The following is a 56,368-nucleotide window of genomic DNA, read 5'->3' on the forward strand; positions in this document are numbered from 1 at the left end:
TTCACGAGTCTCCCATGCTTTTTGACATGGATGAAGCGCAAGCGGTGCCACTACAGCTTGGACGGCTGCCATCATATATCAAAGATCACCGAAAGCGGCTGCGTGAGAGGTTCATGACCGGCGGCGCGGCGGCCATGCCAGACTATGAGTTGCTGGAGCTGATCTTGTTTCGTTCTGTCCCGAGGCAGGACGTAAAGCCGCTCGCCCGGCTGTTGCTGGATACTTTCGGCGACTTCAGCCGAGTACTGTCAGCACCGGTTGATCGATTGCGAGCCGTTAAGGGGGTTGGTGACAGCATTGTCACCGACCTGAAAATCCTGGAAGCGAGCGCTCATCGTATGGCGCGGGCGCGGGTGATGCAGAGGCAAGTTATTTCCAGTTGGGATGCTTTGCTGGACTATTGCCATACGGCTATGGCGCATCGGGAGACTGAGCAGTTCCGGGTGTTCTACCTGGATCGCAAGAACGTTCTGATCGCGGATGAAGAGCAGGCGAGCGGCACCGTCGACCATGTTCCGGTCTATCCGCGGGAGGTGGCGAAACGTGCGCTGGAACTGAATGCCTCGGCACTGATCCTTGTTCACAATCATCCGTCGGGTGACCCGACTCCCTCACAGTCGGATATCGATATGACACGGCAGATTCAGAATGCATGCGTGGCGCTGGGGCTGACCCTGCATGATCATCTGATCATCGGAAAATCGGTCGAACTAAGTTTCCGTGCTGACGGATATCTCTAACCGAGCAGGCTACTTGACCCAAACCTCGACCCGGCGGTTCACCTTTCTTCCCCAGTCGCTGTCGTCGCATGCCATTGGCAGCGCCTCACCGAATGCGTCTACTTCGATTTTCACGTTATCCGGCACCGCAGTTTCAATCGCCGAAAGAACGGCTCTGCGAACCGAATCCGCGCGCCTGCGTGCGATACGGGTGTTAGCAGCGGCCGACCCTTCGCTATCGCTGAAGCCAATGAAGAAAAGTTCGCGCCCGTCATACGATCCGGTTTCCAGCGCCTTGGCAAACTGAAGGATGTTGGAGCGAGATTGCGCGTCGGGGCGGGCTGATCCCGTCTCGAACCGGAACGAAATGGTCAGCCTTTGCATCGGAGCCAGCGTGGATATCAACCTCTGCATTTCTTGCAGAGTGACTTCGTCCCCGGCCGCCGAAATGGCGTTTGCCAACCTATCGCCCTGCGCGCCCAAGCGAATGTGTTCGGCCGTTTGATCGACGAAACCGGCGCGACGGATAACGATTTGCGCAGCAGGGCTTTTGGCATAGGATAAAAAATCGCGGGCGATCTTGGGCAATCGCCGCGCGGGGAGATAAAGGAACATCGGCGAGGACAGTGGATAGTCTTCGGTTTTTATGCTCCAACGCGAAGCAGACAAGGAAAATCCGCACTTTCCCGTTAGAGTCAATGCGCGCGTCGATCCGGTCTCAGCAAAGCTTGTCATACCGAGGCCGAACGGATCCGACGCCACTGCATGCGCCAATTGGCTGCCGCGTCCATGGCGTTGCACCGACGAGGTGACTTGTAATCCTGCAGGCTTGAGCAACTTGTCCTCAACTGCTTGTGCCAGACCTGAGCCGGAGACCGGCAAGTGCAGAGAAATCGGAGCGTCCGGGCCGCCAAGTTCGATCCAGTTTGTAATACGGCCAGCGAATACCCTTGCGAGGTCAAAGGTCGAAATACTCTGAATAGGGTTTTCCGAGGACACTACGGGAACCATCGCGTCCAAGGCTAAAACGAGGCTGCGAGCAGGATCGTTCAGATCACCGAGGCCAGTTTCGGATATCCTCTGGTGTTCATCGGGCCGAACCTCGCGCAATGCCATCACAATATCGGCCTCCAAGGCGAGAAGATCAGCGAAGCCCTCGTCTGTGGTGTTGACGTGAAATGTAAACCTCGCAAGTGGAGCTGAACGGCGCGGCTGGAACAGGCTATAGACAAAACTTGTTTCGTCCTGTGTTTCGCGTTTCGTTCGCAACCCATTGCGCGCGGCAAAACCTTCGACCAGAGGGGGCAGGAGGGATTCCGCCATTGTGGCCGAGCCAGACAGGACGATTTCGGCTACGTACTCGGTTAGATTGGGGCAGGCCGGGCCATCACAGGTGACGCCTGACCCGTCCACAGTAAGTTCTCCGAATTGCGTCTGAATACGATAGAATTCGCCGTCGAAGCCCAGAAAAGCGCCGGAAACAGAAACTTTACCATCGTGGGAAATCAACGTGATGTCCTGCGCAAAAGCGCCATCCATGGATATGCAATATGTAAGTGCGGCGATTGTCGCCGCACGAAGCCAAGTCATGTGATACCTGATGTCGCCTGTTGCCTATTTGGCCGCGATCTTCAGGTTTTGAAACAGATTATTCAACACAAGAAAATCACCGACAGACGAACAATCCGGCATTGATACCGACAGGTCGCGTGAGGTCATTGAGTCGTCACCATGCATCATGAAGGATTGAGCGTTCAACGTGCGTCCACAGTTTTCTTCTGTGACCTCAGCTTCGACTGTCATCTCGATGGTGCCAGATTTCTTTGCGCCTCTGGAAGGAAATGAATACACCTCGACCAACTGTGCGTCGCTCAAGGTTGTATTGCCAAGCCGATCGGTGTTGCCCAATCCATGTGAACTCTCGTTGGCCCAGACATGCCCGTCTTCACCATAGGCGGCACCGAACTCTAACGCGTGCAACTGCAGATCGGGACCTCCCCGCCATTGCAAAGCAACACGATCATAGGCCTTGAGATCTGGGATCACGGTTGAGGCAACCGAGCCTTTGTTGTTGGCAAACTCAACAATGAATATCGCTCTTTCCGACATTGCCGGGATCGTTACGGTCAACCGGCCTTGGGTATCGGTTTTTTCGGTAAACATCAGCCCGTTGTGATGAACCGTCAACCGTTCGCTTTTGTGACAAGGTGCGTTAACAAAGAGCGTCGCGTTTGCCAGAGGTGCAGGTTCTGCATTAGCCGTGACCTTGCAACTCACTGGCGACGCTGGTCTGGCTCGCTTTTCATTACCCAAGGTCTGCTCAGGTTCAGACGCTTCGGTCTTGGCGTCAACAGAGGTCAAAGAGATTTTTTTCAGGGCCTTGACCTGAATGTTCTGGCTTAAAGTGCTTTCGAGCGGCAGCAACGAAGCGGTGCGCGCCGAGGGCTCAGAACTGTAATCCCGGTCGGCGCTTTTTTGCATGAAATAGCCGGTCGCCAGCGCACAGCCGACGGTTCCGCCAATCATAATTAGTCTTCTCCAAAGCTCCATTGGACATCCCCTTTGTTTCCGGAGCGGAAATCAAAGTCGTCAAAAAAGGCGGCCAATCTATGGCCGCCTTTGGGAGTAATTTTGTCCGTTTCAGGGCGGGCGTCAGGTCAGCCGCCCGTGGCAATGCTTGAATTTCTTTCCGGACCCACAAGGGCATTGATCGTTGCGCGATGGGTTGCCCCAAGTCTCCGGATCGTCTTCGACAAATCCAGGGCGGGGATCACCCGAAGCCTGAGCTTCGGCAATCGCTTCTGCCTGTTTGGCGGCCTTTTGCATTTGCGCCTGCTGTTCAGCGTATTGCGCCAGCATCTGCCGTTGTTCTTCCTCGGTCAGAGGGCGAATGCGGGACAGTTGCTGTGTCACCGCCTCCCGCAATCCGTCCAGCATGCTTTCGAACAGTTGGAAACTCTCGTTCTTGTATTCATTCAGCGGATCGCGCTGTGCATAACCACGGAACCCAACCACTGACCGCAGATGCTCCAGCGTTAAAAGGTGTTCACGCCACTTTGTGTCGATGGTTTGCAGAAGCACCTGTTTTTCGATGTTGCGCATATTCTCGGGGCCGAAATCCACGGCCTTCTTGGCCATCATCTCGTCGGTGGCCTTGATCAGGCGCTCGCGAATGTCGTCATCATCGACACCTTCTTCTGCCGCCCAACTCTGGACGGGGACGTCGACACCAAGCTTTTCAATGACGGCAGAATGGAGGCCATCTGTGTCCCACTGATCGGCATATGTCTTGGGTGGCATGAACTCGTCGATCAGATCGTCGATAACCTGTTCGCGCATATCGGAAACGATTTCGGACAAATCCTCGGCCGACATGATTTCGCGGCGCTGGTTGAAGATCACCTTGCGCTGATCGTTCATCACGTCGTCGAATTTCAGAACGTTCTTGCGCATATCGAAATTGCGGCCTTCGACCTTGGCCTGGGCGCGTTCGAGCGACTTGTTCACCCATGGATGGATGATCGCCTCGCCCTCTTGCATTCCCAGCGTGGTCAGCACCTTGTCCAGACGCTCCGAACCAAAGATGCGCATCAGGTCATCTTCGAGGCTGAGGTAGAAAACCGTGCGTCCGGGATCGCCCTGACGGCCTGAACGACCGCGCAACTGATTATCGATACGGCGGCTTTCATGTCGTTCCGACGCCATGACGAACAGGCCGCCGGCGTCAAGAACCTTTCTCTTTTCTTCAGCGTGACGCGCTTCTTCGGCAGTGCGCAGTTCGGCTGGGTCGGCTTCGGGATTGGCGGCGATAGCTTCGAGCACTTTCATCTCGACATTGCCGCCCAATTGGATGTCGGTTCCGCGGCCTGCCATATTCGTGGCGATGGTCACTGCGCCCAATCGACCGGCATCTGCCACGATCTGGGCTTCCTGCTCGTGCTGGCGAGCGTTCAGGACATTGTGTCCGATGCCTTCCTTGCTCAACATCTGGCTGAGCATCTCCGATTTTTCGATTGACGTCGTTCCGACCAGTACAGGTTGCCCTTTCTCGTTCGCTTTTTTGATCTGTTCGATTATGGCGGCGTACTTTTCCGGCGCGGTTCTATAGACCTGATCGTCTTTGTCTTCACGTGCGATGGGCTTGTTCGTGGGGACCTCGACCACGCCCAAACCGTAAATTTCGCCAAATTCCTCAGCCTCGGTTAACGCGGTGCCGGTCATACCGCTCAGTTTGTTGTACAGGCGGAAAAAATTCTGGAAAGTGACACTGGCGAGCGTCACGTTCTCGGGCTGAATCTGTGCACCCTCTTTGGCTTCGATGGCTTGGTGAAGCCCATCAGACAGACGCCGGCCGGGCATCATACGGCCGGTGAATTCGTCAATAAGAACAACGTTACCGTCGCGCACGATATAGTCCTTGTCGCGCTGGAAAAGCTTGTGCGCGCGCAGGCCCTGGTTGACGTGATGCACAATGGTCGTGCTTTCTGGATCGTATAACGAATGTCCCTCGGGCAGCAGGTTGCGATCCAGCAGGAGCTGTTCAAGAAATTCGTTGCCTTCATCGGTAAAGGTCACATTGCGAGATTTCTCGTCCAGCGAATAGTGATCGTCCTGTAGCGACGGGATCAAGGCGTCGATTGCGGTGTAAAGGTCGGACCGGTCCTGTGAGGGGCCGGAAATGATCAGAGGTGTCCGTGCTTCGTCAATCAGGATCGAGTCCACTTCGTCCACGATCGCGAAATTGTGGTGTTTTTGATAAACTTCATTCAAATCTGCCTTCATGTTGTCGCGCAGATAATCGAAGCCGAGTTCATTGTTTGTCGCATAGGTAACATCGCAGGCGTAGGCGGCCAGCTTGTCAGCATCGGCCTGTCCCGACCAAATGACACCGGTGGTCATGCCGAGGATGCCGAACACTTTGCCCATCCATTCCGCGTCGCGCTTGGCAAGGTATTCGTTGACAGTCACCACATGAACGCCCTTGCCGGTCAGTGCGTTCAGATAGGCGGGGAAAGTTGCGACCAAAGTCTTTCCCTCACCCGTCTTCATTTCCGAGATATTGCCCTGATGGAGAAAGATCCCGCCCATCAGTTGTACGTCGAACGCCCTGAGACCCAGAGCCCGTTTGGCGCCTTCGCGCACGTTAGCAAAGGCTTCGGGCAGCAGGTCGTCCAGTTTTTCGCCATCCAGCGCTCGTTTGCGCAACTCTTCTGTTTTCGATTTCAGGTCGTTATCCGAGAGTTTTTCGAACTCCGCTTCCAGCGCGTTGATCTTTTCGACCAGCGGGCGTGTCGCCTTGATCTTTCGGTCGTTCGGCGTTCCGAACACCTTTTTGGCGAGCGTTCCGAGTCCCAGCATGTTCACTCCAGCGGATCTGTTCTTGTCGTGGTTCCGACAGGCTTGCCCGCCCTGCGCGCAACCCATAGATACGGGGGGTGAAAGGCGGTCCTGTCCAAGGCTTCAAGCGATGTAAGCGGCAGGCCGTAGAGTGTCAACGCCACGCACCGTCGCGGCAAAGAAATAGGATGATTCAATGCCCAAAGGCCTCACATTTCTGCCATCTCTGGCGCTTGCCGTCGGCCTGGCCCTGCCCCTGACCGCCGAGACGACAACCGACGCCGACATGGTGGTGGCGGTCGTCAATGGGGATGAAATCACTTTGGGCCACATGATCATCGCGCGTGCGACGCTGCCGAGGCAGTATCTGGAGCTTGAGGATCAGGTTCTGTACGATGCCATCCTCGACCAGCTTGTGCAGCAGACGCTTTTGAAACAACAGCAGAATGGCGAGCTTCCCAAGCAGGTGGCGATTGCGCTGGAAAATGAGAGGCGTTCGCTACTTGCAGCGGAAACCATCGAGGATATCCTGCGCTCGGCCTTGAGTGAAGAGGCGGTTCAGGCCGCCTATGACGCCGAATACGGCGACGGGTTCGGTGGCGATGAATACAATGCCTCACATATCCTCGTGGAAACCGAAGAAGAGGCCATGGCGGTCAAGGCCGAACTGGACGGCGGTGCAGACTTTGCGGAAACCGCCAAGGCGAAATCGACCGGCCCCTCCGGCCCGAATGGCGGTGAATTGGGCTGGTTCGGCCCGGGCGCCATGGTTCCCGAATTCGAACAGGCTGTTGTCGCTTTGGAAAAAGGGCAGATCTCTGAACCGGTTCAAACCCAGTTCGGCTGGCATATCGTGACGCTGAATGATCAGCGCAAGGCGGAAGCACCGGAACTGGAAGCGGTGCGCGGAGAGCTTGCATCCAAAATCCAGCAGGAAGCCATTCAGGCGCGCCTGGACGAATTGACGGATGCGGCGACCATAGAGCGCCAGCCCTTGGACGGTGTGACGCCGGACGTCCTGAAACAACTGGATCTGGTGCAGGAGTAAGCCGCCATGGCAAAGATCACCAAAGTCTCGCCACTCGCCCCGAGCAGCTTTCCCGATTTGCCGGTCATCGCGGGCGTTCGGTTTGCAACTGCTGCCGCGGGTGTACGGTATCAGGGACGGACCGATGTCATGCTGGCGGTGATGAACGCCGGCACGTCGGTTGCGGGCGTATTTACCCGGTCAGCAACGCGTGCCGCCCCGGTCTTGGATTGTCAGACCAAGATTGGTGGAGCAAGCGATGGACCGGCCGCGATCTTGGTCAATTCCGGCAATGCCAATGCCTTTACCGGGCATTTTGGACAAACCTCGGTGGTCGAGGTGGCCAAGGCGGTTTCAGACGCGACAGGGGTTCCTGCATCTCGAGTTTTCACGTCCTCGACTGGAGTGATCGGTGAACCGCTGCCGCATGAGCGGATCGTGGCAAAACTGGAAGATCTGAATGCGGCCCTCAGCCCTGATGCAATTGAGGATGCAGCCACGGCAATTATGACCACCGACACTTTCCCAAAAGGTGCCAGCAGGACCGTCGGGATCGACGGCAAGATGGTCAAAATTGCGGGAATTGCCAAGGGGTCGGGCATGATCGCGCCGGACATGGCAACGATGCTGGTCTACATCTTTACCGACGCAAAGGTGGAACAGGCCGTCTTGCAGCAGATGCTGGGTGAGATTACCGATCGCACCTTCAACTGTATCACTGTGGATAGCGATACTTCGACTTCGGACAGCCTTTTGCTGTGCGCTACCGGTGCGTCAGGAGCTGATGCTACCGGAAACCCCGGGTTCACCGAGGCGCTTGAGGCAGTGATGCTGGATCTGGCGCAACAAGTAGTCAGGGATGGCGAAGGCGCGTCCAAATTTGTCGAGATTCGTGTGACAGGCGCCGCCTCGGACGCTGATGCAAAGGTGCACGGATTGGCGATCGCAAATTCTCCGCTGATCAAAACGGCGATAGCGGGGGAGGACCCGAACTGGGGCCGCGTCGTCATGGCCATCGGTAAGTCTGGGGCAGCAGCAGACCGGGACCTGTTGAGCATTTCATTTGGCGATATTCTAGTGGCCGAAAAAGGGTGGGTCAGCCCTAACTACCGCGAGGCGGACGCAGCGGCATATATGAAAGGTCAGGAACTGGTGATCGGCGTCGATCTGGGATTGGGGGACGGTAATGCAACGATTTGGACCTGTGATCTGACCCACGGTTATATTGAAATCAACGCGGATTATCGCTCGTGAGAACGGTATTGGTATCTGCCGTTGCGCTAATTGATGTGGATGGCCGGGTGCTGTTGGCGCAGCGCCCGGAAGGTAAGTCGATGGCCGGTCTTTGGGAGTTTCCCGGGGGCAAGGTTGAAGTCGGGGAAACCCCCGAAGCCGCTCTGATCCGCGAGTTGGAAGAGGAGCTGGGTATCAACACCTGGGCTTCTTGTTTGGCCCCACTGACTTTTGCCAGCCACAGTTATGACGACTTTCACTTACTGATGCCCTTGTTCGCCTGTCGGAAATGGCAGGGCACCCCGCGGGCACAAGAGGGACAGGCGCTGAAATGGGTGCGAGCCAACGAGTTGCGTAGTTACCCGATGCCGCCTGCGGATGTCCCTTTGATTTCAATTTTGCGGGACTGGTTGTAAAATCCAATACTATCACATCGCGCGAGTTCGTTTGATCAGGCTGCTGAAAAATTAACCTTATGGGATAACAATTTAATTTTTACATTCGATTTTTCGTGTATGATGAGCCTGTCTTATTCCTTTTTGGGGAGGATTGGGCATGTTGCGGACAATTGCACTGGGAAGTTGCGTTTTCGTGCAAGGCACATTTGTTCGAAAATTGGCAGATGGGCGTATCGTGGTACGCGTAGAGAAGAAGCTTTATTTCGGGCGACCTGTCGCGGCATCGACTTGAATGCGGCAGAATACACCACTCACGTGAGAGCGACACGCGACGTCCTCTCAAAAAAACGGCGGCCACAATGGACCGCCGTTTTTTGTCAGTTCATGTCGTATCAATCGAGCGTTCTGGTAACTTCTTCACGCTCGAATATTTCGATCACATCGCCGGAGCGGATATCGTCGTAGTTCTCGAATGCCATTCCGCATTCCTGACCTGACTGAACCTCGGCCACCTCGTCCTTGAAGCGCTTGAGCGTCTTGAGCGTCCCTTCGTGGATGACCACGTTGTCGCGCAGCAGACGGACGCCGGCCGAGCGGCGTGCTACCCCTTCGGTCACCAGACAGCCCGCAACTTTGCCGACGCCGGAAACCTTGAACACTTCCCTGATCTCGGCGTAACCGATGAACTTTTCGCGGATCTCGGCGCTCAGCAGGCCAGATGCGGCCGCTTTCACGTCATCCACAAGGTCGTAGATCACTGAATAGTAGCGGATTTCGACGCCTTTCTGGTTTGCGGTATTCCGTGCCGAAGCATTGGCGCGGACGTTGAAGCCAAAGACTGGCGCACCAGATGCTTCGGCCAGGCCGATGTCGGTTTCGGTGATTGCACCAACGCCAGAGTGCAGAACGCGTACGCGAACCTCGTCGTTACCGATCTTTTCCATCGCCTGGACGATGGCCTCGGCCGAACCCTGCACGTCCGCCTTCACCAGGATCGGAAGTTCCGAGACGTTTTCGTCTTCCTTGGCCTTGGCCATCAACTGTTCCAGTGTGGTCGCGGCTCCGGCCGCAGCGCGTTTGTCCTTGGCGGCTTGTTCGCGGTATTCGGCAATTTCGCGGGCCTGCGCTTCGGTCTCTGTTACGTTCAGAACGTCGCCTGCTTCGGGCGTGCCATTGAGGCCCAGAACTTCAACTGGTACCGACGGACCCGCCTCTTTCACCCTCTCACCCTTGTCGTTGATCAGTGCGCGTACCTTGCCGTATTGCTCACCCACAACGAAGATATCGCCCTGACGCAGCGTACCTTTCTGAACCAGAACGGTCGCGACGGGACCGCGGCCCACGTCAAGCTGCGCTTCGATCACGGCGCCCTGGGCGGCGCGGTCGGGGTTGGCCCTGAGTTCCAGAATCTCGGCTTGCAATGCAATCGCTTCGAGTAGGTCATCCAGACCCTGACCGGTCATGGCGGACACTTCGACATCTTGGACTTCACCCGACATCGCTTCGACAACCACTTCGTGTTGCAGCAGGTCGGTGCGAACTTTCATCGGGTTCGCGTCGGGTTTGTCGATCTTGTTGATCGCCACGATCATCGGCACCTTGGCCGCCTTGGCGTGATTAATCGCCTCGACGGTCTGCGGCATCACCGCGTCATCCGCAGCCACCACCAGCACCACGATGTCCGTTACCTGCGCGCCGCGCGAACGCATCGAGGTAAAGGCGGCGTGGCCTGGTGTGTCGAGGAAGGTCAGAATAACACCGTCGTTGGTTTCCACCTGATAGGCGCCGATATGCTGGGTGATTCCCCCGGCCTCGCCCGAGACGACCTTGGTGTTGCGAATTGCATCCAGCAGCGAGGTCTTGCCGTGGTCCACGTGACCCATGATGGTGATCACCGGTGGACGTGGCAGGAGATCCTGTTCTTCGTCCTCGATATCAGCGATGACGTCCTCGACATCCGCATCCGAGACGCGCACAACGTTGTGGCCGAATTCCTGAATGATCAGTTCGGCGGTATCGGCGTCGATGGTCTGGTTCTGCGTGACCATCATGCCCATTTTCATGAGTTCCTTGACCACATCCGAGACCCGTTCGGCCATACGGTTGGCCAGTTCGGAAACCATGATGGCCTCTGGCAGTTGAACGTCACGGATCACCTTTTCCCGCTCGACCGAACCACCCATCGCTTTTTGACGCGCACGCTCCTGCTTGCGTTTCATCGCGGCCATCGAGCGCTGACGCCCGCCTTCGCCGCCTGAGAGAGCCTGATTGAGGGTCAACTTACCGGAGCGACGGCCATCGTCGCGGCCTTTGCTGCCGCGCGTGTTGCGTTGATCGCGATCGCGGTCAGCCGCGCCACTCCGGCGCGAGTCGTCGGCAGGCGCGGTTTGCTTGGGCGCAGGCGCTTTGGCCTTGGGCGCTTCTTTGGCCGCAGCGGCCTCTGCCGCCGCGCGTTTGGCGGCCGCTTCGGCTTCCAGCCGCTGACGTTCTTCGTCTGCGGCTTTCTGGCGAGCCTTTTCTTCGGCCTCTCGCTGTTCGCGTTCCTTGGCCTCTTGTTCCGCACGGCGGCGTTCACGCTCTTCCGCACGGGCTTTTTCTTCGGCCTCACGCTGCGCGGCTTCTTCGGCCTCGCGGGCCTTTGCGGCCTGAAGTGCCTTCAGGCGTCGCTCCATCTCGGCGTCCGAAATCCCGGCAGGGCGCCGCGAAGGATCACCCGCAGATGCAGCGCTGCTGGCACCCGGTTTGGTCGCACCCGGCTTGGGGACCACCACGCGTTTGCGTTTGGTTTCCACCACGACATTCTTGGTCCGTCCGTGGCTGAAACTTTGTTTCACATTCCCGGGGCGCGCCCCGCCACGCAGACCCAATGTCTTTTTGCCGTCATTATCGCTCATAAAGCTACTTACCCTTCCGAGCGGCCCCGTTGCCGCCGTCATCCGTTTCGCGCACACCACGCAAGCGTTGCGCTTCCTCTACAACACGTTTGGCGAGTCCACCAGAGGCCAGCGCCGCATGTATCACTGTTTGGCGTCCAAATGCCATGCCCAATTCGTCAGCCGTGAGCCAACCGATGTATTTTCCAAAGTGCGGCGTGCTCAATTTCGATTTGCCACGCCCGGACCCATCGGCTGCCTGAAGCAGAACCTGCGCCTCTTCCTTGTCGAGCCAGGTCTTAACTTTCTCATAGCCAGCCACCGCGTCGCCCGATTTCCGAGCGAGGCTGATCAGTTCGACCACGCGTCGCGATATTTGGCGTTCGACCTCGTTGATAAGGTCATCCGAGGCTTTGACCTGTGCCTTGAACGCGCGGCTGAACAGTTTCTTGCTGATCGCCTGCTTTAAAGCAGCCCGATCCGCAGCCACATACACGCCCCGACCCGGCAACTTGCCCGCGACGTCAGGAAAGACCTGACCGTCAGGCGACGCCACGAACCGTATCAACCCATACCTAGGTTGAACCTCGCCCGTGGCGATGCACTTCCGCTCGGGCCCCTCCGAACGATCCTTATGGACGCCACCGCGACCCATGAGCGCCACCCAAGGCCTGAGATCAGGCCTCGGCCTCCTCTTCAGAAAGTTCATCGTCTTCTTGGGCATCGGCTTCGAGATCGGCAGGATCAACCCAGCCTAACATGACGCGGGCAGTCATCACCAAATCCTGAGCCTCTTCCAGCGACACACCGAAGGGTTCCAGAATACCGTCATCCTTGACACGCTGTCCGTCAACCGTGGTCCAGCCGCCAGCCAGTTCCCAGTCGGCGCAAGTGGCAAAATCCTCGAGTGTTTTCACGTCATCCTTTGCCAGTACTTCTACCATCTGGGGCGTCAGTCCCTCAAATTCAATAAGGCTGTCCTCAGCGCCCAATTCGCGGGCACTATCCAGTGCCGCCTTGGCTTGTGCCTCCAGATAGTCGCGGGCGCGAGCCTGCAATTCGTTGGCGGTCCCTTCGTCGACACCGTCGATGACCAGCAGTTCGTCCAACTCGACATAGGCAACCTCTTCGAGGTTGGTGAATCCTTCGGAGACCAAAAGCTGGGCAAAGAACTCGTCCAGATCGAGGCTTTCCACGAACAGTGTGGTACGCGCCTCGAATTCTTTCTGACGGCGAGCCGATTCCTCGGCTTCGGTCATGATGTCGATGTCCAGACCGGTCAGTTGGCTGGCGAGACGCACATTCTGACCACGGCGACCGATGGCGAGGCTCAGTTGCTCTTCAGGAACCACAACTTCGATTTTGCCAGCTTCTTCGTCCAGAACCACCTTGGAAACCTCGGCGGGCTGCAGCGCATTCACCAGAAACGTTGGCTGATCTTCGTTCCACGGGATGATGTCGATCTTTTCTCCCTGCAATTCGTTCACTACGGCCTGCACCCGGCTGCCGCGCATACCAACGCAGGCACCGACCGGATCGATCGAACCGTCATATGAGATCACGGCAATTTTGGCGCGGGACCCGGGGTCACGGGCTACGGCCTTGACCTCAATGATGCCGTCATAAATTTCCGGCACTTCCATTTTGAACAACTCGGCCATGAACTCCGGTGCGGTGCGGGAAAGGAAAATCTGGTGCCCGCGTGGTTCGCGGCGGACTTCCTTGATATAGGCGCGGACGCGATCATTCGGGCGATAACTTTCGCGCCCGATCTTGTCGTTGCGGCGCAGAACAGCCTCGGCCCCACCCAGGTCGACTATGACGTTGCCGAATTCTTCGCGCTTGACGACACCGTTGATGATGGTGCCTGCGCGATCCTTGAAATCTTCGTATTGGCGGTCCCGCTCTGCTTCGCGGACTTTCTGCAGAATCACCTGCTTGGCCGATTGCGCGGCGATTCGACCCATCTCGACCGGCGGCACCTCTTCGACAAAGACGTCGCCGATTTCGGGGCTTTCCATATACTGACGCGCCTGTTCCACGGTCATCTCGGCCTGATAGTTTTCAAGCTCGTCATCGGCGACCACTGTGCGCACGCGGGTGAACGTCGCTTTGCCGGTTTTGCGGTCGATTGACACACGAATGTCCATCTCGGCGCCATATCGGCTCTTGGCGGCGCGGGCGAGGGATTCTTCCATCGCCTCGACCACCAGACCGGGGTCGATCATTTTTTCGCGGGCCACGGCCTCGGCGGTTTGCAACAGCTCCAGCTGGTTTGCAGAAGTGATTGCCATCAGTTCGTCTCCTCTTCGGACCCTGCTTCGGTCACGATTTCGTCGAATTGGTCTTCGTTAAGGGCGCCGCTTGCTTTGCGCTGGCGCAGCATTTCCTTGATCAGGTCATCGGTCAGCACGAGCTTGGCATCGCTCAGCCAGTCGAACTGTAGGCCGATGGTGATGGTCTCGCCATCCTGTGGGATGTTGATCAAAACCTCGTCGCCTTCGACGCCGGCCAGTTCACCTTTGAAGCGGCGGCGGCCGTCAATCAGTTCGGCGGTTTCCAGCTTGGCCTCATAGCCTTCGAACATCTCGAAATCCTTGAGTCGGGTTAGGGGCCGGTCGATACCGGGGCTGGAAACCTCAAGCGTGTAGGCGTCAAGGATCGGGTCTTCGACGTCCAGTGTGGCGCTGACCGCGTTCGAAATCTCGGCACAATCGTCCACTTCGATTCCGCCGTCAGGCTTGTCGGCCATGATCTGAAGTGTGGTCGTCTTGCCGCTCATCAGGCGAATGCGGACAAGTTCAAATCCCAGATCTTCGATCACGGGAGAAATGATCTCGGCCAGTCGCCGGTCGATGGCGGCTTTTGCAATCAGGTCGTTGGTCATGTCGTCCAAACACAAAAAAACGGGCGCGCGGCCCGTCGATCTTAATCGGTGGAGCCCCGAGCCTTTGGCCCGACGCGCCGCTGTTGCAAGGGCATATACGCGCAGGAAAACGAATCCGCAACCCCCGCCTTGATCCAAGCCGAATTAATTGAAGTCAGACAGCCGAAAACCTACATCAGCCACCATCGCTCGGCGATGCGACCGTCGTCGAGGTCGCATCGTGTGCCAATCTGGCGGGGAATACCTACGTTTGGGCCAGCGGCCAGCGCCATATCCCTGTCTGATGGGAAAAAGTGCAAGCTGCGGCGACTGCGCAGACCGTCGGGCAAAGGCGCAGCGGCCACATCAACATACCCGTCCTGCAACGCTTCGGCGCGAACGCGTGGGTCGGAGATCACGATGATCTCGATTGCATCGGCCCATCCGGCACGGCCAGCCTTGTAATGTCCGGCCACCTTGCGCCCCAGAAAATGGCGCCCATCCTGCGCTCGTTCGACCCGGTAGCAACCGGTGCCGTTTGCATCGTGAAGCGGTGAAACACTTTGTCCCACACGTGTGATGGCATGGCGATTATCGGCAAGCACGAAGGGTAGGCCGTGATTGCCCTCGACAAGTTCAAGATGCAGGCGATTCGGGCCCAGAACTTCAACATGACCGAAATTGGCCAGTGTTCCCGACACGTCTTGCGCGTGCAGTGGGGTGCCATCATGGAAGATCACGTCGTCACGCAAATCGAACGTCCAGACCCGAGCCGCCGAATCCGTTTGCCAACCGCTTGCGAGTTCTCCACGCAAGGTCCCGTCTGGTGCGACTTCGGTCAGCGTGTCGAATACGGCGCCTCGGACGATCTGTTCAAGACTGTCATCGCGGGGAACAGCCAGTCGCATAGTGCCGCCTGACTTGGGTAATCCCGCATGAGATACGCCAGTCGCAGCCAGCAGCGCGGCGGCGGCACCCGAGGCAAACAATGCACGGCGGTCGATTCGGGTCATGCCACACCCTCCGCAACGCTATCCATTATGCGGACAAGTTCAGCACTGATGCCCGGTTCGGACAACGCGTGGCCCGCGTTGCGGACCATTCTAAGTTCGGCGTTTGGCCAGGCTTCGCTGAGGTTCCACGCTGAAGTGGGCGGGCAGATCATGTCGTAACGTCCCTGAACGATATGGCCGGGAATATGGGCGATTCGATCCATATTGGCCAGAATCTGACCATCGAATTCCAGAAAACCATTGTTCAGGAAATAGTGATTCTCCAGTCGGGCAAAGGCGCGGGCATAATCCCCGGGGCTTTCACCTGTCACGCCATTGGTATGAATCGAAGCCAGCGCGTTTTCCCAGTTCGACCAGGCGCGGCCATAAAGGATTTCGGTTGCCCGGTCGCCTGAGAACAGACGCTTGTGATAGGCGCTGATAGCGTCGTTCTGTTCATTATCCGACAGAAGTGAAATGAATTTCTGCCAAGGTTCTGGCCAGAACTTGCCTGCACCGCCACCATAGAACCAATCAAGTTCGGATTGGGTCATCAAGAACACGCCGCGCAGAACCAGGCGAGTCACACGCTCGGGATGGGTTTGCGCATAGATCAGAGCCAGAGTCGCCCCCCAGCTGCCACCAAAGGCAATCCAGTTGTCGATATCAAGATCGCGGCGAATTCGTTCGATGTCGGAGACAAGATGCCATGTCGTGTTGTGCTCAACAGCGGCATGAGGACGCGACCGCCCGCACCCCCGTTGGTCAAAGAGAATCACCCGATACACCAAAGGGTCGAAATACCGTCGCATCGCAGGGCTGCACCCCCCGCCTGGGCCTCCATGAAGAATCACGACCGGAATACCGCTGGGATTGCCGCATTGTTCCACGTAGATACGATGCCCGTCGCCAACATCGAGCATTCGCTGGTCAAAGGGTTCAACCGGCGGATAGAGATATTGTACTGCGCGCTTTTGGTCCGGGTACTTGTCCATTATGGGCCTATATAGTCCTTAACGGTAAAAAGAGCATACGGAGACAGGAATGCAAGCGCATCCGAACACGGTTGACCCGTCAGAGATCGCAAAATTCGAGGCAATGGCCGCTGAATGGTGGGACCCCCACGGGAAATTCAAACCTCTGCACATGCTCAACCCCTGTCGGTTGGATTATATTACACAGCAGATCGCGGGCGAGTTTGATCGCGATCTAAAAGCCCTGCGCCCTTTCGAGGGCCTGCGCCTGCTGGATATCGGCTGCGGCGGCGGGTTGCTGAGCGAACCCATGGCGCGTTTGGGGGCCACGGTGGTCGGGGCCGACGCCGCCGAGGGCAACCTGCCCGTCGCGCGCATCCATGCTGAGCGATCAGGGTTGCAGATCGACTATCGCCACACCACAGCCGAGGACATGGTCGCCGCAGGCGAACAGTTCGACGTGGTGCTGAACATGGAGGTGGTCGAACATGTGGCCGACCCCCTTGGCTTTCTGACCGCATCGCAGCAGTTGTTGAAACCGGGTGGGTTGCTGATCTGCTCGACCATCAACCGCAACCCGAAATCCTATGCGATGGCCATTTTCGGCGCCGAGGTCGTCATGCGCTGGCTGCCGCGCGGCACCCATGAGTGGAACAAATTCATCACCCCCGATGAGCTGTTCGACTTGCTGCGTCAGGCCGGGCTGGAACCGGTGGATCGCAAGGGGTTCGTATTCAACCCGATCCTATGGAGCTGGTCGATCTCGGACCGGGATTTAGGCGTGAACTATGTGACGGCGAGCGTGAAGCCGGGGTAGGATGGGTTTTCAACCCATCTTGCAAAGGATTTCGATCTTGAGCGATGGGTTAGAAACCCATCCTACGATCTCTTAAAATTCCAGACGCGTCAGTCCAAAAGCAGAGCCAAAACCAGCAGCTGTTAGTTCGCTGCCAAGTGCGTCACTAAGGAAAAAAAACCTGAACATATGGGGATCAATCCAGACTGCCGGACCATTTACCGCTCTGGTGTCCGGCACAAGGCAATCTGCAAGAGAGGCATCTGGCTTAGGCTTAAACACCTCGCGCCCAGGCCATACAGGCTCCACATCGCTCTTTGCTATATCGATAGCATGGCCTTGATTCTGGAAAATCAGAGCATAGGCGACATAATCAAGCGGTGCTTCCGCTTCATAGCCAAAAAGCTGCGTTTCTTGCAGACGTGCTTGACCTAAATCATGATGCTTAAAAATCTCCGCGATATCCGCACGCAACATTGGGTGCCCTGCGCTGAAAACCGGCGGAATAGTGCTAGGCGGTACCTCGCTTAGGTTCCAATATAGTTCACTCGGCACCGCGCCTGGATCGACATGCTCGCCGCGGGAATTTTTTCTATCTCCATCACGATGTTTCTTAGCGATTTCGACATCTTCGTCGCGAAACTTGATCGAAGTGATCTTGTTTCGCATTGGTGCAGTCACAAAACCAATGCTGAGTTCATGTCTTTGGTAAACATCGCTGACCCAGATTGCACTACTCGGTTTTGCAGTCTTGAGGTGAGATCGATTTTGTTGATCTTCGTTAGCGGATGCCGCCGAAGAGGTTGGCGAAGTCACGTTCTCTGAAAGCACACTGGATTTCCGTCGCTTCCTAAACCAACGCATGACCTTCCTACTCCCCCTCCAACTGCAACCGCAAATCCCGCAGTACGGGCAATGTGCTGCGGACTCGCTCCAGCCCCAGCTCTCCGACTACCTGATTGATTAGCGGCGCGATGGAGGAGATCGCCTGATCCCGCGCCCTGCGGCCAGCCGGACTGATCGCCACCATCTTGCGGCGGGCGTCGTCCCAGTCGGGGCGGATGTGGATGTATCCGGCCCATTCCAGCTTGGCCAAAGTGTTGGTCATCGCGCCTCGGGTCACATGGAACGTATTGGCCAGTTGTGCCGGGGTGCGCTCATCCCCGACAAAGGCCAGATGGTTCAGGACCGAGAAGTGCGAAATTTCCATGCCCTTGGGCAGAACGCGGCTGAGCCGGTTCCGCAAAAGTTGGTCTGCGGTCAGAATCTCGCTGAACAGCGCAACCGCCAGGGCATTGGTATCGTCAGGCATAGTTCCAATCTGGATCAGGGGCCGTCGAATGGACGGACGTGAGTCAGAGAAGGCACGCGATGTCGTGCTTCTGTAACAGCATTATCATCCAGATCAAAATAGTGAATGCCGGGTTCGGTACCTGCGTCGATCAGTACCTCGCCCCATGGGGCGACAACCATGCTGTGCCCGTGTGTGACGCGTGTCTTGCCGCGGGTTTTGGGGTGCGTTCCGGTTTGACCCGGTGCGATGACCCAACACCCCGTTTCGATGGCGCGGGCGCGCAACAGCGGCCGCCAATGCGCGGCCCCGGTTACCGGCGAGAACGCCGCCGGCACGGTCAGAATATGTGCTCCGGCTTGGGCAAGAGCGGCATAGAGTTGCGGAAATCGGACGTCGTAGCAGACGGTCATCCCGATCTTTCCGAAATCCGTATCAGCGAGCACCGCTTGAGCACCGGGCCTGTAGTTCGCCGATTCGCGAAAGGTTTCCGATTCGGTCACCTGCACGTCGAACATGTGGATTTTATCGTATCGGGCGATCACCTTGCCCGTAGGGTCGATCAAGAAGGACCTATTGGCAAATCGGCCATCCGGATCGTGCGTCTTGAGTGCCAACGACCCGACTAACAACCATACGTTCAGGTTAGCGGCGTGTTCGCGCAAACCTGTGAGGGTCGTGTCGTCTTCTTCGTGCTGCAGTACCTCACGCTGTCGTGTGGTGCTGGTCGAAACGCAATTGGTGACTTCAGGCGTCAGAATGAAATTTGCGCCCTGTTGTGCCGCCTCCGTCATCATGTCGCGTACCATAACGAGGTTCGCAACAGGATCGTCGGACGAAGTGATTTGCAGCAGGGCAGTTTTCATCAGGCGGCCAAGAGCGGATCGAGCTTGCCTTCACGCTCAAGATCGTAAAGATCATCACAGCCGCCGACATGAGTGCCTTCGATGAAGATCTGCGGCACCGTTCGACGACCGTTTGCCCTCTGGATCATCTCGGATTTTCGATTTGGGTTGGCTAGCACATTGATTTCGGTGAACGAAATCCCTTTTTGATTCAAAAGTCGCTTGGCTGCATGGCAAAAGCCGCAGAGCGGCGAGGTGTAGATTTCAACCGTTTTCATTTCCGTTCCCCAAGGGTTTGGTGCAATCTAGGGGCAATTAGGCAGTCTTGGCAACGCGCGCTAGTACCAACACAGAAATATGATTTGCTCCCGCCTCAACGCAGGCCCTCGCACAGGCGCTCAATGTTGCACCCGATGTCATGACATCATCAACCAGTAACACGTTCCGATCCACCAGTCCGATTTTCCGTTTGGGGTGGGCAGAGATGGCGGATGAAAGGACTTGGGCGCGCTCCGCGCTCGTTTTGCCATCAAGTATTGGGGTTCGCCGTACGCGTATCAGAAGATCGGGGCATACGGGCAACCTTGTTTCCTGACCCAGATACTGAGCTAGTAAGGCGGATTGATTATAGCGGCGCTTCACCAGTCGCGACCAGTGCAACGGAACGGGCGCAATCAGCATGTTTGGCCTCAGGACTTCGCGGCCCGCTCGTGCCATCCAAAGTGCTGCAGGACGCGCGAGTTCCGGCCGGTCGCCATGTTTGAGTGCGAGGATCATTTTCCTTGCTCGGCCCTGATAGAGCAGTGCCGCGCGGCCCTCTGCCCATGGCCGGGGAGCTAGCATGCAGTCGTCGCATTCGATCCGATGACCGTCCGCCTGCCCAGGCAGCGGGACGCCGCAGCTTTCGCAAATGGTCCCGCCGATAAAAGACGTGTCTCGCCAACAGGGACCGCACAGGCCGAAATCCGAGGTGACGAGATCACCGCAACTAAGGCAACGGGGTGGATAAATCAGTTCGATAGCGGTTTGAATTCGGTTCCACATGCGTTAACTGCGCCTCATGAAGATGCCATCGCTCAACGCAACTGCCCTGTTCGACCGCAAGGTCCTGGATGCCCATCGCGCCCGTGCACAGGATGAAGCTCTGTTCCTGCACCGTGCCGCAATCAACGAAGTGCAGGATCGGTTGTCGATGGTTAACAGGACATTTACGCGTCCAGCAGTCGTGACACCGTTTCCGCATCTTTGGCAGAACGTGTTTCCCGGTGCAAAAACGGTTGCCGACCACGAGCTTCTAGAGCTGGAACCCGGATCGCACGATCTTGTTGTTCATGCCATGGCCTTGCACTGGGCCGATGATCCGGTTGGGCAACTGATTCAGTGCAGACGAGCGTTGAAAGCGGACGGTTTATTGCTGGCCATTTGTTTGGGTGGCGACACATTGAAAGAATTGCGCGCAGTCCTGGGGCAGGCAGAAGTCGAAAAGACAGGTGGCCTCAGCCCGCGCATAGCGCCAATGGGGGAAATCCGGGACTTGGGTGCATTGCTACAACGGGCGGGTCTGGCCTTGCCGGTGGCGGACAATTTGGCGCTGACGGCGGAGTACCGGGACATTTGGCACCTAATGAAAGATCTGCGAGCCATGGGCGAATCCAATGTCATGATCGGGCGGTTGAAACACCCGACGCGGCGTGCCGTGTTCGAGCGTGCCGCAACCTTATATGCCGAAAATTTTTCAACGTCGGATGGCAATCTGAATGCGACTTTTGACATGATCTGTCTGACCGGTTGGTCACCCGACGAGAGCCAGCAAAAACCACTGCGACCGGGATCCGCAAAGGCCAGTCTGGCCAAAGCGTTGGGCGCAACCGAGAACAAACTGTCCGATTGACCGACCGGTAATTCCCATTATCTCAAGCCGAAACGAAATTCAGGAAGCTCGATATGTTTGACGCCACCCGACCAACTCACGCTCCGGCGGATCATCCCAAGGTAAAGATGGGTCGTGTCGGGATTCTGTTGGCAAATCTGGGCACACCAGACGATTATTCATACTGGCCGATGCGGCGGTATCTCAACGAGTTTCTATCGGACAAGCGGGTGATCGATTATCCGTCGTGGAAGTGGCAACCTATCCTGCAATGCATCATATTGACCAAACGTCCGTTTAGTTCGGGGGCCGCGTACAAGTCGATCTGGAATAACGACAAAGGCGAAAGCCCATTAATGACGATTACCAAGGATCAGACGGCAAAGCTGCGTGCCTCGATGGAGGTTAGATATGGCGACCGTGTGATGGTGGAATTCTGCATGCGCTATGGAAACCCGTCAACGAAATCCAAGGTACGGGAAATGGTGGCGTCAGGGTGTGACCGTATCCTCTTCTTTCCTCTGTATCCGCAATATGCCGGGGCGACATCGGCGACCGCGAACGATCAGTTCTTTCGGGCTCTTATGGAAGAGGTTTGGCAACCAGCCTGCAGAACCGTTCCGGCATATTTCAGTGAACCAGCCTATATCGACGCTCTGGCGAAATCTGTTGAACGGGCCTATGAGGCGATGGAGGAGAAACCAGAAATACTGGTGTGCTCCTACCATGGTATGCCCGAACGGTATCTTCAGCAAGGCGACCCGTACCATTGCCAATGCGTCAAAACCACGCGACTGTTGAGAGAGCGGCTTGGCTGGTCGGACGATCAACTCGTTTCAACGTTTCAGTCAAGGTTTGGTCCGGAAGAATGGTTGAAACCCTATACTGTCGATCATGTGGCCGACTTGGCGCGTCAGGGAAAAAAGAAAATTGCGGTGATCGCGCCGGCATTTTCTGCGGATTGCATCGAGACGCTGGAAGAGATCAACGAAGAGATTCGCGAAAGCTTTGAGGGGGCAGGCGGAGAAAAGTTTACCTATATTCCGTGCCTCAACGCGGATGATACGCATGTCACGGCGCTGCAAACTGTCATTGAGGCAAATTTGAAGGGTTGGTTGGACTGATCCATCCAGAATCGCGGGAACAAAAAAAGGCGGTGGAATCTCCACCGCCTTTTCTTCAGATGACTTGCGTCGTCTTAGCTTGCAGCAACAGCTGCGCCAACCAGAACCAGCAGGATCAGGGGCAGCAGGATGCCGCTCGACGAGCCCTGTGTCTCTTCGACAACTACAGGTGCTTCAACAACCGGTTCTTCCAGGTTGCCAGCAAATGCGGTCGAAGCAGCAGCAGTCAGAGCAGCAGCGAGAACGAGTTTTTTCATGTTAACCTCCAGTATTCGCGCGATTCTCAAAAAATGAACCACGCACCCAAGACTTACCTCGTGGCTTTTTCTAAGCAGCAAAGCGCGGGGATTGCAAATGCTACTTGCTGGTTCAGCAACTTAGCAGGCGGAAATGTCGTCAAATTAGCAACACCTGCGAACCCACTTTTGCCATGCTGAACAGTTCTTGAATATGTTCGTTGTAAAGCCCGATGCAACCATTCGAGGAGCGGCGCCCAATTTTGCGCGTATCATGCGTTCCATGAATTCTATAATACTTCCAGCTTAGATATAATGCGTGTGTTCCCAAGGGGTTGTCCGGACCCGGCGGGATGTAGTCGGGCCATTCGGGGTTGCGTTTCTTCATTGACGGCGTCGGCGACCAGCTGGGCCCTTCGACCTTGCGTATGACGCTTGTTCGGCCGCGTCGGGTCAACTCGTCGGTTAATGGCACTGAAGAAGGATAGAGTTTGTAAACCGTTTGATCTTCGGACCAGTAGTGCAATGCCCGCGAAACTGTGTCGACCAGAATCGCGCCGTTCTTTGTATTGGAGAAATACGGTTGCCAGCTAAGAGCTCGGAAACCCGAAATATTGCGGCGCACAGGCGTCTCGGGCTCGGGGGCGGGCCGCAGCGGATCTCCCGGAATATATTGCGCGATTGCAGGTGTCGCCAGTAACGAGGCTGCTCCAGTTAGGAAGCAACGCCGAGATGCCAGATTGGGCGCTTTTTTTACCATGGTTCAGGACCTTTTCGAGTTCTTGTCATGGAAATCTTGGGCAGTTTATTGCCAGAAAGCCTCAGTCGCAAATCAAACCGGCATGTTTCGGCCATATTATTCAACAGGGTGTTTGCCCAAGCTCGTTTACCACGCTATTTGCATTCCGATGTAATGAACCGGATTGATCATGGCGCGACTACTTTCTCTTTTGTTGGTGTGTTTCGTGGCGCTCGCCGCCTGTACGGAAACGGTCGAAACCCGGCTGGGTGCCGATGGTAGACCATTGCCGAAACCCTATAAAATTCGGGGAAGCGCGGACAAGTTGCAATTTCGCATGCTTGATTCGGTCAATGCGTTACGGCAGGCTTCGGGATTGCAGCCTGTGCAATTGAATGCGCAACTCAACGCTGCAGCCGAAACCCATGCGCGTGATATGTCGCGACAAAATCGGCCCTGGCATTTTGGGTCGGACGGATCATCGCCGTTGGACAGGGCGATGAGGGTTGGATATACAGGGACATTTCTTGGCGAAGCGATTTCAGAGACCTACGAGACAGAATTGGAAACCCTTGCAGCCTGGATGGACGCTCCTGGCCCGCGTTCGGTGATCATGAACCCCGACGCGACAGAGATGGGGTTCGCATGGCATCAAGAACCAGGCGGCAAGCTTTGGTGGACACTTGAAATGGGGGCGTTGTCACGCTGAAGGTCGTTCGGTTGGTCATGTCCGCGGTTGGACGTAAGTGACATCGATGAGGTCATCGTCGATTAGCTACAAGCGCCACCGGTTTCCATCTCAGATCATTGCGCATGGTTATGACCGCACGTCCGTTTCAATCTGAGCTTGCGGGAAGTTGAAGAGATGCTTCTGCAGCGCGAGATTGACGTGTCTTACGAGACTGTCCGGCTTTGGGTCAGCGAGTACCGCAACGTGCGGGGCAATTACGCCACCAAGTTGCCATCTGCGCTCAGTTTCATGCCCGGATACCATTGCTCGAACTTGGTTCTGAGCGTTCCATCGAGGGTGCGGGCGCGGGTTTGAAGCATCAGGAGGGCGCCGCGTTTTGACAATCGAATTTGCTGGCGTTTGTCGAAGCGTTTTCCGACAACGGTGTTGACGGTGCTTTCAACGAAGCCGGTTGAGACGCGCTCGCCGTAGCGTCGTCGCTCGGCATAGTTCGGGATCATGTGTTTGCTGTTGGTGATGTATGGCTCAAATTCGACGGCTGATTTGCGCAGCGCCTTTATTGCTGGCGTAGTCCGTTTCGACCCTATCCAAATCCATGACCAGATCCTCGATCCCTAGTTTCCCTTCACGCAGGTTCCCGTTCCACAGGAAGCACTTGATCTGGCGAAGCAACCTGGCCAGCTTCTCGGCTTCCTCCTTGTTATGGTGGGCCGGTCCTGTCACGTATTGCTGCATGACGGTGAGGCGCATGGTGATATGGAACCAGTCCAGGATGTGCTCGGATGCCGGAGCCATGTGGCGGTAATGTTGATGACCGTATTTCCACCATCGGTCATGAATGTGACCGGCTGGTTTTCCTGCCAGCCCTGTTCTTTCAGTACCTCGTGCAGCCGCCGCTTGGGATTGGTATCATGGATTTGAACCAGTCCAAGATAGTGGCTCGGGCGGTCCGTAGGGATAGATTTGCCCACGGTGACTTCAAAATGGGATTGGCTTTTGTCACGTGAGCGGACATAGCCACCATCGATACCGACGGTGAAAGGCCCTTCCGGATTGGGAAGCCGCTCCCGCAAAACGGCGCTGGTCTCGATGAAGCTGAACTGCTCTTCGACCATCTCACCTTCCATCCGTGTCGCCACGCGGCCAAGGTGCCTGCGGATCGTGCCCGGGCTGAGCCGCGCATCAATCGGCAAGACATCCTTCAGAATGTCAGCCGTCACGCCGAATGACACCAGAGATGCCCACTTCGTTTCCAGTCAAAGCAGTTCTGGCGCTACATGGTCCGGCAGAAGTTCCGTCAGCGGGTTGAACGTTTTGAAAGCCCTATCATGACATTTGCAGTGATAAAAACGCGGGCTTGGTATGGTGACATCACCAAAGACAGTGCGATATCTGATCTGGTCCCGCGCCTTGGCGCGAAGTTTTCGTCGGCAACGCGGGCAGCAGGACCGCGCCGCACAGGATGTTGCGCATTGCGCGGACACAATTTCCTGCTGCAGTTTCAACATTAGGTTTTTTGCTTTCAGCGATGGAGAGACCAATTTCGCCAATGGTGTCAGAAGCTTTGGTGATCGCGCCAATCTGTTCAGTGTGGGTTGCGTCGTCCGGCGCGGTAAGCGTTACCGTGATTTTGGTGTCCATTTGCCTGTTGTCCTGCCTGCTTGTCGTTATGTGTCTGCATCTCGCGTCTGCATGATCGTCTGTCGGCTGGTCCCCATGTCGCGGGCAATGGCCGAGACCGTTTCGCCCTGCGTGATCCGCGTACGGACCTGCGCCTTGGCTCGCGCCAATCCGGACTGGGTGCGCTCGATCAAAAGATCGCGTTAGAATTGAGCAACCGCATTGATCACGCCCATGGTCAGTTTACCCGCAGAGCTCGTGAGATTGACGCCGCCAAGGGCTAGGCAGTGCACACAGATACCCAGATTTTCCAGCTTGGCAACGGTGGTGCTGACATCGATGGCATCCTGGCCAAGCCGGTCCAGCTTGGTCACAATCAGCACATCGCTCCTCTCCATCTTATCCAATAGACGGCTGAAGCCTTTGCGCCGTGTGATGGCGACAGAACCGGGCACGGTTTTTGTGGCGACACGATGCGGCTGCGCCTTGAAACCTGCCGCCTTGATCTCTTGAAGCTGATTTTCCGGGGTCTGCTCTGTGGTTGAGACTCTCGTGTAAGCAAAGGTTCTGGACATGTCCGCTCATTGTAAAGAAATGGGCGTCCAGGATCATTGGTATGTTCAATAGGTCGTCAAAATAATTTTGGGACATGCCTGAAGCGCCTGTCCGTAATCGCTCCTTTCTGAACACCCCTACCACACCTGTTGGCGCATCAGATCGCGATGATCGCCTGTCCTAAACCGCCTGTTCACCGCAACCCGTGAAAACTTGCCCTCCACCAACCGCTTGCGTGCCGCTATTTGTGCCATTGCAGCTTCCGCATCATCAGACAAGAAATTCGAAACCTGCCTGCCGGGAGCATCTGCCGAAACAACGTCTTCGAGAAAGCCACTCATGATGTCCATGTCCCTCCAGGCATCGTAGTTCTTCGTTTCATCCCGGCGCTCAATATATCCATGCGGCCCGCCGCAATCCTCGGGCGGGCAAACGCCGGAACCGCCAATGCAGGTCGGATTGAACTTTTTTGGGGGTGGGTTAATTGCCCCAACGCGGATCTCGTGTTCCAAGTGATCGCCAATATCGTAGGTGTACGAAAAAAATTCTACCCGCAAACCAAACTCCTGCAATGGCACAGCAGGGTCTGTTGCGTGCAATTCAAACGAGCCGTATCGTACCGCAAGGATATCGAAGGGAAAGAGATGAATGCCCTCCCTGCCCATCGCCACCTGCGGAATGCCATGTAGCTCGCGCAGGGTCGTCGACGTCGCCACCAGCACTCGCCGCCAGATCATTGGGCTGATCCCCAAAAGGCGAATTTTTAACTAGTAGATTTGCGGTGCGGCGGACATCAAAAAACCTTCCCAGCATCAATACCAAAACTCAACTACCCCGCACTTTGGGGTACTCTCCTTGTAGTCGAGGAAAGCACTGCGGACCCGACTGTTTCGGATGTCGAAGCACTTTTGGTGCATTCCAACGCGCCTCCGATACCGGGTCGATGGATGGATTCGGCCTTGGGCGGATCATAGCCGCGACATTTGCCGAACAGCATAAGGGATATTACTTTCGAAGCCTGGTGCCACGGGTTACAAGCCTGCTTTCGTATTCAACCGGCACAGAAGTTACAGAAGGTTCTATGACCTCACAACGTATAGCTACGAACCAATGCTCCGGCGATCAAAGACCATCCATCAGCGATGACAAAAAACGCAAGTTTGAATGGCAGGGCCACTGTCGCCGGCGGAACCATCATCATCCCCATCGACATCAGCACTGCTGCTACCACCAGATCGATGATCAGGAACGGAAGAAAAATGAGAAAGCCGATCTGAAAAGCACGAGCGATTTCAGACAGCATGAACGCAGGAATCAGTGCCGAAACTGGTGCTTCAGGGGACAAAGCAACATCCGCATTTGCTGGCCGGAGAGTAGAGATCGCATAAAATGTTTCAGGGTCGACACGAGATGCCATGAATGTCTTGAAAGGGATCAAAGCCTTTTCAATTGCAGGCTGCACTTCCAGTTCTTCGTTCATCATGGGATGTATTCCGGTAGCCCAGGCTTCGGTGAAGACCGGTTCCATGATGAAATAGGTCAGGAATAACGCGAGGCTGACGATCAACATATTGGGTGGCGATTGTTGCAGACCGATGCCTTGCCTAAGTATGGCTAAGACAGTTATCAAAAAAGGAAAACAGGTAATCATGATTGCCAGACCGGGCGCGATGCTTAGGACTGTGATCAGCAAAATAAGCTGGATGGTTCTGGCCGACAACGACCCGCCTTCGCCCAGAGACAGCGTGACTTCTTGCGCGATCGCCAGTTGTGGCAGCAGAATAAGGCATACCGCCAGTGTCGCAAACCGGATCGCCATTCGCTTCATCCCAGACCGTTCCGGAACTCGGCAATTTCAGTCAACCTAACAGCCAACTGACCAGAGTTTTCACCATCCAGCTCCTCCAGTTGCCCACGGGCAACCAATCGGTCTCCGACATAGAGTTCCACAGGGTCCTCCACTCGTTTGTCCAGTGTCAGAACTGCGTTTTCCCCCAGATTGAGTAACTCTCGAATGGCTGGGCGTGCGCGGCCGACCGAGACGGTAATTTCGATGGGAACTGAATCAAACGGGGTCTGGGCATCTGTGGTTTTGCTGTCTTCGATCATTTTTTTGAAAACTCTTTTGCCTGGTGAAGAAAGGCGGTGAGGGCGTCGTCTATCGATGCCATGAGTGAATTGAAATCCAGTTCCCGTTCGGAGGTGCCGATGGATAATTGTGCTTGCCCAGGCAGAAGTCTGGCGTCTTCGATCACCTCTACAGGCATTTGGAATTCGTGATCCAAAAGCGATGAGAGGCTGTAGCTGACGCCTTCGGGCACGACAACTTGAACAGGTTGAGCGATTTCTGCGCGCGCTATGTCTCGAAGCTGATCTGCGATATGATGAACGAGCCCCTTATCAATGGTTTGTGGAAGAACCAATGTCATCAGAGTTTGGAACATCGGTTCCAGTGACACGGTCATCTGAGTGAGAGCTTCTTGATAAGTAAAGGACAAGTCTTCGAGTGAATGAATCAGCTCGGCATTCAATTGAGCTTTGTCGTCTGACTGCGCCTTGATCGCATCTTCCCAGCCTGCGCTATAGCCACGTTCAAAAGCTTCCAGCCGCTGTTCCTCCAAGGCTTCGTCGGGCAGAACGTGCAACTCCGTTCCGATTATTTGGTGAGAGTCGAAATGCTCCAGTAGATGCGCGATGGACATCAGGCGTTTTCCTCATTCTCTTCTAACCAACTGCGCAGGATTTCGACTGTTTCTTCTTGTTTGTTTCCGATCATCGCACGCAGGCGCTCTACGGCGTCCGCAGGATTTTGGCCGGCGATGGCGGGAACTTGCCTTGCGTCGGCATTTTGGCCTGCGAGAGCCGCGACAGGATAGTTGCCGTCCTCAATCTCGCCGGTCAGCAACCGACTATCCGCATCCGATTGCGGTGGCGTCAATAAAGCTGCCGATGAGGCTTGTTTTCTAAAAATGGGTCGTACGACGAACAGACCAAGAAATAAGATGACTAGAACCAATGTCGCTAATTGAATCAGAGACATGATGTCGAAACTCACCTGATGCCAGAAGGAAGGCGCTGCAAGTGTCCCGGTCGGTTCAACGGCGGGCATATCCAATGATTTCAGTGTGATTACATCACCCCTTTCAGCATCAAATCCGACGGCCGAAGCAACAAGCTCCTTAAGCGCGTCAAGTTCTGCTTCGGGCAGCGGCTCGAAAGTCACAGCGCCGGATGTGTCGACAGATCTGGTTCCATTGACTAGAACGGCGACAGTCAGGCGTTTGACGGCACCTGGAACGCGCAGAATTTCGAGTTCGGTTTCCGATACCTCGTAGTTCACCCGCTCTCGTGTCTGGCTGGCTGTCGAGTTCGATTGGTCCCCTTCTGCAGCATCTCCGTCCGGAAGGTTCGAAGCGACCGTCACCTCCGAAGATTGGTTGCGCGAAGTGTCAGAACGCTCCTCAACATCGGTACTGATGGCGACCTTTCCATTCGGGTCGAACCGGCGCTCGCGGATGGACTCGGTTTGTGTCACCGCGTCTACACTAACCTCGACCACTGCATTGCCACTGCCAACACGCGCTTCGACCAGCCTCAGTATTTTTTCACGGAGTTGTCGCGCACGATCGTCCGAGGCGACAGTTGGTGAAGCGTCCTCCTGGGTTCCTATGATTGTGCCGTTGGCGTCAATTACGGTGACATTGTCCACCGAAAGCCCGCTGACGGCAGACGATACGAGGAATTTGATCGCCTTTGCTTGCTCTGTCGAAATCTGGGTTCCTGCGGGCAGCACAGATACCGAGGCGGTCGGTTTGATCTCGCGCTGGAAAGGGTTTGCGATCCCGTTTGCGATATGCACACGCGACTGTCTGATATGAGGGCTTGCGATGATTGTACGGGCCAGTTCTCCCTCTTTCGCGCGCCAATAGGCTGCGTCGAACATCTGTGATGTCGTGCCGAAACCAGTTAGCGAATCAAGCAATTCGTACCCTTTACCACCGTTGGTAGGTAGACCATCGCTGGCCAGGGTCATTCGCAATTCGTCGCGTTGTGCGTTGGGGACATAAATCGAACCACCGCGGATCTCATAAGGTATGTTTCGCTGATCCAGCGCGCGAACAACTTCGCCGGCTGCGCCTGTTTCTAACCCAGCGTAGAGCAGAGCCATCGGCGGTGTGGCTGCGATTCGTGCAATCGCTACGATGCCCAAAAAAATGCCCAAAACGGCTGCAATGACCGCAATTTGCTTTCTTTTGTCTAAACCTGTCCAGACAGTTTTTACCGGCTGCACACTCACCTCCGTTCCGCCGACTTTCTGTTCAGCGCAGCATCTGTTTGGACGATTGACCTTAACAATCGGTTAGTCCCTCACCGGTTAAGAGTCTGGTACGCAGACCGAGAGGACCGTCATGAGCGATGTGACCGCAAAACAGCGTGATACAACAAAACCAAAGGGAAAGTTGGGCCTCGTTTTGGCCGGTAGTCTCGCGTTGACAGGTGCGGCAACGGGCTACTTCATCACGTCATCCGGGTTGTTGAATAGTAGCGGGATTACGGCAAAAGGGGTTGAGAACGCGGGCGATGCCGGTACGGAACTCTCGGCTATACCGGAGATCGGATACATTGATCTACACCCAATTGTCATCTCGGTCGAGACGGGAGGAGATACCAGGCACCTTCGGTTTCATGCCCAGTTGGAGGTAGACGAGGCCTATCTGGCAGATGTGGAAAAACTCCGCCCGCGTATCCTTGACCTGCTCAACGGTTATCTGCGAGCTATCGAGCTTTCTGATCTTCAAAACCCGCTGGCCTTGACGCGGCTGCGTGGACACATGCTGCGCCGGATTAATATCGTCGTGGGTGATGGACGTGTCCGGGACGTGCTGATCATGGAACTCGTTTTGACTTAGGAGACCGAATTTGGAACTTATTGCGGATATCTTGATGGTCGCCGGTGCTCTGGGTGCCGGTTTGTACTGTTTCATTCTGGCCCGGCGCCTTAAACGTTTCAACGATCTGGAAAAGGGCGTTGGAGGTGCGGTTGCTGTCTTGTCATCTCAGGTAGACGAGTTGAATAAATCACTGGTTTCCGCGCGATCAGTTTCGGATCAGTCGAACTCAACGCTCCAAGATCTTACCGGTCGCGCCGAGGCAGTGGCGCAAAGATTGGAATTAATCATGGCGTCGATGCACGATATAGCTCCTGACGCCAAGGCCCCGGAACCTCGAGACGATAGGCGCGAACTCACGCCATCAGTTATTCCCGAGGGTGATAAGCAAGACGGTCGGAATGAGGTGCCGATCACTCACGAAGTTGGACCGTCGCCGGTCGGGCTAATGTTTCTTCGTCATGGGCGTACGATGGGCGGAACGGCACCATGAGATCGGTAGTGCCGCACAACGAATCCACTAACGGTCGAGGGGGCGCTCTTCTTCTGATTTCTGTGCTGATGATAGGCTCGGCCATCATTCGATTTGCAATGGAAGCTGGGCCTGCTCTCGCTAGGGAAATATCTGAGCAGACGGAAACCCCCGAATTGTCCGTAAACTCGGAGAATGAGACAGGCGACGAGGAGTTACGTCTGCTTCTTCGGGAATTCTCGAGACGTGAAACTGAACTTGAGAGGCGAGAGCGCACCTATCAGGATCGGATGAAAGCGCTCGAGATTGCAGATAAGGCAATTGAAAAGCGGCTTGAAGCACTGATCGAGGCAGAAGAAAAACTAAAGCAAACACTAGCTTTTGCGGAATCTGCATCCGAAAACGATCTGACCCGGCTTACGAGTGTCTATGAAAACATGAAGCCGAAAGAGGCCGCTGCGCTTTTCGAAGAGATGGACCCAACTTTTGCTGCCGGTTTTTTGGCACGAATGGCCCCAGAAAACGCTGCAGGGGTGATGGCCGGCCTCAGCCCTCAAGCTGCCTATACTATCAGTGTCGTTTTAGCCGGGAGAAACGCGGCTGTGCCAAAAGAATAACAGGCAGGTCGACGATGTTGTCAAGCGTTTTCAAGGGAGTATGGACGTGATTGGAATCATCGGAATTGCCGTGATTTTTGCGATGGTTTTTGGTGGCTACCTAGCTGCCGGTGGGAAAATGGCCATCATACTGAAATCGTTGCCATTTGAAATAATGATGATCGGAGGCGCCGCGGTCGGGGCATTCCTGATCGGCAACGACATGAGCGCAGTCAAGTACACGGTCAGGGATATCGGAAAGGTCTTCAAGGGACCGAAGTGGAAGCCGCAGGACTATAGCGATCTTTTGTGCTTGCTGTTTTCGCTTATCCGAATTGCCCGCAGCAACCCGGTCGAATTGGAGCAACATATCGAGGACCCTGAAAACTCAAGTTTATTTTCGAGCTATCCCAAAATACAGGCCGACCGCGAAGCCGTGGAGTTGATCTGCGACACACTACGGTCGGCGTCGATGAATTACGATGATCCGCACCAAGTAGAAGAAGTGCTGGAGAAACGGATGGAAGCCAGCTTTCATCATGCCATGCATTCCAGTCATGCGTTGCAAACTGTGGCAGATGGATTGCCCGCTTTGGGTATCGTTGCAGCGGTGCTTGGCGTGATCAAGACGATGGGATCAATCGACCAACCACCAGAAATTCTGGGAAAACTCATAGGTGGCGCATTGGTTGGCACTTTTCTGGGTGTGTTCTTGGCCTATGGGCTGGTCGGGCCTTTTGCAGGAAAACTGAAGGCCGTCGTCGAAGAAGACAACCATTTCTACCAGTTGATCAAAGAGGTGCTCGTTGCAAATCTGCACAATCATACCGCCGCCATGTGCATTGAAGTTGGTCGTCAGAATACGCCGACCCACAACCGGCCCGGGTTTTCCGACCTGGAAGAGGCGCTCAAGGAACTCAAAAAGACGGCGGCATGATGAGAGGACTGTTGTGTTTCGTAGCGTTGGTTTTGCTTTCCTCTGCGGCGTTTTCTGAACCCGTCACCGTGAAATCAGGTGAACACGGTGCATATACTAGATTGGTGGCTACAGTGCCCGCGGGAACGGAGTGGAGACTGGACCAGCAGGGGCATGTGGCAAGATTAACTGTTGAACTTGACACTGTGACTTTTGATCTGAGCGGGGTTTTCAAACGCATTTCCCGCACACGCCTGACTGAACTGAAACAGGAAAAACCGGGCAAGCCGTTGGAATTGGAATTAGGATGCAAATGTGTCGTGAATTCTTTTCTACATGCCGAAACAATGATCGTGATGGACATCGCGCCGGGAGATGCCGATAGACAAACCACCTCCGTTCTACCGCAAAAGCCGTCTGTATTGGCCGTTGCAAGCATGTTTGGTGAAGAGGAACTCCTTGGAAACACCGTACCACCGTTGTCTTTTCCGCTACTCAAAAAAGAAGCGATTCAGCTGAGATCCGGATCGGAAACAGCCGTGGCATCCAGGCTGATACGAGCGGCCGACCAGCAGGTTCTCGACCTTAATCTTGCCGACATAGGCCCGCGCAACACCATCGCCGCGGCTATCGGACAAGGCTTGTTGGTGGATTCTACTCTGTCCAATATATCGATCTCCACAGCGTTGGATCTCGAGTTGGACGCGATATCAACGGAGCAACGCTCGATAGCGCAACACCAGAACTGCGTTGACGACATTGAGTTCGGATTTGAACAATGGAGCGATGGGGCGCCATATGCCGATCAAATTGCGAATTCACGGTCGCGCCTCTATTCAGAGTTTGACCGGGTAAACTCGGAGCAAGCGCTGCAGCTTGCCCGCATCTACGCTTATTTTGGCTTTGGGGCCGAAGCCGAGCAGGTATTGCAGCTGGCCAGTACCGAAATTTCAGATCACCGGTTTGTCACCGCAGTGGCTTTTTTGACTGAGGGCAAATCGCTGGAACCGCCACATCCATTTACTAACCAACAAGGGTGCGACACAGGAGTAGCGTTGTGGGGGTTACTGGCCGATGGATTCCTGGCAAGTGATGCCAGACTTCCCGCAATTGAATTGGCATTTGCCCGATTGCCGCATCACTTGCGCAACCTCTTCGCGGATGACGTGGCCAGAATTTTCGCCGAAGCAGGCAAGGTTGAAGCGGCTCGGCGCGTCCTGACGTTGATTGAAGGACAGGGATTGTCAGGCGGCGCGGAACTGAACTTGGCCAAGGGCGAGATGGCGCGTGTGGAGAGGGATCTCCATAAGGAGGAAGCTTTCTTGTCAGCTGCCGCTACAACGGAGCGCCAGGTTGATGTCGCTCCGGTCGCACTGATCAAACTAATTCAGAAACGGTGGGCTGAACGTAGCGCCGCGACCGAGCAGGATGTCGAGTTGGCGGCCTCCTTTGCACTGCAATACCGCCAGTCTGAACTTGGTCAGAAACTGGCGTTGACGCATATTCTGGCGTTGGCTTTGAACAATCAGTTTGACCAATCATTTGCCAAGTTGCCAAATATCGTTGGGGGAAAGGGTGAATCTGAAGACGTGCGAACGCTTGATCAAGTTGTGACCTTGCTGGTCGAACGCGCCGAAGACTTGACTTTTTTGCGCCACGTACTGAGGTTGTCCACCGATCAGATCGGCGTGTTGTCCAGTCAAACGGTCTCCGATATTGCCGAACGGCTGACAGACATGGGATTTGCCCACGCGGCCGTCCCTTTTGCCAAGTATCTCGGGCAAGGGCGAGAACCTTCGAAACACTCGACTACACTGGCGCGAGTATCCCAGGGAATTGGACAGCCGCACAGATCGTTGTTGGAGTTGGACGGTGAAGAAGGTGAAGCTGCAGACTGGTTGCGGGTTCGTGCCTATTCGGACGTCGGAGATGCCGATCGGGCGGTTGAAATCCTGAGGCGACTTGGCGATACCGAAGCGATGGCACGCCTGCTTTGGCTGTCCGAGGATTGGACACAGGCACAAGATTTGGACGCAGAGAAATACTCCAGACTGGCGGAAATGGCCGCAAAACTGGGGAGTGCGGAACCGTCTTCTGATGAACCACCATTGGCGAGTGCAAGAACTATGTTGAAGGCGAGTCAACAAGAACGCGCGGACATCGCTGATATGCTGAATGCTCTGGAAAAAAACTAGTCTATTGAGTGTCCGACTCGCCGCAAATGCAAGTCGCTAACTGAACAACCTGTCGCCTTTGGAACAGAAAGTGCGCTGACCCGGTGCAACCGTTTTACCATGACCGGGATCATTCCAAAGCCAATTCACCGTCGGGCGACAGGTACGGATCTTGTCGCGATATGAGCGAATGAAACCTTCGCTTTTCTTGATACGCGACAGACGGAATACACAATGACGGGAAAATCTGTGCTGCGGCTGGCCGTGGACATTGGTGGAACCTTCACCGATACGGTGCTGGTTCAGGGGACCGATCACATCCTTGCCTCGGCTAAAACGCTGACAACCCATACCAACCCAGCCCAAGGAGCGATGCAGGGTGTGCAGCGGGTTTTAACCTTGGCTGGGCGTCAGCCGGTAGAGGTGAAAGGGTTCATTCATGGAACCACTTTGGCGACAAACGCCCTGATTGAAAAACGGGGTGCACGGGTTGTAACGGTAACCACCCAAGGGTTTCGCGATATTCTGGAAATCGCCTATGAACGGCGGTACGCACAATATGACATCAACCTTGAAAAACCTGATCTTCTGGTTCCGCGCGAACGCGCCTTGACGATACAGGAGCGCACGTCTGCAGATGGTGGCGTTCTGGTTCCGCTCAAGGCGCATGCGATCGACGCATTGGCTGAGCAAATTGAAGCATCAGGTGCCCAGGCGGTGGCAATCTGTCTTTTGCACTCCTATGCCAATCCAAGTCATGAACGAAGGTTGCGCGATGCTTTGCAACAAAAGCTCCCGCACTTGGCGGTGTCGCTGTCAAGTGATGTCAGCCCAGAGGCGCGAGAGTTTGATCGGCTCTGCACGACGGTTGCCAACGCGTTTATCCTGCCACTAATGCGGACGTACCTGGACGAGTTCGCCAAGAGTTTTGCCTCAGAAGGGATTGTTTGCCCGATATTGATGATGACAGCTGGCGGTGGCATGTGCTCGCTCGACAGCGCCAGAAGGTTTCCAATCCGCCTGGTGGAATCCGGTCCCGCGGGGGGCGCAATTCTCGCAGCCCGAATTGCGGCGCAAGCCGGGTTGGACCGGGTCGTATCGTTCGACATGGGAGGCACCACCGCGAAACTTTGTTTGATCGACGAGGCCCGGCCCCAGACTGCTCGTCAGTTCGAAATCGCGCGGGCGGCCCGGTTCGTCAAAGGGTCCGGAATGCCGGTCCGCATTCCCGTGATCGAGATGATCGAAATCGGAGCCGGTGGCGGTTCGATCGCGGCGGTGGATCGTTTGGGGCGAATGACGGTGGGACCCCAAAGTGCAGGGTCCGAGCCAGGCCCGGTCGCATTCGGTCGCGGCGGCAACAAACCAACCGTTACCGACAGCGATATTGTTCTGGGCTATATCCAGCCGGACAGCTTTGCCGAAGGGAAGCTGCATGTCGATAGTGACGCCGCGCGGGACGCGTTGAAGCGTCACATCGGACAAAACCTCGAGATCGATCCATTGCAGTCAGCGGACGGCGTCACTCGGATCGTGGATGACAACATGGCCAGCGCAGGACGTATGCACGCAGTTGAATCAGGAAAGGATCTGGGTGAGCGGACGATGATTGCTTTTGGAGGCAATGGCCCGTTGCATGCTACCCGAGTGGCCCGCGCTGCCGGCGTTAACCGCATCGTGATCCCCTCCAGCCCCGGCGTTGGGTCTGCTGTGGGATTTCTCTTCGCTCCGGTTGGTTTCGAAGTCATCCGCAGTCGATATTCCCTTCTAGATCAGATAGATATGCCGGCGATCAATGCGGTTTTTTCCGAAATGATTGCGGAGGCTCAAGCTGTCGTCGACCAAGGGGCGGCCGGTTCGATTACCTATACCCAGCGCAGCGCATTCATGCGCTATCATGGTCAGGGGCATGAGATCGAAATTCTGTTGCCGGATAGACCACTGGAAGACTTTGATGTCGAACCGCTTCGCACGGCATTTGAAACGGAGTACCGGCAACAGTTTTCACGCCCGGTGCCGGGGATGGAAATTGAAATCCCGAACTGGTCTGTTCGCGTAGCGACACCCAATCTTCCGGCTCCGCGAATACCCAAACTCAAAAAGACGAAAAATATTTCCTCATCGGATAGAAGACCAATCTATTGCGACGTCGGAGGTGGTATTGTCCAAGCCGGAGTATTTTCTCGAACTGTACTAAAGCCGGGCGACCTGATCATCGGTCCCGCCCTTGTCACCGAGCCGCAGACGACAACGCTCGTTTCGGCTGACTTTGTCGCTCAGGTTGATGCCATAGGCAATCTGGTTCTGACCCGGAAAGAAAAAGGAGCGGCCCATTGACCGACCTTTCCCCCACCCGCCTGCAGGTTATGTGGAACCGTCTTTTGGCGGTTGTCGAAGAGCAGGGTCAGACGTTGATACGGGCTGCGTTTTCACCCATCGTGCGGGAATGTGGTGACATTTCTGCCGGAATATTCGACGTTCAGGGTCGCATGCTGGCCCAGGCCGTCACCGGAACACCGGGCCATATCAACACAATGGCCGAAGCAGTAATGCATCTGCGAGAGCGATTCCCGGTTCAAAACATGAAACCGGGCGATATTTACATGACCAACGATCCCTGGTTGGCCTCGGGACACTTGAACGACTTTCTGCTGATGATGCCCGCCTTTCACAAAGGGCGGGTTGTTGGCTTTACCTCCTGCACGTCACATCTGGTCGATCTGGGCGGTCTGGGGATGGGACCGGAAGGGTCCGATATCTATGATGAAGGCCTGCTAATCCCTCCGTGCAAGCTGGTCGACCAAGGCGAACTAAACGCCTTGTTGATGGACATCGTCCGCGCCAACTCGCGGGAACCCATCGCCAATGAGGGTGATATTTATGCCCTCATCGCTTGCTGCGAAGCGGGGGTGAAGCGTTTAAAGAGCATGATGGAAGAGTTCGGTCTGGACGACCTTGATGCACTGGGGCAGCACATCATCGATACGTCCCGCCGCGGTACGCTGGAGGCCATCGCTGAGGTTCCGTCTGGCGTCTATCGCAACATGCTGCGCATGGACGGATATGAGAAAGAGCTGGAGTTACACGCAACGCTCACCGTATCCGAGACTGGCATGCATGTAGATTTTGCGGGCACGTCGGGCTGTTCGAAAAAAGGGATTAATGTTCCGCTCAATTATGCCACGGCTTATACGGTTTTTGCGCTAAGATGCATCGTGGGTCCCGACATTCCTAACAATGCCGGTTCACTGGAGCCCTTCACCGTCGATGGCCCTCCGGGGTGTATCCTGAATGCGCAGCGTCCGGTGCCCGTGGCCATGCGCCATACTTTGGGACAGGTGACGCCCGATCTGGTTCTGGGTTGCCTCCATCAGGCACTGCCCGACAAGGTTCCGGCCGAAGGTGCATCGTGCATGTTCGACCTGCCCATGCGACACGCGCCCGAAGTGGCGGCCATTGGTGGGCGTGAATTTGCCATCGAACCAGTCCACAATGGCGGCACCGGCGCCCGACCACATGCCGATGGCCTGTCTGCTACTGCCTACCCATCGGGTGTCTATGGCAGCCAAGTGGAGATCACTGAAAGCGTGGCTCCGGTAACGATTTGGAAGCGCGAACTGCGACCGGATTCCGGCGGACCAGGAAAGTACCGCGGCGGTCTGGGTCAAAGGATCGAATTGACCTCGGCCAATAATGCGCCTTTTGTCGTATTTCTGTCTGTCGAGCGTTTGAAATTCCCGGCGTTGGGGCGTGAGGGCGGTTTGCCCGGTGCGCCTGGTCGAATTCGAATCGACGGACGCACGGAAGACATTTCCGGTAAGGGTGAGTTGCGCGTTGAATCCGGCGAGCGCCTGATTTTTGAAACTCCAGGCGGCGGCGGCTTCGGGCCGCCGTCGCAGCGTGACCCGAATGCACTGGCATTGGATAAGGTACGGGGGCTAGTGACCGTCGAAGGCGCAAAACATTATGGAGATGGGTTATGATTTCTCCGATGCCGCACATCGCCACAATGGCGCCATACGCCTTGGCCGATCTGGGCAAGCCGGGCACCGTGTCAATGGCACAGAACGAAAGTTCATTTCCGGTCAGCCCTGCTGCACTTGCTGCGGGACAGAGGGCGCTCTCGAACAGTCTCCTCTATCCCGATCCCGATTGGACGGAACTGCGCTCGGCAATCGCCGAAACGCATGATTTGGACCCGCAGCGCATATTGTGCGGCGCCGGCTCGATGGAACTTATTGGATGTCTGGTCCACGCTTACGTTGGACCCGGGCAAGGGCTGCTGAGCACTCAGTACGGTTATGCTTTTGTCAGGACAGCGGCCGGGCAAGCCAATGCTGAGCAAATCTTGGCTCGGGAGGTCGCGATGACTGTTTCTGTCGACGAAATCCTCGCCTCCTGTCGCCCCGGTATTAGCGTCGTTTTTTTGTGCAATCCGGGGAACCCGACCGGCACCCTGATCCCGAACGCCGAAATTCTGCGGCTGCGCCGCGCGTTGCCGCAGGATGTCTTGCTGATTGTTGATCAGGCCTATGCGGAGTTCTGCGATGTCGGGCAGCCACCTTCAGAGATTTTTGCCTTGATCGACCTCGGCAATACCGTGATCCTTCGTACATTTTCCAAGGCTTACGGTTTGGCCGGAGCACGGGTGGGGTGGGGTTACTTTCCCTCTGAAGTTGCCGAACAGGTTCGAAAGCTGTTGAATCCCAATAATGTTTCGATCGTGTCCCAAGCTATGGCCGCTGCTGCAATGCGTGACCAAGCCCAATTGTGTGAAGTCGTTTCAAACACTGCCGCGCTGCGCGACGGGTTTGCCGCGGATATGCGTGGGTTAGGGCTGAACGTGCCTCAATCCCACACCAACTTCGTCTTGCTGCAATTTGATAGCGTGGATGCTGCGAGCCGTGCGGATGCCGCTTTGCAGGACGGTGGCCTGCTGATGCGCGGCATGGGGGGTTACGGCTTGCCGAATTGTCTTCGGGCAACAATCTGCGCGCCTGAAATCATGAACCGGGTTCGAAGCGTTCTGAAAGAAGTTTTGTCATGACTGATCCCCGCACATTGGCCAAGATCGGTGTTCTGGTCCCTTTCACCAACACCAATCTGGAACCCGATCTGGAACTTATGCGTCCAGCGGGTGTCACACTGCATTTCCAGCGCCTCGGCGGCTATGACGTTGACGAGATCCCGGGAGTCGAACAGATGGCGGGGCTGGGAGCCTCGGATATCGAGCACGACCTGAGAATGATCTCGGGGGTGCGGCCTCAGGTGGTTCTGTATGGCTGCACCTCGGCTACACTGACACATGGACCGGCGTTCGATGAAGATCTGGCGGAACGGATCAAGGAAGGTTCAGGCGCAGCCTCGATGACTGCAGCCGGTTCTCTGATAGCAGCGTTGAAGGCCTTAAGTGTCAAGAAGGTTGGTTTCTCTTCGCCCTATGTCGGAGCGATTAACGATCAGGCAGTAGATTTTCTTGTGCAAAACGGAATTGAAACTGTGGCCCGCGCTGATATCGGGCGCGAGCTGGGTAACTATGGTCAAGGTGAGTTGGCACCGGACGAGGTTTTTGATCTTGCCTGCCGGGCCGACCACCCCAAGGCACAAGCAATCGTGCTGAGTTGCACTGACATGCGCTCTGTTGAGGCCATCGAGCGGATCGAAGCTGCCCTGGGCAAGCCAGTCGTAACCTCGAATCAGGCGCTGATGTTCTGCCTGATGCAGCATCTGAACCTGGCGCGACATGAACAGTTGCCGGGTCGCCTGTTCGACAGATTATGATCGGGGATGCGCTGTTTCATTTCTCTACCCGTAGCGAAAGACGTCGTCCCTGCCTTACTCCGATTGCAACGGCGTCTTGGGGTAGGGCGCGTAGTTCCGCCAGAAAATCTGCATCTGACACTCGCCTTTCTGGACAATCAAAGCCACGAAGTGCTTGAGGCGATACACGAGAGTTTGCAACTTATTCAGGCGCCTCCGTTTTCGGTGACTTTGACGGGATTGGACCAGTTTGGTTGGTCTGTGCATCTAAAGGTGCAAGAAAACCCTCGACTTGATGCACTGCATGGTCGGGTTCAGGCGGCTGTGCGCCACGCCGGCATCTTCTTGCCGCGTCGACGCTTTCGTCCACATGTCACGGTTCTACGCCTCAAACCCACGCGGTGCTTGCCGCCCTACCCTCCGGATTTAACCGGTTTGGAATATCCGGAAATGGAAGTGTCTCAGTTTGCACTCTATGCCTCGACATTGCTGCCAGATGGAGCGCGGCACGAATGTCTTGCCGAGTATCCGCTGGCGCCGGAAAACTGACGGATAGCAGGGTGGTTTAGGGCGCGTCGTAGATCAAGGCGGCCACGTCCGAGAACCGGCTGGTCGGATGAATGAGGCTCAACACGGTATCTCGAATTTCGGCAGCACGGGCGGCACCGATAGCGGGAGTGGCAAACTCCATGTACTTCTTGATCACCTCTTCGCGGCTCATCGGGGCTTCGGGGCCACCCCTTGCATGGGTGTCGCCCGACTCTAGTACCTGACCGTCGATTGTCGTGATCTGAACATCGGCCCAACGCCCCTGCGGAAACCGCTCGCTGTGGCATGTCGCTTCGGCTACCGAGATGCGCTGCATGAACCCGGCCACAACCGGGTCATTCAACCCTGCACCGCATATGTGCTCAACCCCAATCCGACCGTGGACTGCCTGAACAGCCACAGCAAAAGGCAGCGAATACTGCGCCTGACTGGTTGTGTCTGGCAACCCGGAATAAAGACAGGCAGCTTGATGGAAGCTGTTGATATGCAGCCCGGCGATCTGCTCGTGAGCCAGATCATGCTCGATCATCAAAGCGCGGGTGGCGTCAATGGCGGCGTGAGCCCAACGGCAAATCGGGTAGGGCTTCACATATTGATGTTCCATCTGCCAAAACTGCCCCAGATCGGCCCAATAAAGTGCGGCACGTTCTTCTTCGATTGTAATCGCCGGCGCACCGGTAAACCCGCGCTCGGCTAGGATTGCCGCTGACATCCCAACCATTGCGCCCCATCCTGAACCGTCATGCAGCATGGTGGGGTTGGCGATCTCGCGCATCATCTGGCTGCGCGGACCGTGGTACTCAGCGATACCCAACCCCTGTCTCAGCTGATCCACAGTATGCCCCCTCAGGCGCGCGGCCATCGCGGCCACACCCAACGCATTCCACGCGCCCGAGGTGTGATAGTCGCTGACCGTAGCATGCAGGGCCATACCCGCCCGACCCGCGATTTCGTACCCCACGATTATTGCCGCCAAAGCCTCGGGACCCAAAAGGTCGGGACAGCGCTCGGCCAATGCTGCAAGCGCGGGGATCACAACGACCCCGATATGACCCTTGGTCGGATTGTATCCGTCATGCCCGTCGAGATTGTCGGTCTGAGTCGCAGCAGCGTATGCAGCGCCCGCCATACTGACGCGACGACCATCAAAAGGCATTCGAGCGCTGAATGCGGCGTCCGTTGAAGCATATAAAAGCGCCGCAGTATCCCGTGCGATCAACCCAGCCTCCATCGGGCCGGAAGCGATCAGAATACCCAAGGTGTCCAAAGCCATCAACGCGGCTGCGTCCCGCGCGCTTTCCGGCATGTCTTCAGGGCGGCAACTCAGTACGAAATCGGCAACTTTGGAAAAATTGTCGGTCATGTCAGCCTCTCAGGCGTGAGCCGGCGGGGTCAAAGAGTGGTTCACTCAGGATTTTGGCCTTGTGCGGTTTGCCAAGAATGAAAATCTTGACTGAATCTCCTGGCCCTGCAACGGATGGGTTGGAATACCCTATAGCCAGAGATTTTCCGACCGAATAGCCGTAGGCGCCCGACGTTACCCGACCGACGGGCCGACCATCTTGAGTAAAGATCGGCTCGCCGCCAGTTGCGTCTGCATTGTGCTCCGCCTCGACCTCGAAGATCGATAGCACCTCACGTGGGGCGTTGTCCTTGACTGCCATATAGGCGTTCTTGTGCAGAAAGTCCTTGTCCAGCTTAATCAGCCCAGACAGCCCGACTTCTTGTGGCCAGTACTCCTGAGAATACTCACGCCCCCACGAGCCATAGCCCTTTTCGATCCGCAAGCTTCCCAGAGCCCGGCCACCAACCGGACCGCCGCCAAACTCTTTCGCGGCTTCCAAAAGTGCCGAATAGAGTCTTATCTGGTCCTCATCGCTGCAGTGTAACTCCCACCCCAGATCACCGGTAAAGCTTACCCGGATCGCAAGACAGGTTACGCCGGCTACCTCGATGGTCTGCGATCGCATGAACCGGAAGGCCTCGTTCGACAGATCTGCGTTGGTCAGCCGTTGCAACAGGTCGCGTGATTTCGGGCCAGCTACGTTAAAGCCCGCAATCCGGTTTGTGGCGACCTCGAATGTGGTATCGTCGGGCAAGGGCACCATGTTGAAGAAGCGTTGATGATAGCGTTCAGCCATACCCGAGCCGACCATCATGTATTCGTCTTCCTCCACCTTGGTGATGGTAAAATCTCCTGCCACACCACCGCGCACCGAGATCAGAGGTGTCAGGCAAGACCTACCAATTTCCGTTGGTACGCGATTGGCGACCAGACGATCCAGCCAATCATGTGCTCCCGGCCCTTTAACGACGTAATTGGCGAAGTTCGAGATATCGATCACGCCAACGCTTTCGCGCAGCATGTTTACTTCTCGACCCACCGGCTCCCACCAGTTCTGGCGGGTAAAACCGTTGGTTTCGATTGTTCCGGGCTGATCGGCGAACCAAAGCGGATGTTCCCAGCCACAGTTCAGGCCAAAGACACACCCCATCTCCTTTTGCAGTTCATACGCCGGACGCACACGAGCCGGGCGACCCGCGCTGCGTTCCTCGTTCGGGAAATGGATGGCGAAGCGGTGGGTATAAACATCCTCCACTCGTGCCTTGGTGAACTTCTTGTCTGCCCAGTCGCCAAAGCGGGCCAGATCCCAAGCAAACATGTCATATTGCGGTTCGCCCTCGATCATCCATTGAGCGGCCAGCAGACCCAGGCCGCCCGACTGCGAAAAGCCAGGGATGATGCCGGTACAGCAGAAGTAATTCTTCAGTTCCGGGACCGGGCCCCAGATCGCGTTCGAATCTGGAGACCAGATCATCGGGCCGTTGATCACCCGCTTGACGCCAGCGGTGGCGGCAACCGGGACACGCTCGGTCGCGCGGATCACGTTTTCCATGATCCTGTCCAAATCATCTGGAAACAGGTCATGCGCAAAGTCCAGTGGCGTGCCGTTTTCGGCCCAGAACCGCATGTCTTTCTCATAGGCCCCGATCAGCAACCCATTACCTTCCTGGCGGAAGTAGTACTCGCCATCCCGGTCGGCGATCGAGGGCAGACGGCGGCCCAGATTGGCAACTTCGTCAATCGCCTCGGTCACGAAATACTGGTGCTCAGTCGGTTGCAGAGGCAGTTCGATCCCGGCCATCGCGGCCACTTCGCGACCCCAAAGGCCGCCGGCATTCACCACCCACAGCGTGTGGATGTCGCCTTTTTCTGTGCGCACGATCCAAGAACCATCAGGTTGTTGTTCGGTGCCGATAACCGGGCAGAACCGCTCGATCGTAGCACCCATCTTCCGGGCGCCTGCGGCGTAGGCCATGGTTACACCGGACGGGTCCACATTGCCGCCATCGGGTTCGTACATGATGCAACGAATGTCTTCGAACTGAGCCAGCGGATGAAGCTCCATAGCCTGTTCGCGGCTGACTTCGTAGAAGTTCAAGCCATAGAACTTCGCCTTGGCTTCCTGCAGGCGCAGCTGGTGTTCGCGGTTTTCGGTCTGTGCCAGATAAAGTGAGCCAGGTTGAAAAACCCCGCAACCCTGTCCGGTTTCCTTTTCCAGTTCCTTGTACAGGTTCATCGTATAGTGCTGGATACGGGTGACGTTATTGTTATCGTGCAGCCCGTGGATGTTCGCCGCCGCGTGCCAGGTCGATCCGCTGGTCAGCTCGTCCCGTTCCAGCAGGACGACGTCTGTCCAGCCGAGCTTTGCAAGGTGATACAGGATCGAACAGCCGACCAAGCCACCTCCTATTACGACCGCTTGGGCGTGGGTTCTCATGGGGCTTTACTCCTGAATCCTGAACGATGTCAGACCATCGCAATTTTCAGGGAGTCAGCCACAGTTGCAACCCGGCGTATGCTCTGATCCCGACATCCAAGGTCGGGATCAGAGCAGGTTTTCCTGAAATTGGTTTTATCTACTTGAAAAATCTTGGATGTCAGTAAGGTGCTTCGACATTGTTCATCGATACATAGACAGATTTCATTTCGCTGAAGTGGTTTATTGCCAGTTTCGAGTTCTCGCGTCCCACGCCGGACATCTTTGACCCGCCAAAAGGCGCTTCGACGGGGGCAAGATTGTAGGTGTTGATGTAGCAGGTACCGGCCTCGAATCCGGCAGCTACTCTGTGCGCGCGGGACAGATCGTTGGTGAAGACGCCGGCAGCCAAACCGAATTCGGTGTCATTGGCGCGGATCATGACCTCTTCTTCGGTGTCAAAATCTAGCACTGACATGACCGGGCCAAATATCTCTTCGCGCGCGATGGTCATGTCGTCGGTCACGTCGGAGAACACGGTGGGTAGTACATAAAAACCTTCGCCTTCAACCCGCGCACCACCATAGACCAGCCGCGCGCCTTCAGCTTTGCCTTTTTCAATGTAGCTCAACGCGACGTTCATTTGGTTTTCGCTGACCATCGGGCCGAAATTGGTTTCCTCATCCAGAGGATCACCAATTTTCGCGTTTGCCAACCGCTCGGACAAACGCGTCAGAAACTCTTCCTTGATGCTCTTGTGCACAAACACCCGGGTTCCGTTGGAACAAACCTGCCCAGAGGAATAGAAATTGCCCAAAATGGCACCCGACACTGCGTTTTCGATATCGGCGTCGTCGAATATAATCATCGGAGATTTGCCGCCCAGTTCCATGGTGACATGTTTCATTCCGCCCGCAGCGGCGGCATAAACCTTGCGGCCCGTGGGTACCGAACCGGTCAGCGAGACCTTGGCCACGCGCGGGTCGGTCACAAGGCTTGCGCCCACATCGCCATAGCCTTGTACCACGTTGTAGATTCCCTTGGGGGCGCCAGCCTCGATCAGGATCTCGGCCACTTTCAATGCGGACAGCGGCGTTGTTTCAGAAGGCTTGAACACCATCGTATTTCCGCAGGCCAATGCCGGGGCCCCTTTCCAGCAGGCGATCTGTGTGGGATAATTCCATGCGCCGATGCCGACACAAACCCCCAATGCTTTGCGGATCGTATAGACGAAATCGCCGCCACCCAGCGAGATGTGCTCTCCGGTTAACGATGCGGCCAGACCGCCGAAATATTCCAACGCATCCGCACCGCTGGTCGCGTCGGCCACCAGTGTTTCCTGCAGTGGTTTTCCGGTGTCGTGGGTTTCGATGGTCGACAATTCGCGATTGCGCTCACGCATGATGTCAGCAGCGCGGCGCAACACACGTCCGCGCTCGGTTCCGCTCATGGCTTCCCAGGAGGTTTGAGCGGTTTTTGCGCTGGTCAGTGCTTTGTCGGTGATGGCGGGTGTTGCTGAATGCAGCCGCGCTATGACTTCGCCTGTCGCTGGATAGACGACGTCTATCGGTGCACCATCCACGTCCTCGACGTATTCGCCGTCGATAAAGTGGCTGGCCTTGGGCTGGAATTTCATGCCGTATCCTTCTCGCGAATTTGCACCAACCGCGCATAGTTGCGGGTCTGTTTCCATTGCACTATCGGTTGTTGATCCGTCAGTCAATAAACGTGCGACCTGTGTTTTCGGCAGCCAGGAAAATCAGCGCCCTTGAAAAATCCCCATTAATGTTCTATATATGTTCTCATCGTGGCTGAGGATATTCTGATGACCCACCCGTTGCAAAGATCGGCCCTGAATGGCCCCGGAAACGACTATCACCTGTTGCCTGTGACAGATAAGCAGATGCGGTACGCTCGCGCGACCGCAGAGAAATCTGCATTGGAAATTCCGGTAGAGGCGCAGCGCGACCGGCGGTCGCTATCAGACTGGATATCGGCCCACAAACCGCGCGGCACATCACCCTTTGACAACTATCCGACCGGAAAACAGGTAGCCTTTGCGGAGCGTATCGCAAGGGCCAAGCATCGCCATGTCCCGTCAGAGTGCTTTCGTGACAAGGCAGCTATTGCAGCATGGATCGAGCGAAACCGATGAGTGCGCTCAGGTTTGACGCGCCCGCCCGTAAAGGGCGACCGCTGCGGCGACGAATAACCCCAGCAACACGTAACCGGTTATTGCTTCAGCAACGGCAATGGCCCGGCACAATCCACCCGGATGCAGGTCACCGAACCCGACGGTCGTGAACGTCACATACGAAAAATACAGAACATCGCTGGGCTGCTTGGCACCGATCACGCACAAATCGGTATAGCCAAAAGATCCGTAGGCGGCGGCGAAAAGGAACGGAACGACCTGAATGAAAGATACAGCCATCAGCAAAAGCTGATGCTTGGCTTTGTCGATGCGAGTTGCGTGAATCCAGATTTGTGACAACAGCCAGACAGCAAGTACGAAAGTTGCCACTGTTCCTATGGTATCGCCTGCGGTTTCGGGACTGAGCCGCGACAGAAAGAAAAAGGCCAGGCTGCTGACGACAACCAGCCCGAATGCCCCTAGCAATGTGGGCCACCATTCCTTCAATCGGAACGCGATCCGCGCCATTTCACCGCTCCAGTTGTACTAGCTTATGTCTTTACGCGCGCTCAAAGCCGCATTGATGGTGCCATCATCGAGATAGTCGAGTTCGCCGCCTATCGGCACACCCTGCGCCAATGAAGTCAGGCGCACCTGCCCCTGTAGTTGGTCGGCGATGTAATGGGCGGTTGTTTGGCCGTCGACTGTTGCGTTCAAAGCAAGAATGATTTCGGTAATCCCTTCGGTGACAACCCGATTTCTGAGACGGGGAATGCGGAGTTCATCGGGGCCTACGCCATCCAGCGCAGACAGAGTTCCACCCAGCACGTGATACCGCCCCTTGAACACGCCTGCCCGCTCCATTGCCCAGAGATCCGCGACATCTTCGACGACGCAAAGTTCACCCGAAGCGCGATCTTCATCCTCGCAGATGTCGCAGATATCCGAGGTGCCGACATTGCCGCAGTTGAGACACTCTCGAGCTGAGACGGCGACGGCACGCACGGCGTCAGACAATGGCGTCAGCAGCAATGCGCGTTTCCTGATTAAATGCAGAACCGCGCGTCGGGCTGATCGCGGTCCGAGGCCGGGCAGCTTGGCCATCAGTTCGATCAGATTGTCGATATCGCGGTTGGAACTCACCCATGCGCCTCATTTTTATCGGGGCACAGGTAGCCCCAATCATCTGCCGTGCAGGTGCTATTATCAGAACGGTAGCTTGATGTCTTTGGGAAGCCCCAAGCTTTCGGTTAGTCTGGCCATCTCTTCCTGAGCTTTCTCGGCAGCTTTGGCCTGGGCGTCCTTGATAGCGGCCAGGATCAGGTCTTCAACCACCTCTTTGTCGTCACCGTTGAAGATCGACGGATCGATATCGAGAGCCATGAGATCGCCCTTGGCTGAGGCCGTCGCCTTGACCAGCCCGGCGCCCGATTCGCCAATGACCAAAACGTTGTGCAGATCTTCCTGCATCTGGGTCATCTTGGTCTGAAGCTCTTGCGCTGACTTCATCATCTTGGCCATGTCGCCAAGCCCGCCAAGTCCTTTAAGCATGGTTCTTTCTCCTGCATTTCGGTTTGACGCCTAGATACGGGTGCAAACTGGTTGGCACAAGGGGCACGCGTTCCCATCCGTCGTTTCAGTTTTCGCCGAGACAACTCCTTCGGTTGGGCCGGGCATCGTGGAGGCATCCCCGTGCGACGTGGGTGAGACAGGTCAGATCACGCGGACATCATCTAGCCCGTCTTTAGACGTGACTGAGCAGCAGATCGAGCGAAGGGATCGAGGATGTTCATAGTCCCATGGACGACCTCGATGCACTGTTGCCCGTTCATCCCAAATCAGCACATCACCCACCGACCACTGATGGGAATACACGTATTCGGGGCGTGTGCAAAACGTCATCGCCTCTGCAAGTATTTCCTGGCTTTCTCCATGGCCCAACCCCTCGATGGCAAAAGCGTGCGAGGCAATGAACAAGGCCTCATCGCCGGTTGTTGGATTGGGCCAGATCGCGCGCCACGGGCGATCGGGCCAGCGGGTCATTCGAGACAATGCGGCGAGTTCGGAAGAGATCTGGGCGCGGGAGTGAGACAACCGATGCCATATGATCGCATTTTTTAGTTTCGATTTAAGGGTTTCAGGCATGTCCGCCCACGCTGCCCGCGTCGAGGCAATTTCTGTCTCTCCACCCGAAGGGGGAACAACACGCGCAGTCAGAATGTTGACCAGCGCAGGAGTGGGCAAGAAAGTGCTGTCCGTGTGCCAGAGCATATTGGCTTGCAGGTCAAGCAGCCGCAGATCATCGCGCGACCGTAGTCCATCGGAAGTCTGGTTGGAAAGCTCCGAAACTTGGAATTCGACATCGCGTCCCGCCGCCATCGCCTCACGGTTTTCGAGCGGGCCGAACAACTCGCCCAACCGAATGTGATCGGCATCCGTCAGGGATTGGTTGCGGAACAAAAGCGCGGAATGAGTTTCGAACATTTGCCGGATTCGCGGGTAATGCGATTCCGCAGTCACGTCGCGCAGATCAACGTCGTGAATAATTAATCCGAAACGGGAGTGCAGAGGGTCAGTTCGCATGCCAGGCTCCTGTCAGACAACTCCCGGAACCGTGTGAGATTGCAATCGACCCTTCAAGCGTATTTGCGACATTTGTAGCGGCACGCGTCTGCAAGGTCACTATTCTTCTTCGAACGGATCCCATTCGTCTTCGACTTCGGGAAGTGCCTCGGCTTCGACCAGCGCTGCTCGTTGTTCGGGGGTTGTGATGCGGGTGATGCTGGCCTTGGGGAACTGTGCGATCACGGCCTGCACCAACGGATGCGCACTGGCTTCATTTTTCAGGGCGATCTCGACGGCATCGCGAATTTCCGAAATCGTCTGTGCCTCGCCATTCGAGACGATCGAAACAGCCCAACGATTGCCCGTCCAGCGTTGCAGGCTTGCGCCCAGCCTCTGGGCCAGATCGTTGGGCGCTTTGTCGGACGGGGTAAACTCAATACGCCCCGGTTGATAAGCAACAAGGCGAATCCCGTCCTCAACATCGACCAGCAACTTGCCGTCACGATTGGAGCGGATCAGTTCGACCACGTGTTCGAATGTTGGGTATCGCCCCAAAGCGGCTTGCAGGTCCTGCGCGAGGGCTGCAACTGGCGCACCGCTGTTGTGACGCCGAGCGGACTGGTTGCCTGGCGCATAAGATGCTGTTGACTGTGCGGTCGACGTACTCCCGCCTGACAAGGGAACTCCTCCACCCGGGCCGTTCGGTGCCGGTGGCGCAGGCGCATCTTGCAGTCGCTTGATCAGTTCTTCCGGGCTGGGTAGATCGGCGACATGAGTCAGACGAATGATCGCCATCTCGGCGGCCATCATGGAATTAGGCGCACCAGAAACTTCCTCCAGCGCCTTCAGCAGCATCTGCCACATCCGCGTCAAAACGCGCATAGGCAGCGCCTGTGCCATTTGTATCCCTCGCGCGCGTTCGTCGGGCGAAACGGTCGGGTCTTGTGCTGCATCAGGCGTGATTTTGACAACAGAAACCCAATGGGTGATCTCGGCCAGATCTCGCAACACTGCCAATGGATCGGCGCCTTCGGCATATTGCGCACCCAGTTCGGTCAATGCCCCCGCCGCATCGCCCCGCAGGATCATGTCCATCAGGTCCAGAACCCGACCCCGGTCCGCCAGCCCCAACATTGCACGTACCTGATCCGCAGAGGTCTCCCCGGCGCCATGCGAGATCGCCTGATCCAGAAGCGAGGTCGCATCCCGGGCCGAACCTTCAGCTGCGCGGGTGATCAGAGCCAGTGCGTCGCCAGCGATCTGAGCTCCCTCCGATTCGGCGATCATGCGTAGCAGGCCGATCATATCTTCGGGTTCGATCCGACGCAGATCAAAGCGCTGGCAACGAGACAGAACTGTGACCGGAACCTTGCGAATTTCAGTTGTCGCGAAAATGAATTTCACGTGCGCCGGAGGTTCTTCAAGCGTCTTCAGCAGCGCGTTGAACGCGCTGGTCGACAACATGTGAACCTCGTCGATAATGTAAATCTTATACCGCGCGCTGGCAGCGCGGTAGCGAACGCTGTCGATGATCTCGCGAATGTCGCCAACACCGGTCCGGCTTGCTGCATCCATCTCCATCACGTCTACATGACGGCCTTCCATGATCGCAACGCAATGCTCGCACTGACCGCAAGGTTCAGTTGTCGGCTTTCCGTTTCCATCCGGCCCGATGCAGTTCATGCCCTTGGCGATGATCCGTGCGGTGGTGGTTTTACCCGTCCCGCGAATGCCGGTCATGATAAAAGCCTGCGCAATCCGGTCTGCTTCAAAGGCGTTTCTTAGTGTCCGCACCATCGAATCCTGGCCGACCAGATCGGCAAAGGTTTCGGGGCGATATTTTCGGGCAAGAACCTGGTAGGGTGCGGGTGCGGTGTCGGTCATGTCTGCTCTGCCGGATTCGTCTTAAAACCGCAGCGTAGTGTGCCGCGATGCCCGCGTCCACAGCAGCAGGTCCGATTTTGGTTTGGATTGCTTGCAAGCCGGGGTAAAACACTCAGGCATCGATTGGAGAATGCAGATTTCAGCGTGTTGGTTGTGTGGGAGCTAATCGTGTCACAACTGGTGATATTTGGGCTGCAGGTGGGCGGAGGCACATTGGCTATCTGCCAGATGCCGGGCCGGAGCGGAGACTATCCTTCTGACCTCGACACCATTGCCGACTGGAAACCGGGCCTAGTGATTTCGATGACGACAGAGGTCGAAATGATCCAAGACGGCGCGCGCAGTTTCGGCTTGGATATTCAGGCGCGCGCCTGCCGATGGGTCCATTTGCCGATCGAAGATTTTGGTATCCCGCCCAGTCATGTCCAGGCGAAATGGGCCGAGACCAGTGCGTCTGCGCGGCAGGCACTTGCGGGCGGTGGTCGAATTTTGATCCACTGTCGTGGCGGTTGCGGAAGATCGGGAATGGCTGCGCTGAGGTTGATGGTCGAATGTGGTGAACGACCTTCGGATGCGCTGAAACGGCTACGCGCCATTCGCCCCTGCGCCGTCGAAACCGAACCCCAAATGGATTGGGCGCTGAAAGGGCAGATGGTGGCAGATCGGCCCTGAGGCCGGGCTGAGGGCTATTTTTTGCGTTGGCGTTCTTTCAAAGTGGCGCGTGGCAGGCGGTTTCTGCCGCCCGGTTGCCCTGCGGAACTGCTTCGAGGAACGCGCAGGGCATCTGCTTGATCCAACCCGAGGGAAAAACGGTCCGAGAAGAGTTCAATAGAGCGTCTTCAATCTGGTTCAGGCGTTCGCTATCCGCCTCGTCATTCACACCGCAGAATACTCGAATGCGAGAATGATCGGCGCGGAATCTGGCATCGCACCCAGTGGCACAATGTGCAAGTGCGCAACTTCCGTCGATCTCGAAGTCATCTGCAGTCAATGGCTTTGTCGCAGATATCGCCTGTGCCAGTTTTTTACCCATTTGCGCCAATGCCGGGCAGGGTTTACCGGTTTTCTGGCACACTGTTGCTGTGAACAGGTGCTTGTCGGATTTCCAAATCATGTCGCGCCCTCCGCGCTGGTGACGAGGACAACGGACGGGAAGGACAGCAAGCAGCTATCGGACCCTGTCCCGGACACCCCGCCCGAGTTCGAGTTTCAGTTCCGATGGCAGGTCTCCTGACTTGCGGGTCGCTGCTTTGCCGACCTTCCCGGCCCTTGGACCAGTGGCATTTCGGCTTCGCTCGCCGCCTACAGTTGCGGGGGCAGTCGCGGATTTGGTTCTGGAAGAACCGTACCGTGTTCCCTTTTCATTCCGACCGTGAACGCGGCCGGAAACCATCGCCTAATCGCTAGCGGGCGCACAATTTTGGGTCAAGACGAATCCTGCGGCTCAAGCACCTTTGTCGCGCCGGGCGGGTTTACTGAATTTGTTTAGACGTCGACATCTTGCTCAAGCGGCAAGGCACGTTTCTTAGGGTCTCCGAAGATCGCCTTGCCCGGGCCAACTGCCACCCGCCCTGGAGCAGTATGAACACAGTATCTGCCGCGAATTCTGGCTCGGCCACTCCAAGTCGCCTTGCGTGATGTGCGACTTCGGTTATCCAACCCTCGTACAAGTGATAGGCATGGTTGCGGAATATATTGTTGTCCGGCCCTTCGAACAAAGTAGCGGAAATCGGGCAGGTATCCCACTGACCTGATTTGTCGAAAAGTTTCGCTATCTTGTTGCAAAGAGTTGTGGCCCCGGACTGGAAATCTTCCGCAGGCTCAAATGACGCGGCAATAAGACCAAGCATCACATCGGACGCCCAAGTAGCGGCCGCAAGCGCCAGATCGGCCTTTCCATTCGGGAAATGGTGATACAGCGATCCTTTGGGTGCGTCAGCCACGGAAAGAACTTCGTTCAGCCCGACCCCGTGATAGCCCGACCTCTGGAAAAGATCGGCCGCAGCCCGAATCAGGCGCTCTTTTGTTGGCAAAGGACGTTCAGTCATTTGCGTGGATTATTGACAGCACTGGACCAATTGGTCCAGAGATCAGAACTAGACCGACCGGTCTAGGGGCGCGGAGTTAAATATGCAGGACCAGGTGTCAGCTGAAGACCTTCTTATTCACTCGGGCGACTACCAACTGTCTGCCCGCCTCTTTCATGCGAAGGAACAGCCAGAAGTTACGGTCGTGCTCAATGGGGCGACCGGTGTTCCGAGGGACTACTACAGACATTTCGCATCGTGGCTGGCCTTAGAACGCGGAATTGCTTGTCTGACGTACGATTACCGGGATTTCGGCCACTCTTTGACCGGCAACCTAAAGAAATCCAAGTCATCCATGACCGACTGGGCATTGGTCGACATGCCCGCGGCTCGGATGGAAATGCGTCGTCGGTTCCCAAATTCAAAGCTTTGGGTCATCGGGCATTCGATTGGCGGGATGCTCGGTCCTTTGCAGCCTGGCATCGAAGAAATCGACAGAATGATCTGTGTCTGTTCAGGGCTGGTACAACATCGCGATCACCCTTGGCCTTATCAAGCGCTCGCCAGAATGTTTTGGTTCGGGCATGTTCCGCTGCTGGTTAAGAGTTTGGGGTATTTGCCTGGGCGTCTTGTTGGGTTCGGAGCAGATCTACCTGCTCCGGTCTATTGGCAATGGCGAAAATGGTGCATATCCGCAAAAAGCTATCTGCCGGATGCCGGAACGACCTTACCGAAACCCGACTGGAAAAGAAGTGGCGCATCAGTGGATATGATTGCGTTTTCGGACGATCAGGTGATCCCGCCCAAATGCGTTTGGCGATTGGCCGAACTTTATGGGCAAGATGCGCGACGGCGTGAATTGACGCCTCAGGATTTTGGAGTGAAGCAAATTGGCCATCTGGGCGCGTTTGCGCGTAAGAATGCCGTTGTGTGGCCCGCACTCATCGCCGATTAGGTTGGTCTACGCTAGATGATTAGTGGGAAAGTGAGAGGTTGGACATCGACCCAAGCGGGACTCGTTGTGGCTGCTTCCTTCCGGACCTGACCAGGTTGGCGAGGCGCTCGCCCGCGCCAACCTCTCGTTGCTCGATATAGGCAAGATGACTGGCGATGACAACCCGTCACAAGGATAGGCGTAGCCGCAGGAAACCTTCGGGATCGATGCCCAGAACAACCGGGTGGTATCCTGAAAGGTCATCCAGATAGCGCAAGGCATCGGGACCGGTCTGCAGAACGACCGAGGTCTTGCGCGTCTTGACGAAACGCCACGGATGCGGAGTCGCTTGCAGCGGATCAGATGGAAGACTCCCCTCAACATAGTCCTTCAAGATGTGCTGAATGCGTAGGCGAGGAATACTGATGATTTTAGCGTTCTCCAAAGCTGAAAAATGCCCCCCCCCATTGGCGCGATAGTTATTCAGTGCCACGACGAAAAGCTGCTGATCCCCGATGGGATCTCCCTTCCAAGTGAGGTTTCCAATGCGTCGGTTGCCTGTTTCAACCAGACTGCCATCCGCATGAAACCGAGGCGGGCAAGTCAGATCTATAGTGTATTCAACACCATGGATAACATCGAAATTATGGCCTGCTCGAAGAGGGTTGATCAACGGGGTATCTTGGCTATTTTCAGTGACCTGGTTAAACAGACATGCCGACATTTCTAGCCAATCGCGCAATTGTGCGCCGTTAACGACAACAGCGCGCAATTCGTTGGGAAAGACGTGAAGGTCGGCAATGTGACGCATCGAAACTTCACCAGCGGGAACCTCCGTATAGAAACGCGGCCCGGAACGCCCTCCGAATTTCGTGGGTGTGACCGCTGACAATGTCGGTAGTGATCCTTCAGGCAAACCGGCAAGAAAGGGACGCAGTGCAGCTGCTTGAGCTGCGGCGACAAGCGAAAGCCCCCTATCCGGTGCACAAAAGGAAAAATAGCTATGCATCGATTGGCTGACATGTCCGACGGGCTGTTTCATCCGCTTTAGTGTTTCGGCATGTCCACATTCGAATATTCGTGCCAACTTGGGATCTTCTTCGACGGTCGATTGGGCACAACCATCGTTGCCTCTGTTGCAGATCGGGCGAAGTTCGACAGAATGCCCTGCAATTTTCCAACTGTTGGCCTCATGGGCAAACGCCAGATCGATCACGCCCAAATGCGATCCTGACGATCCCGGCATGACGACAGGTTTGCCATGAACTAGGCCCTTGTCGCCTACAACATGTGCTAATCCATCATGGTCGGCTCCGGGGATAGTCAGATGCGTGTGGCCTGCAACTATTGCATCGAGGCCTTCGATCGACGCCAGCGGAACTACTGCATTCTCCATTTGTGCTTCCACAACAGCTCCAGCTAGACCCGAATGTGCCAGTGCAATAACCAGCTCACATCCTTTATCCTTCAAGTCGCTAACGGCTGTAGCAGCAGTCTCCAGAATGTCAGTCGAAGTCACCC

The 56,368-nt window shown here is 56.1% G+C and carries 55 protein-coding genes, 1 other RNA gene, 2 pseudogenes and 1 riboswitch (2 of these 59 running past the window's edge); of the genes and pseudogenes, 22 read left to right on the plus strand and 36 right to left on the minus strand.

Features of this window, described 5'->3' with window-relative positions; all coding sequences use genetic code 11:
• Positions 1 to 740 carry the 3' portion of a RadC family protein gene (radC, locus tag AC2FMY_RS01090; RefSeq protein ID WP_496745511.1) on the plus strand. It extends 16 nt beyond the left edge of the window, so 740 of the gene's 756 nt are visible here — the last part of the coding sequence; its start codon lies off the left edge, out of view; it ends in the stop codon at positions 738 to 740.
• 9 nt (positions 741 to 749) lie between these two features.
• Here the strand turns inward: radC and AC2FMY_RS01095 are convergent, their stop codons facing one another.
• From AC2FMY_RS01095 to secA, 3 genes are all read right to left on the minus strand, one after another.
• Positions 750 to 2,309 (minus strand): phosphate ABC transporter substrate-binding/OmpA family protein, encoded by a 1,560-nt coding sequence (locus AC2FMY_RS01095; RefSeq protein WP_496745509.1) that lies wholly within the window; start codon positions 2,307 to 2,309, stop codon positions 750 to 752.
• Positions 2,310 to 2,333: 24 nt separating this feature from the next.
• On the minus strand, positions 2,334 to 3,269 hold the full coding sequence (locus AC2FMY_RS01100) for a hypothetical protein (RefSeq protein ID WP_480750106.1): 936 nt from the start codon (positions 3,267 to 3,269) through the stop codon (positions 2,334 to 2,336).
• 102 nt (positions 3,270 to 3,371) lie between these two features.
• On the minus strand, positions 3,372 to 6,077 hold the full coding sequence (secA, locus tag AC2FMY_RS01105) for a preprotein translocase subunit SecA (RefSeq protein ID WP_496745505.1): 2,706 nt from the start codon (positions 6,075 to 6,077) through the stop codon (positions 3,372 to 3,374).
• A gap of 175 nt (positions 6,078 to 6,252) precedes the next feature.
• Between secA and AC2FMY_RS01110 the strand changes: the two genes are divergently transcribed.
• The 3 genes from AC2FMY_RS01110 to mutT are packed head-to-tail and all read left to right on the plus strand — an operon-like array spanning position 6,253 to position 8,732.
• On the plus strand, positions 6,253 to 7,104 hold the full coding sequence (locus AC2FMY_RS01110; RefSeq protein ID WP_496745504.1) for a foldase protein PrsA: 852 nt from the start codon (positions 6,253 to 6,255) through the stop codon (positions 7,102 to 7,104).
• 6 nt (positions 7,105 to 7,110) lie between these two features.
• Positions 7,111 to 8,337: a bifunctional glutamate N-acetyltransferase/amino-acid acetyltransferase ArgJ gene (gene argJ, locus AC2FMY_RS01115; RefSeq protein WP_496745502.1), complete on the plus strand. Its 1,227-nt coding sequence runs from the start codon at positions 7,111 to 7,113 to the stop codon at positions 8,335 to 8,337.
• The gene (mutT, locus tag AC2FMY_RS01120) at positions 8,334 to 8,732 is read left to right on the plus strand and encodes an 8-oxo-dGTP diphosphatase MutT (protein WP_480750110.1); all 399 of its coding nucleotides are present in this window, start codon (positions 8,334 to 8,336) and stop codon (positions 8,730 to 8,732) included. The genes argJ and mutT overlap by 4 nt, the downstream gene beginning before the upstream one ends.
• Before the next feature lie 374 nt (positions 8,733 to 9,106).
• On the opposite strand, the gene infB is transcribed toward mutT, so the two are convergent.
• The 6 genes from infB to pip form a co-directional block, all read right to left on the minus strand.
• Entirely contained in the window at positions 9,107 to 11,608 is a 2,502-nt protein-coding gene (infB, locus tag AC2FMY_RS01125; protein WP_480750111.1) for a translation initiation factor IF-2, read from the minus strand.
• A 4-nt stretch (positions 11,609 to 11,612) separates the two neighbouring features.
• Positions 11,613 to 12,242, minus strand: coding sequence for an RNA-binding protein (locus AC2FMY_RS01130; protein WP_480750112.1), 630 nt, complete (start codon positions 12,240 to 12,242; stop codon positions 11,613 to 11,615).
• Between the two features lie 22 nt (positions 12,243 to 12,264).
• Positions 12,265 to 13,881 carry a transcription termination factor NusA gene (gene nusA, locus AC2FMY_RS01135; RefSeq protein ID WP_496745499.1) on the minus strand — a complete coding sequence of 539 codons (1,617 nt, stop codon included), beginning with the start codon at positions 13,879 to 13,881 and terminating at the stop codon, positions 12,265 to 12,267.
• A complete protein-coding gene (gene rimP / locus AC2FMY_RS01140) occupies positions 13,881 to 14,474 on the minus strand; it encodes a ribosome maturation factor RimP (protein WP_480750114.1) in 594 nt (197 codons plus the stop codon). Before rimP ends, nusA begins: the two co-directional genes overlap by 1 nt.
• A gap of 170 nt (positions 14,475 to 14,644) precedes the next feature.
• Positions 14,645 to 15,466 carry an ABC transporter substrate-binding protein gene (locus AC2FMY_RS01145; RefSeq protein ID WP_496745497.1) on the minus strand — a complete coding sequence of 274 codons (822 nt, stop codon included), beginning with the start codon at positions 15,464 to 15,466 and terminating at the stop codon, positions 14,645 to 14,647.
• Positions 15,463 to 16,440 (minus strand): prolyl aminopeptidase, encoded by a 978-nt coding sequence (gene pip / locus AC2FMY_RS01150; protein WP_480750116.1) that lies wholly within the window; start codon positions 16,438 to 16,440, stop codon positions 15,463 to 15,465. Before pip ends, AC2FMY_RS01145 begins: the two co-directional genes overlap by 4 nt.
• Positions 16,441 to 16,489: 49 nt before the next feature.
• On the opposite strand from pip, the gene ubiG reads away from it, so the two are divergent.
• Entirely contained in the window at positions 16,490 to 17,236 is a 747-nt protein-coding gene (ubiG, locus tag AC2FMY_RS01155) for a bifunctional 2-polyprenyl-6-hydroxyphenol methylase/3-demethylubiquinol 3-O-methyltransferase UbiG (RefSeq protein ID WP_496806876.1), read from the plus strand.
• A 72-nt stretch (positions 17,237 to 17,308) separates the two neighbouring features.
• Here the strand turns inward: ubiG and AC2FMY_RS01160 are convergent, their stop codons facing one another.
• From AC2FMY_RS01160 to AC2FMY_RS01180, 5 genes are read right to left on the minus strand one after another with little or no spacing between them, the layout of a single operon-like run.
• Positions 17,309 to 18,046 (minus strand): hypothetical protein, encoded by a 738-nt coding sequence (locus tag AC2FMY_RS01160; RefSeq protein ID WP_496745493.1) that lies wholly within the window; start codon positions 18,044 to 18,046, stop codon positions 17,309 to 17,311.
• 40 nt (positions 18,047 to 18,086) lie between these two features.
• A complete protein-coding gene (locus tag AC2FMY_RS01165; protein WP_496745491.1) occupies positions 18,087 to 18,527 on the minus strand; it encodes a MarR family winged helix-turn-helix transcriptional regulator in 441 nt (146 codons plus the stop codon).
• 14 nt (positions 18,528 to 18,541) lie between these two features.
• Positions 18,542 to 19,372 (minus strand): carbon-nitrogen hydrolase family protein, encoded by an 831-nt coding sequence (locus AC2FMY_RS01170; protein ID WP_496745489.1) that lies wholly within the window; start codon positions 19,370 to 19,372, stop codon positions 18,542 to 18,544.
• Positions 19,372 to 19,629, minus strand: a complete 258-nt coding sequence (gene grxC, locus AC2FMY_RS01175; protein ID WP_496745487.1) for a glutaredoxin 3 — start codon at positions 19,627 to 19,629, stop codon at positions 19,372 to 19,374. The genes AC2FMY_RS01170 and grxC overlap by 1 nt, the downstream gene beginning before the upstream one ends.
• A gap of 37 nt (positions 19,630 to 19,666) precedes the next feature.
• On the minus strand, positions 19,667 to 20,395 hold the full coding sequence (locus tag AC2FMY_RS01180; RefSeq protein WP_496745485.1) for a double zinc ribbon domain-containing protein: 729 nt from the start codon (positions 20,393 to 20,395) through the stop codon (positions 19,667 to 19,669).
• 16 nt (positions 20,396 to 20,411) lie between these two features.
• Between AC2FMY_RS01180 and AC2FMY_RS01185 the strand changes: the two genes are divergently transcribed.
• Positions 20,412 to 21,242, plus strand: coding sequence for a methyltransferase domain-containing protein (locus AC2FMY_RS01185; protein ID WP_496745484.1), 831 nt, complete (start codon positions 20,412 to 20,414; stop codon positions 21,240 to 21,242).
• Between the two features lie 53 nt (positions 21,243 to 21,295).
• Positions 21,296 to 22,345, plus strand: a complete 1,050-nt coding sequence (gene hemH / locus AC2FMY_RS01190; RefSeq protein ID WP_480750123.1) for a ferrochelatase — start codon at positions 21,296 to 21,298, stop codon at positions 22,343 to 22,345.
• Between the two features lie 74 nt (positions 22,346 to 22,419).
• Here the strand turns inward: hemH and AC2FMY_RS01195 are convergent, their stop codons facing one another.
• Positions 22,420 to 22,602, minus strand: a complete 183-nt coding sequence (locus tag AC2FMY_RS01195) for a hypothetical protein (RefSeq protein ID WP_480750124.1) — start codon at positions 22,600 to 22,602, stop codon at positions 22,420 to 22,422.
• Between the two features lie 139 nt (positions 22,603 to 22,741).
• On the minus strand, positions 22,742 to 23,341 hold the full coding sequence (locus AC2FMY_RS01200; RefSeq protein WP_480750125.1) for a L,D-transpeptidase: 600 nt from the start codon (positions 23,339 to 23,341) through the stop codon (positions 22,742 to 22,744).
• A gap of 169 nt (positions 23,342 to 23,510) precedes the next feature.
• Between AC2FMY_RS01200 and dalA the strand changes: the two genes are divergently transcribed.
• Both dalA and AC2FMY_RS01210 read left to right on the plus strand, forming a co-directional pair.
• Entirely contained in the window at positions 23,511 to 24,029 is a 519-nt protein-coding gene (gene dalA, locus AC2FMY_RS01205; protein WP_480750126.1) for a divisome-associated lipoprotein DalA, read from the plus strand.
• Between the two features lie 117 nt (positions 24,030 to 24,146).
• A pseudogene (locus AC2FMY_RS01210) lies at positions 24,147 to 24,237 on the plus strand (IS6 family transposase); the annotation flags it as partial.
• Positions 24,238 to 24,265: 28 nt separating this feature from the next.
• Here the strand turns inward: AC2FMY_RS01210 and AC2FMY_RS01215 are convergent.
• From AC2FMY_RS01215 to fliF, 8 genes and pseudogenes are all read right to left on the minus strand, one after another.
• Positions 24,266 to 25,652, minus strand: a pseudogene (locus tag AC2FMY_RS01215) (ISKra4 family transposase).
• Between the two features lie 26 nt (positions 25,653 to 25,678).
• Positions 25,679 to 25,825, minus strand: a complete 147-nt coding sequence (locus AC2FMY_RS01220; RefSeq protein WP_480750127.1) for a helix-turn-helix domain-containing protein — start codon at positions 25,823 to 25,825, stop codon at positions 25,679 to 25,681.
• 9 nt (positions 25,826 to 25,834) lie between these two features.
• Positions 25,835 to 26,206 carry a recombinase family protein gene (locus AC2FMY_RS01225; RefSeq protein ID WP_496806877.1) on the minus strand — a complete coding sequence of 124 codons (372 nt, stop codon included), beginning with the start codon at positions 26,204 to 26,206 and terminating at the stop codon, positions 25,835 to 25,837.
• A gap of 117 nt (positions 26,207 to 26,323) precedes the next feature.
• The gene (locus AC2FMY_RS01230; protein ID WP_496745531.1) at positions 26,324 to 26,947 is read right to left on the minus strand and encodes a plasmid pRiA4b ORF-3 family protein; all 624 of its coding nucleotides are present in this window, start codon (positions 26,945 to 26,947) and stop codon (positions 26,324 to 26,326) included.
• A gap of 326 nt (positions 26,948 to 27,273) precedes the next feature.
• Positions 27,274 to 28,014 (minus strand): flagellar type III secretion system pore protein FliP, encoded by a 741-nt coding sequence (gene fliP / locus AC2FMY_RS01235; RefSeq protein WP_496745478.1) that lies wholly within the window; start codon positions 28,012 to 28,014, stop codon positions 27,274 to 27,276.
• Positions 28,011 to 28,295 (minus strand): FliM/FliN family flagellar motor switch protein, encoded by a 285-nt coding sequence (locus tag AC2FMY_RS01240; protein ID WP_480750130.1) that lies wholly within the window; start codon positions 28,293 to 28,295, stop codon positions 28,011 to 28,013. The genes fliP and AC2FMY_RS01240 overlap by 4 nt, the downstream gene beginning before the upstream one ends.
• A complete protein-coding gene (locus tag AC2FMY_RS01245) occupies positions 28,292 to 28,888 on the minus strand; it encodes a FliH/SctL family protein (protein ID WP_496745476.1) in 597 nt (198 codons plus the stop codon). The genes AC2FMY_RS01240 and AC2FMY_RS01245 overlap by 4 nt, the downstream gene beginning before the upstream one ends.
• The gene (gene fliF / locus AC2FMY_RS01250; RefSeq protein ID WP_496745475.1) at positions 28,888 to 30,477 is read right to left on the minus strand and encodes a flagellar basal-body MS-ring/collar protein FliF; all 1,590 of its coding nucleotides are present in this window, start codon (positions 30,475 to 30,477) and stop codon (positions 28,888 to 28,890) included. Before fliF ends, AC2FMY_RS01245 begins: the two co-directional genes overlap by 1 nt.
• A 118-nt stretch (positions 30,478 to 30,595) precedes the next feature.
• On the opposite strand from fliF, the gene AC2FMY_RS01255 reads away from it, so the two are divergent.
• From AC2FMY_RS01255 to thpR, 10 genes are all read left to right on the plus strand, one after another.
• A complete protein-coding gene (locus AC2FMY_RS01255) occupies positions 30,596 to 31,096 on the plus strand; it encodes a flagellar basal body-associated FliL family protein (RefSeq protein WP_480750133.1) in 501 nt (166 codons plus the stop codon).
• Positions 31,097 to 31,106: 10 nt separating this feature from the next.
• Positions 31,107 to 31,568 carry a hypothetical protein gene (locus tag AC2FMY_RS01260; protein WP_496745474.1) on the plus strand — a complete coding sequence of 154 codons (462 nt, stop codon included), beginning with the start codon at positions 31,107 to 31,109 and terminating at the stop codon, positions 31,566 to 31,568.
• Positions 31,569 to 31,636: 68 nt separating this feature from the next.
• Complete coding sequence (locus AC2FMY_RS01265) at positions 31,637 to 32,164, plus strand: MotE family protein (protein WP_496745530.1); 528 nt, start codon at positions 31,637 to 31,639, stop codon at positions 32,162 to 32,164.
• Positions 32,165 to 32,210: 46 nt separating this feature from the next.
• On the plus strand, positions 32,211 to 33,080 hold the full coding sequence (motA, locus tag AC2FMY_RS01270) for a flagellar motor stator protein MotA (RefSeq protein WP_496745472.1): 870 nt from the start codon (positions 32,211 to 32,213) through the stop codon (positions 33,078 to 33,080).
• A gap of 335 nt (positions 33,081 to 33,415) precedes the next feature.
• Positions 33,416 to 35,254 (plus strand): hypothetical protein, encoded by a 1,839-nt coding sequence (locus tag AC2FMY_RS01275; RefSeq protein WP_496806878.1) that lies wholly within the window; start codon positions 33,416 to 33,418, stop codon positions 35,252 to 35,254.
• Positions 35,255 to 35,467: 213 nt separating this feature from the next.
• Positions 35,468 to 37,570: a hydantoinase/oxoprolinase family protein gene (locus AC2FMY_RS01280; protein ID WP_496806879.1), complete on the plus strand. Its 2,103-nt coding sequence runs from the start codon at positions 35,468 to 35,470 to the stop codon at positions 37,568 to 37,570.
• Positions 37,567 to 39,216, plus strand: coding sequence for a hydantoinase B/oxoprolinase family protein (locus AC2FMY_RS01285; RefSeq protein ID WP_496746294.1), 1,650 nt, complete (start codon positions 37,567 to 37,569; stop codon positions 39,214 to 39,216). The genes AC2FMY_RS01280 and AC2FMY_RS01285 overlap by 4 nt, the downstream gene beginning before the upstream one ends.
• The gene (locus tag AC2FMY_RS01290; protein ID WP_496746299.1) at positions 39,213 to 40,280 is read left to right on the plus strand and encodes a pyridoxal phosphate-dependent aminotransferase; all 1,068 of its coding nucleotides are present in this window, start codon (positions 39,213 to 39,215) and stop codon (positions 40,278 to 40,280) included. The genes AC2FMY_RS01285 and AC2FMY_RS01290 overlap by 4 nt, the downstream gene beginning before the upstream one ends.
• The gene (locus tag AC2FMY_RS01295) at positions 40,277 to 41,014 is read left to right on the plus strand and encodes a maleate cis-trans isomerase family protein (protein ID WP_496746300.1); all 738 of its coding nucleotides are present in this window, start codon (positions 40,277 to 40,279) and stop codon (positions 41,012 to 41,014) included. Before AC2FMY_RS01290 ends, AC2FMY_RS01295 begins: the two co-directional genes overlap by 4 nt.
• Before the next feature lie 6 nt (positions 41,015 to 41,020).
• Positions 41,021 to 41,542 (plus strand): RNA 2',3'-cyclic phosphodiesterase, encoded by a 522-nt coding sequence (gene thpR, locus AC2FMY_RS01300; protein ID WP_480750141.1) that lies wholly within the window; start codon positions 41,021 to 41,023, stop codon positions 41,540 to 41,542.
• Between the two features lie 16 nt (positions 41,543 to 41,558).
• Here the strand turns inward: thpR and AC2FMY_RS01305 are convergent, their stop codons facing one another.
• The 3 genes from AC2FMY_RS01305 to betB form a co-directional block, all read right to left on the minus strand.
• Positions 41,559 to 42,905, minus strand: coding sequence for an MmgE/PrpD family protein (locus tag AC2FMY_RS01305; RefSeq protein ID WP_496746303.1), 1,347 nt, complete (start codon positions 42,903 to 42,905; stop codon positions 41,559 to 41,561).
• Position 42,906: 1 nt separating this feature from the next.
• On the minus strand, positions 42,907 to 45,324 hold the full coding sequence (locus AC2FMY_RS01310; protein WP_496746305.1) for a GcvT family protein: 2,418 nt from the start codon (positions 45,322 to 45,324) through the stop codon (positions 42,907 to 42,909).
• Positions 45,325 to 45,484: 160 nt separating this feature from the next.
• A complete protein-coding gene (gene betB / locus AC2FMY_RS01315; RefSeq protein ID WP_496746307.1) occupies positions 45,485 to 46,939 on the minus strand; it encodes a betaine-aldehyde dehydrogenase in 1,455 nt (484 codons plus the stop codon).
• Positions 46,940 to 47,128: 189 nt separating this feature from the next.
• On the opposite strand from betB, the gene AC2FMY_RS01320 reads away from it, so the two are divergent.
• Positions 47,129 to 47,458: a hypothetical protein gene (locus tag AC2FMY_RS01320; protein ID WP_496806880.1), complete on the plus strand. Its 330-nt coding sequence runs from the start codon at positions 47,129 to 47,131 to the stop codon at positions 47,456 to 47,458.
• Positions 47,459 to 47,464: 6 nt separating this feature from the next.
• Here the strand turns inward: AC2FMY_RS01320 and AC2FMY_RS01325 are convergent, their stop codons facing one another.
• The 5 genes from AC2FMY_RS01325 to AC2FMY_RS01345 form a co-directional block, all read right to left on the minus strand.
• Positions 47,465 to 47,965, minus strand: coding sequence for an ion channel (locus AC2FMY_RS01325; RefSeq protein ID WP_480750146.1), 501 nt, complete (start codon positions 47,963 to 47,965; stop codon positions 47,465 to 47,467).
• A gap of 18 nt (positions 47,966 to 47,983) precedes the next feature.
• A complete protein-coding gene (gene recR, locus AC2FMY_RS01330) occupies positions 47,984 to 48,580 on the minus strand; it encodes a recombination mediator RecR (protein WP_496746310.1) in 597 nt (198 codons plus the stop codon).
• Between the two features lie 63 nt (positions 48,581 to 48,643).
• Complete coding sequence (locus AC2FMY_RS01335; protein WP_480750148.1) at positions 48,644 to 48,988, minus strand: YbaB/EbfC family nucleoid-associated protein; 345 nt, start codon at positions 48,986 to 48,988, stop codon at positions 48,644 to 48,646.
• A gap of 162 nt (positions 48,989 to 49,150) precedes the next feature.
• Positions 49,151 to 50,020, minus strand: a complete 870-nt coding sequence (locus AC2FMY_RS01340; protein WP_480750149.1) for a TauD/TfdA dioxygenase family protein — start codon at positions 50,018 to 50,020, stop codon at positions 49,151 to 49,153.
• 99 nt (positions 50,021 to 50,119) lie between these two features.
• Positions 50,120 to 51,886 carry a DNA polymerase III subunit gamma/tau gene (locus AC2FMY_RS01345; protein ID WP_496746313.1) on the minus strand — a complete coding sequence of 589 codons (1,767 nt, stop codon included), beginning with the start codon at positions 51,884 to 51,886 and terminating at the stop codon, positions 50,120 to 50,122.
• Between the two features lie 168 nt (positions 51,887 to 52,054).
• Here AC2FMY_RS01345 and AC2FMY_RS01350 point away from each other — a divergent pair, with 168 nt between their 5' ends.
• A complete protein-coding gene (locus tag AC2FMY_RS01350) occupies positions 52,055 to 52,558 on the plus strand; it encodes a protein-tyrosine phosphatase family protein (RefSeq protein WP_480750151.1) in 504 nt (167 codons plus the stop codon).
• 37 nt (positions 52,559 to 52,595) lie between these two features.
• Here the strand turns inward: AC2FMY_RS01350 and AC2FMY_RS01355 are convergent, their stop codons facing one another.
• Complete coding sequence (locus AC2FMY_RS01355; protein ID WP_496746316.1) at positions 52,596 to 53,000, minus strand: hypothetical protein; 405 nt, start codon at positions 52,998 to 53,000, stop codon at positions 52,596 to 52,598.
• Between the two features lie 89 nt (positions 53,001 to 53,089).
• A riboswitch (cobalamin riboswitch) is annotated at positions 53,090 to 53,295 on the minus strand.
• Between the two features lie 63 nt (positions 53,296 to 53,358).
• Positions 53,359 to 53,934 carry a TetR/AcrR family transcriptional regulator gene (locus AC2FMY_RS01360; protein WP_496746318.1) on the minus strand — a complete coding sequence of 192 codons (576 nt, stop codon included), beginning with the start codon at positions 53,932 to 53,934 and terminating at the stop codon, positions 53,359 to 53,361.
• A gap of 82 nt (positions 53,935 to 54,016) precedes the next feature.
• On the opposite strand from AC2FMY_RS01360, the gene AC2FMY_RS01365 reads away from it, so the two are divergent.
• The gene (locus AC2FMY_RS01365; protein ID WP_496746320.1) at positions 54,017 to 54,868 is read left to right on the plus strand and encodes an alpha/beta hydrolase family protein; all 852 of its coding nucleotides are present in this window, start codon (positions 54,017 to 54,019) and stop codon (positions 54,866 to 54,868) included.
• Positions 54,869 to 54,896: 28 nt separating this feature from the next.
• Here AC2FMY_RS01365 and ffs read toward each other — a convergent pair.
• An RNA gene (gene ffs / locus AC2FMY_RS01370) (signal recognition particle sRNA small type) lies at positions 54,897 to 54,995 on the minus strand.
• Between the two features lie 39 nt (positions 54,996 to 55,034).
• A protein-coding gene (locus AC2FMY_RS01375; RefSeq protein ID WP_496746321.1) for a bifunctional 2',3'-cyclic-nucleotide 2'-phosphodiesterase/3'-nucleotidase crosses the window boundary here: on the minus strand, positions 55,035 to 56,368 show its 3' portion. 559 nt of this gene lie beyond the right edge of the window; the window shows 1,334 of its 1,893 coding nt (coding positions 560-1,893); its start codon lies off the right edge, out of view; it ends in the stop codon at positions 55,035 to 55,037.

It is taken from the genome of Ruegeria sp. YKSE079 (genome assembly GCF_059612845.1).

Excerpts from the sequence above, each read along its gene's own strand:
- rimP (WP_480750114.1), bottom strand. The coding sequence starts at position 14,474 with ATGACCAACGACCTGATTGCAAAAGCCGCCATCGACCGGCGACTGGCC.
- AC2FMY_RS01255 (WP_480750133.1), top strand. The coding sequence starts at position 30,596 with ATGAGCGATGTGACCGCAAAACAGCGTGATACAACAAAACCAAAGGGA.
- AC2FMY_RS01225 (WP_496806877.1), bottom strand. The coding sequence starts at position 26,206 with ATGTCCAGAACCTTTGCTTACACGAGAGTCTCAACCACAGAGCAGACC.
- AC2FMY_RS01360 (WP_496746318.1), bottom strand. The coding sequence starts at position 53,934 with ATGACTGAACGTCCTTTGCCAACAAAAGAGCGCCTGATTCGGGCTGCG.
- AC2FMY_RS01345 (WP_496746313.1), bottom strand. The coding sequence starts at position 51,886 with ATGACCGACACCGCACCCGCACCCTACCAGGTTCTTGCCCGAAAATAT.
- AC2FMY_RS01200 (WP_480750125.1), bottom strand. The coding sequence starts at position 23,341 with ATGGTAAAAAAAGCGCCCAATCTGGCATCTCGGCGTTGCTTCCTAACT.
- AC2FMY_RS01180 (WP_496745485.1), bottom strand. The coding sequence starts at position 20,395 with ATGTGGAACCGAATTCAAACCGCTATCGAACTGATTTATCCACCCCGT.
- AC2FMY_RS01265 (WP_496745530.1), top strand. The coding sequence starts at position 31,637 with ATGATAGGCTCGGCCATCATTCGATTTGCAATGGAAGCTGGGCCTGCT.
- AC2FMY_RS01245 (WP_496745476.1), bottom strand. The coding sequence starts at position 28,888 with ATGTCCATCGCGCATCTACTGGAGCATTTCGACTCTCACCAAATAATC.
- AC2FMY_RS01325 (WP_480750146.1), bottom strand. The coding sequence starts at position 47,965 with ATGGCGCGGATCGCGTTCCGATTGAAGGAATGGTGGCCCACATTGCTA.
- AC2FMY_RS01335 (WP_480750148.1), bottom strand. The coding sequence starts at position 48,988 with ATGCTTAAAGGACTTGGCGGGCTTGGCGACATGGCCAAGATGATGAAG.
- AC2FMY_RS01185 (WP_496745484.1), top strand. The coding sequence starts at position 20,412 with ATGAAGATGCCATCGCTCAACGCAACTGCCCTGTTCGACCGCAAGGTC.
- AC2FMY_RS01170 (WP_496745489.1), bottom strand. The coding sequence starts at position 19,372 with ATGAAAACTGCCCTGCTGCAAATCACTTCGTCCGACGATCCTGTTGCG.
- AC2FMY_RS01320 (WP_496806880.1), top strand. The coding sequence starts at position 47,129 with ATGACCCACCCGTTGCAAAGATCGGCCCTGAATGGCCCCGGAAACGAC.
- AC2FMY_RS01340 (WP_480750149.1), bottom strand. The coding sequence starts at position 50,020 with ATGCGAACTGACCCTCTGCACTCCCGTTTCGGATTAATTATTCACGAC.
- AC2FMY_RS01355 (WP_496746316.1), bottom strand. The coding sequence starts at position 53,000 with ATGATTTGGAAATCCGACAAGCACCTGTTCACAGCAACAGTGTGCCAG.
- nusA (WP_496745499.1), bottom strand. The coding sequence starts at position 13,881 with ATGGCAATCACTTCTGCAAACCAGCTGGAGCTGTTGCAAACCGCCGAG.
- AC2FMY_RS01290 (WP_496746299.1), top strand. The coding sequence starts at position 39,213 with ATGATTTCTCCGATGCCGCACATCGCCACAATGGCGCCATACGCCTTG.
- AC2FMY_RS01295 (WP_496746300.1), top strand. The coding sequence starts at position 40,277 with ATGACTGATCCCCGCACATTGGCCAAGATCGGTGTTCTGGTCCCTTTC.
- AC2FMY_RS01165 (WP_496745491.1), bottom strand. The coding sequence starts at position 18,527 with ATGCCTGACGATACCAATGCCCTGGCGGTTGCGCTGTTCAGCGAGATT.
- pip (WP_480750116.1), bottom strand. The coding sequence starts at position 16,440 with ATGGACAAGTACCCGGACCAAAAGCGCGCAGTACAATATCTCTATCCG.
- AC2FMY_RS01130 (WP_480750112.1), bottom strand. The coding sequence starts at position 12,242 with ATGGGTCGCGGTGGCGTCCATAAGGATCGTTCGGAGGGGCCCGAGCGG.
- AC2FMY_RS01110 (WP_496745504.1), top strand. The coding sequence starts at position 6,253 with ATGCCCAAAGGCCTCACATTTCTGCCATCTCTGGCGCTTGCCGTCGGC.
- AC2FMY_RS01240 (WP_480750130.1), bottom strand. The coding sequence starts at position 28,295 with ATGATCGAAGACAGCAAAACCACAGATGCCCAGACCCCGTTTGATTCA.
- AC2FMY_RS01095 (WP_496745509.1), bottom strand. The coding sequence starts at position 2,309 with ATGACTTGGCTTCGTGCGGCGACAATCGCCGCACTTACATATTGCATA.
- AC2FMY_RS01275 (WP_496806878.1), top strand. The coding sequence starts at position 33,416 with ATGGACATCGCGCCGGGAGATGCCGATAGACAAACCACCTCCGTTCTA.
- grxC (WP_496745487.1), bottom strand. The coding sequence starts at position 19,629 with ATGAAAACGGTTGAAATCTACACCTCGCCGCTCTGCGGCTTTTGCCAT.
- AC2FMY_RS01280 (WP_496806879.1), top strand. The coding sequence starts at position 35,468 with ATGACGGGAAAATCTGTGCTGCGGCTGGCCGTGGACATTGGTGGAACC.
- betB (WP_496746307.1), bottom strand. The coding sequence starts at position 46,939 with ATGAAATTCCAGCCCAAGGCCAGCCACTTTATCGACGGCGAATACGTC.
- thpR (WP_480750141.1), top strand. The coding sequence starts at position 41,021 with ATGCGCTGTTTCATTTCTCTACCCGTAGCGAAAGACGTCGTCCCTGCC.
- AC2FMY_RS01310 (WP_496746305.1), bottom strand. The coding sequence starts at position 45,324 with ATGAGAACCCACGCCCAAGCGGTCGTAATAGGAGGTGGCTTGGTCGGC.
- AC2FMY_RS01100 (WP_480750106.1), bottom strand. The coding sequence starts at position 3,269 with ATGGAGCTTTGGAGAAGACTAATTATGATTGGCGGAACCGTCGGCTGT.
- ubiG (WP_496806876.1), top strand. The coding sequence starts at position 16,490 with ATGCAAGCGCATCCGAACACGGTTGACCCGTCAGAGATCGCAAAATTC.
- dalA (WP_480750126.1), top strand. The coding sequence starts at position 23,511 with ATGGCGCGACTACTTTCTCTTTTGTTGGTGTGTTTCGTGGCGCTCGCC.
- hemH (WP_480750123.1), top strand. The coding sequence starts at position 21,296 with ATGTTTGACGCCACCCGACCAACTCACGCTCCGGCGGATCATCCCAAG.
- AC2FMY_RS01305 (WP_496746303.1), bottom strand. The coding sequence starts at position 42,905 with ATGACCGACAATTTTTCCAAAGTTGCCGATTTCGTACTGAGTTGCCGC.
- secA (WP_496745505.1), bottom strand. The coding sequence starts at position 6,077 with ATGCTGGGACTCGGAACGCTCGCCAAAAAGGTGTTCGGAACGCCGAAC.
- argJ (WP_496745502.1), top strand. The coding sequence starts at position 7,111 with ATGGCAAAGATCACCAAAGTCTCGCCACTCGCCCCGAGCAGCTTTCCC.
- infB (WP_480750111.1), bottom strand. The coding sequence starts at position 11,608 with ATGAGCGATAATGACGGCAAAAAGACATTGGGTCTGCGTGGCGGGGCG.
- AC2FMY_RS01195 (WP_480750124.1), bottom strand. The coding sequence starts at position 22,602 with ATGAAAAAACTCGTTCTCGCTGCTGCTCTGACTGCTGCTGCTTCGACC.
- AC2FMY_RS01145 (WP_496745497.1), bottom strand. The coding sequence starts at position 15,466 with ATGACCCGAATCGACCGCCGTGCATTGTTTGCCTCGGGTGCCGCCGCC.
- AC2FMY_RS01365 (WP_496746320.1), top strand. The coding sequence starts at position 54,017 with ATGCAGGACCAGGTGTCAGCTGAAGACCTTCTTATTCACTCGGGCGAC.
- fliP (WP_496745478.1), bottom strand. The coding sequence starts at position 28,014 with ATGAAGCGAATGGCGATCCGGTTTGCGACACTGGCGGTATGCCTTATT.